This window comes from Oceanobacillus limi (assembly GCF_900111445.1).
Lineage (GTDB): Bacteria > Bacillota > Bacilli > Bacillales > Amphibacillaceae > Ornithinibacillus > Ornithinibacillus limi.
Window position 1 is genome coordinate 59,400 of sequence record NZ_FOHE01000003.1, and the last position, 57,671, is coordinate 117,070.

Consider the following 57,671-nt stretch of genomic DNA (forward strand, 5'->3'; position numbering starts at 1 on the left):
AACCTTATCAGGTGTCGTTACGGTTGGAGAAGGAACGCATGTTGGAGCGGGGGCAACAATTATCCAGGTGAAATCTATCGGTAAGTGGTGTACTGTAGGCGCTGGTGCTGTAGTTGTACGGGATTTTGGAGACAATCAAACAGTTGTAGGTGTACCTGCAAAAGAAATGAAAAAGTAGAATGAAATGAGATGATAGCATGCAAAAACAAGATAGAATTTTCCTATCTTCTCCACATATGAGTGGGAATGAGCAAAAATACATACAAGAGGCATTTGATTTAAATTGGATCGCTCCATTAGGTAATAATGTGGAGGGGTTTGAAAAAGAGTTAGCAGCGTATAACAATGTACAAGGCGCAGCAGTAGTTAATTCTGGTACAGCAGCAATTCATTTGGCATTAAGGCTATTGGATATTGGTCCTGGAGATACCGTGTTTTGTTCATCGTTGACTTTTATCGCTAGTGTCAATCCAGTCCTTTACCAAGGAGCAACACCAGTATTAATTGACTCTGAACCGGAGACATGGAATATGTCAGTGCAGGCGTTAGAAAGGGCATTTTCAGAAGCGAACAAAGAAGGAAAATTACCGAAAGCAGTTATTATTGTTAACTTGTATGGCCAAAGTGCACGCATGGATGAATTAATGTCTATCTGTGATTCCTATGGCGTTCCAGTTATAGAAGATGCTGCAGAGTCATTAGGAAGTGAGTACAAAGGTAGAAAAAGTGGTACTTTTGGTACATTTGGAATCTATTCATTTAATGGAAATAAAATTATTACCACATCTGGTGGAGGTGCACTTGTATCAAATGATATAGAAGCTTTGGATAAAAGTAGATTCCTATCTACCCAAGCACGGAATCCGGCTATCCATTATGAGCATAGTGAAGTCGGTTATAATTACCGGATGAGTAACATCGTAGCAGGAATTGGAAGAGGTCAGCTTGAAGTGCTGGATGAACGGGTACGAGCACGTAGAGAAATTTTTGATAGATATTATGAAGCGCTTAGCGATATTCCAGGGTTTGATTTTCAACCGGAATTAGAGGAAACAATATCTAATCGATGGTTAACAGCTTTGACAATCGATCCGACACAAGCTGGGATTGATCGAACGGAGATTATTCAATTGTTAGGGGATGAAAACATCGAAGCTCGACCAGTATGGAAGCCAATGCATCTCCAACCGTTGTTTGCTTCAACCAAATATTATCCGCATGAAGAAGGGGATAGTATGTCAGATCGTTTGTTTGATCATGGGGTCTGTTTACCGAGTGGATCAAATCTGAGTGAAGAAGATCAAAACCGGATTATTCGCCTCATAAAAGCTAGGGTAGAGAAGAAGGGCTGATTCTATTATTAGAGAGTTAGTGCTTGAAAGGATGAGGAGAACGATATAGATCGAAATGATGGCTCCAGAAATGGACGCAACAGCGTAGAAGGATTAAGTCTAAATTCGTGTTTCCATTAAATAACTATAGGAATTCGAGGTTCTACCTGGTTAAGCATTCTGGAATAGTTCCAGGGTGCTTTTTATATCATTCCTGCAAGCGATTTTCATTTAGAAACTAGCTGATTCGTATTAATTTTAAATAGGGTTTCTATAATTTTCTATCTATAAAAAAAATCTCTTTCCCTAATCAACCAAAAAATCTAGTATAATAGAAAAATACCAAAATGAATAACACAACGGGGGAATACTAGATGCGAAGAGTAATCGTTCTTTTTCTTTTTTTATTTATTTCAATTAGTCCTTCGATCTCAGCAGAGGATTCGGAAGGTAAATTGGAGAATCGACAAGTAGTTGTTCAATATAATGAACCTTTGGCAGCGGATATGATGCCATATGATTTAGAAGTGGTTGAAACGAGTCAATTATTGAAAAGAAATAATATTTATGTATATGAAGTTCCAGATCAACTGAATTATTCGGAAGTAATCAATAATTTGGAACAGAATAAAAATATTCGAAGTGTTGAACCAAATGAAGTGCGATCTGTTGATAATAGTAATCTTTCTGGAGAACCATATTATAGCCAGCAATGGTATTTGGATACAATTAATCAACAGAAGGCTATTGGATTAACAAATGATGATACCAGTATCACAGTAGCGGTCATCGATACTGGTATACAGGCTGACCACCCTGATTTAAATGGAAAAATACTTCCAGGTTATGACTTTTACAATAATGATTCCGATCCTGAAGATGATAACGGACATGGGACGTTTATTTCTGGAATAATTGCCGCTAATATTAATGAAACCGGTATGGCTGGCATGACTAAGCAAGCTAAGGTTTTACCTATTAAGGTAGGGAATTATAGTGGGGAAATGCTATCTAGTAACATTATTGAAGGGATCTACTATGCCATCGATCAAGGGGTAGATGTTATCAATATGAGCTATGGTGGGCTATCTAGAAACTTTCTAGAGGAGGCAGCATTAGAAGAAGCTTATAATCAAGGGATCGTACTTGTAGCTGCTTCTGGAAATGATGGAAATACGCAATTGATGTATCCTGCATCGTATCCAAACGTTATCAGTGTAGGAGCAATGCAGCAAATCTCAACTAATTATAATCCGAATTTAGCAAGAGCTGATTTCTCAAACTATGGTACAACGCTTGATGTAGGTGCACCAGGAACAGAGATTTTGAGTACGCTTATGGGTGGTTACGCGAAGGGACAGGGAACTTCTTTTGCGGCACCAATGGTAAGTGGGTTAGCTGTAATGCTGAAGGCGAAACATCCCCAATGGACACCTGCGATGATTGAGTGGGCGATCGAAAAGGGTGCAATTAATGGTCGTTATTCAACAGGAGCTTGGGAGCCTCAATTAGGTTATGGAGTAATTGATGTGTTTGAATCGATTACGTTAGATTCACCAGACATGAAAAATGATGTTTCGAATAGTAAACAAGATAGTTATTCTATTAATCTAAACTCGGAAGAAAGTGAATACTTACAAATTCCTCGTGACCAGGATTGGTTTGAATTTGAGGTACCAAATGACATGGAGATTAATGTATCGGTACGTTCCGATGATAACGTACTGAATATTGTTGGAGAGCTTTACAGAAAAGGTGAAGGATCTCCATTCGAAATTTTGCAGGGATTAAATCAAACTGGTGAAATTCCATTAGAATTAAGTAAAGGAACCTACCAAATCAACGTTTATGATAGGAACACCCGTTGGTCTGAGTCACCATATCAATTAATTCTTACTGGAGATACAAGTCTTGTGCACTTTATAGATGTTAGTAATAAATCTTCCCATTATGATGGTATTCAAGCATTGGTGAAGCGTGGGGCAATCAATGGGTATCCAATGACAGATGGTTCAAGACAGTTTCGACCGGAAAATGACTTATCTCGCGAGCATGCAGCTAAGATTTTTGCTAAAGTACTAGAGTTACCGAATCCAGCTAATTTAACAGAGGTAATGAAAAACTTTAATGATGTAAGTGAAACGTATACGTATGCGAATGAAATTGGAGCAACATATGAAGCTGGTATTTTTCTTGGGGATCAAGGTAACTTCAAATTTGGACCAATGACCAGAGAACAAATGGCTACGATAATTGTTCGAGCTTTTGAGCTAACAGATACTGGGGAAGAAACCGATGTAAACCTGAATGCTGTCTCTCCTTCCCATCGCAGTAATGTTAAGATTTTAAAACAATATGGAATCACAACGGAAACTAATTTCCGTGCATATGAGCGTGTTACAAGAGCACAATTTGCTTCTTTTGTTTATCGTGCAATGAATGTCACTCCAGCATCCTACTAATCTTGTAAATATTTACAAACATATATATACTAGATTACAAGTTTCTATTAGATACGGAATATACAAAATTATAGAATAAGGAGGTTTTATTCGATGAAAAAAATGTTCACGGTTATGCTCTTACTTATAATACTACTAAGTGGAATGCAAGGTGTAGCCGCAGATGCAACCCAACCACCTATTGATGAGGTAAAACAAATTATTACAGAGAAAGCAATAGCATATGATATCCCACCTGAAATTTTAAAGGCGATTGCCTATGAAGAAAGTGGATACCGGCAATTTCAAAATGGAGAACCTTATATTTCCGAAGACGGCGGTATTGGGATCATGCAGGTAACTCCAGAAAAAATTGATATTGTCGTAGATGAAGAGCGCCTAAAATATGATATCGAATACAATATCGAAATAGGTGCAAGCGTACTAGATAGTAAATGGGACCTAACATACCTTCCTAGTGTGAATAATCAGGATAGAGAGGTATTAGAAGAATGGTATTTTCCGATAACAGCTTATAATGGCCTTTCTAAAAGGAACGATCCAAACTTGCATCCTGGTGATACCTATCAGGAGGATGTGTATAGTAGAATCGAAGGATCTTCACTAATTTATTGGAGCGGGTCACATTTTGAATTTCCAGAATTTGATATTAGATATGATACAGGTGACGACACGATGAAGTTCCCACCTGGGGTATCCTATACAACGATGACTATAACTCCATCGCAACAAATGTATCAACCTGGAGATTTAATTTATATTGATGGAAGAGATGGTGCAATTAACTTTCGATCATCACTAGCTCCAAATGCAGACATTACGAAGTTAATTCCTTATACACCACTAGAAGTAGTTGATGGACCTTTTGAATCATCCAATATAAATAATGATTTTAGTTACTATAAGCTTGAGGGTATATCTGCAGATGGATATGCTAGCTCTGCTTATTTGAATCAAGCGAATCAAGATTTTACATTTTCTGACCCAATTACAGATGAAAGGGCTGCGGCACTATATTTCTTAGCGATGAATGAATATGTCACAGGATTCCAAGATGGAAGCTTTGGTTCAGAGGAACCTCTTAGAAGAGAGCATGTAGCGGTGATACTTGATCGGATCTTAGATATGGAAATGCCAAGTGATTATGAAATGCAAGCAGATGATGTTTCAGAAAATAACCCTTATTATGATGCACTCGCAAAAGCGGAATATAATGGCTATCTTGGAGTAGGTGGAAAATTACGGCCACAGGAATATTTAACTCGTTCTCAAATGGCATCTGTTTTAGTGCGAGCGTTCGATGCATATTATCAAGAACCAACAGAAGATCATGTTTTCGAGGATCAGTCTTCCATATGGAACTATGAGCCGATTAATACGTTATATTTTAATGAAATAACGATTGCTGACCCATATCGTCCAAACGAAGATGTTACTCGTTCTCAGTTTGCTTTGTTTATATATCGTACGTTGGTTGAATAAAAGTATAGATAAAAGGACAGCCCCTAATTAATAATGATAGGAGCTGTCCTTTTTTATTTTATTGGATAGGGTAGGCACGCCATTTTGTTAGGTCTACTTCATCTACAAGAATCATGGATGCTGGAAAGACAAATGACCAAGGCTTACTTGTATTCGCTTTAACAGTGAAATTCTCCATTTTAAAACTACCGCGAGCGACTTCCTGATCAGACGCATCTTTAATACCAAGCGGGATCTGTTCCAAATGAATGTTCTTATTCGAGCCATTCCGAATAAGTAATGTTACGACCAATTCGCCGGAATCTTTTTTCTTTGCTTCGATCCCCATAAAATTAACTTCTCCAGACTTTAAGGAAGGAGCATTTTTTACAAGCTTTTCTAAGGATTCTTTAGTTTCCTGTGCAATGGACTTCTCCCAAGATTCTTCTAAATCAAGTTGATGCTCTCTTTTTAATTCAAAAGCGAGTGACCAGTCATCTACTAGCTCATCAATATTCATGCTCAGTTCACTTCTGCCAAAGACAAAACTCCAAGGTCTCGCGCTGTTAGGGGGAATGGTTCCAAGCTTGGAAAGATCAAATTCCTTTCGAGCAATCGGTTCTTTATCGGCATTTAACAAGAGAATGGCTGTTTTACCAAATTGAATGGATTTAGAAACCGTGCTTCGAATCAATCCTGTAACAGTTATGCTATCTTTCCTTTTGGAAAGTTCCATTCCATAAATGGATATCTGATTCTCTCTAAGCTTAGGGCTTTCACTATTGTGAAAGGCATAGACATAACGTTCTTCATCTGTTAGTTTCCATTCGTCAGGGATAGATAATGTTGTTTCCTTGTTCTCAGTACTAGATCCATTTACTTCAGAGGCTAAATATTCTGCAGCATCTGTAACATTATCTTCCGTTTTCTTTTTTTTGCTTCTTGAAAAGTTGAACATATAACCTTCCTTTCATTGTGATTTCGTTATTTATTTCGTTGTTTTGTCAGTTGTTTGATTGTTTGAGTGATCCGTAAAGCCATTTCGTATTTAATCTCTGCAAAGAATGATTCAAAGAGGGTATACCCTTCTTTTTCAAAAATTTGAATCGGATCCTCTTGTTGGTATTGCCGCATTCCAATTCCTTCTTTAAGCTGGTGCATCGTATCTAAATGTGCTTTCCACAATCTGTCAACAACGCTTAATGTAAGGCTTTTGGAGAGGGATAAGATTTCTTTATCATCCTTAAATGAGCGCAATGCATCGATGTGTTCCTTAACATAGGGGTCTACATAATCTTGTATTTCCTCAACAGTTTCAAACGTTTCTTCTCCAAATGAAAAGCTTGAAAGGAGTACTTTGTTTAATTCTTCTTGTAGAACCTGAACATCCATTAACTCTGGGCTTTCTTCATTTCCAAAAAAGGATAGGATGATTTCTGCTGGAATGGATTTCGTTTGCTTGACGACAAAATCAATAATATTAGTATCAAATACGGAATCCCGGAATTGGTAAACCACTTCACGCTGTTTATTTAATACATTTTCAAGCTTTAGGTTGTATTCACGGATTTGGTAATGGATTCCCTCCGAGATTTTTTGAGCAGTGTCAACAAATTTATGAACATTATTGGAGGTGATGAATCCTGTCTTATCGAACTTGAGTTTTGGATGAATTCGCTCCAATTCTTCCTCTGCGTACCTTACAAACAAGTAATCCTCCAGTGAAATAATGAATTGAGTTGAACCAGGGTCACCTTGACGACCGGAGCGTCCTTTTAGTTGGTTATCAATTCGTTGGCTTTCGTTCCGTTCCGTGCCAATTACATGCAAACCGCCAAGCTCGGCCACGCCTTCACCAAGCATAATATCTGTTCCACGGCCAGCCATGTTGGTAGCAATCGTGATTTTTCCTTTTTGTCCAGCTAATGCCACTAACTGAGCTTCCTTTTCCGCGCTTTTCGCATTTAGTAACTGATATTCAATACCCTCTTTATCGAGGATTTCGGCAATTTCCTCTGATTTTATGATAGAGCTTGTCCCAATAAGAATTGGTTGGCCAGTAGCATGACGTTTCTTAATATCTTCTATTAGGTAGTTATATTTTTGCTCTTTTTTCATAAACACGATATCCGAATGGTCTATCCGTTGGTTTGGCTTATTTGGTGGAATTTGAATGACATCCATTCCATAGACGGTTCGAAGCTCTGTTTCCTCTGTCTTTGCTGTACCTGTCATCCCTGATAACGTTTGGTACATTTGATAGTAGTTTTGAATGGTAACGGAAGCATGTGTTTTATTTTCGTCGGTATTGCGCAATCCTTCTTTTGCTTCAATTGCTTGGTGAAGGCCATCACTCAAACTTCGGCCTTCCATGATTCGCCCTGTGTTCATGTCGATTAACTTGACTTCTCCATCATCAACAATATAATCTACATCGCGATGGTAGATGGTACGAGCACGCAATGCTTGTAATAATGCGTGGAATAAAGAACTATGTTCTAAATCAAATAAATTCGATATACCAAAGACTTTTTCACATTTCGTTATTCCACTTTCTGTGAAATTAACCGTTTTGAGTTCTTGATCTAATGTATAATCTTCATCTTGCTTTAAGTTTTTGACAGCCATGGAACAGACTTTATAAAGCCTGCTACTTGGTTGGTCCTTACCAGCAATAATAAGTGGAGTTCTTGCTTCATCAATAAGAACACTATCCACTTCATCAATAATTGCAAAGTGATACGGACGCTGTACTTTCTCTTCTGGTGAACTAACCATATTATCTCTCAAATAGTCAAAGCCGAATTCTGTCCCAACTCCATAGGTTATGTCACAATTATAGGCCTCTTTTTTTTGCGAGTTGCTTAATTGAGCGATGTTTAGACCAACGGTAAGTCCTAAAAATTCATGGATTTGCCCAATTAATTCTTTGTCGCGTTTTGCTAAGTATTCATTTACTGTAATAATATGGGCGCCTTTTCCTTCCAGTGCATACAGGTATCCTGGCAGAGATGCGACAAGGGTTTTTCCTTCTCCTGTCTTCATTTCTGCGATATTACCTTTCACAAGAACAAGGCCACCAAGTAACTGTATGTCATAATGGCGTAAACCTAGAACCCGTTTGGATGCTTCTCTAACTGTAGCAAAAGCTTCAACCGTTAGATCGTGAATTGTTTCTCCTTGCTCTAACCGCTGTTTAAACTCCTCGGTTTTTTGCTTTAGTTCTTCATCCGAATATTGCTCAAACTGTTTCTCAAGCGTATTAATCTTGTTAATTAACTTCATATATGGTTTTAATGCACGAATTCTTTTTGGATGTTGACTTGCCTTCTGTTTGTTCATTTATACAATACTCCTTAAATGTAGTATTCATTGTACTAGTATAGCATGAATGGGAATGATAAGATAAGATATATTCAAATACAAATTTTGGCTAGTAAAAGTTCTTTTTTTCTGAAAGTATTATGAATCATGACATATACAATGAATTCGATTAAAATTGGATGTAGAATTTTGAAAGGATTGAATAGAAAATGGCGATTGGAATTGTGGGGAATTATGGTAACGACAATGAAGGAGATGAAGCGATACTAGAAGGTGTCATCGTTCAGTTGGAAGAAGCCTATGAGATTGAACGAAAGGAAATTGTCGTTTTTTCTAATAACCCAGAACAGATTAGTAATAAGCACGGTGTTCAATCCGTAGAACTTTTTCAAAAGAAAAAGAGTGACCCTATGAAGTTCTTAGCAACGGTCATCCATAATAAACCAATTATTCGTGACCTGGATCTGTTAATCATTGGTGGCGGCGGAATTTTAATGGATCTTTATCGAAATGGGGCTATCATATACGGGATGTATGGTTGGTTGGCAAAGCTCACGAACACCCCTTACGTCATATACGGTGCCGGTGCAGGACCGATTTCTACATTGCTCGGTAGGACAATTTTAAAATCACTCGGAAATTCTGCGAACCTAATTACGGTACGTGACCCAAAATCAAAAGCATTACTAGAATCTATCGGGGTAAAAAAGCCAATACATGTTATTTCTGATCCGGCATTTTTTGTGAAAGCACCTAAACCCATAGCAAATAAATTGGATAAACTTCAAATAGGTGTAACAGCGGTACCTTATTATAATATCAATTATTGGCCTGTAGAAGATAAAAGTAAATACAATCATTACATAAACGGGATGGCTACGAATCTGGATAATCTTTTGCGTGAATACCCAAATGCAAAAGTCAACTTTTTTTCTACAAAACACCCATATGATACGGAGGTTACTAAGGATATAAGAGAGCTAATGAGGTATAAAGGACGCTCGGTTGTATACGAGGAGGAAATGAAACTTGAGAAAAAGGGGATGAACCACAAAGAAATATTACAATTTATTGGTGAACAAGATATTGTCATTGGTACGAGACTTCATTCTTTAATATTGTCTCTTGTTACGAACATACCGATCATTGCTATTTCGTATCATCAGAAAGTTAAGGATTTCATGGATTCTATCGATTGTAGCGATCTCGTCATTCCAATTGATGAATTATCCGAACGTGAGGATTTCTTTTTAAAAACATACATGGAAATGGAAAAAGATTGGAGCGAAACGGTTAAGAAGTTTGAGACGATTACGAATAATGTCAAAAACAAATCTCCAAAAGGAATGGATTTAGTAAAGACGGTATATAAAAGATGAGGTAGTTTATTTTATACAACATCCACTTATAGTGAATTGTCCTATTAATTGGTATAATAGGTTTGTTTATTCCCACATAAAACTACAACTTTTCTATTTTAGGCTTTATTGAATCAAAGAAAGTGGGTTCTTATGTTTAAGTCTCGTTTTATAAAAATATTAGGTGCTATAACAATAATCAATATCATTGCACGTTTGTTTGGGTTTGCTAGGGAAATAGGGATTGGTTACCAGTATGGAACTAGCTTTCAAGCGGATAGTATTATCACAGCATTTACGATACCGAATTTTCTTTATACGGTTATTGGAGGAGCGATTACAACTGCGTTTATTTCGATATACAGCAAATTAAGCAATCCATTAAGAAATGATTTTGTACAAACCATATACACAAGCCTAAGCTTAATTGTAGGTTCCTTAACTATTATGTTCCTAATTTTTCCTGAGTTTTGGATGAGGCTTTTCTTCTCTGGCATGTCTGAAGAAGCATTGAGCCTTACAACCAATTTATTTCTCTGGACAGCACCTGCAACATTTTTTTTAGTCCTTTCGATGCTGTTTAGCGGTCTACATAATGTTCATGAAAATTATCGACTAACCAGCATATCGTCTGTTGTTTTTAATGGAATTTATTTATTGATCGGTTTTGGGCTAACCCCGTTGTTAATGGAATATTCATATGCGCTAGGAGCTACACTAGGAGCTGTGTTCATGTTTATCTTGCTCGTCTACCAAAGTAGAAAGCAACGCCTTGCTCCGCTTCAGTTTAAAATTGTTCGATTAGCGGAAACAAAAAGGTTTTTAAAATTAGCGATGCCCTTAATTTTTGGGGGAGCAACCATTCAATTTTACTTGATTATCCAACGGATTTATGCTGCTAACTTATCAGACGGTGCCATAGCAGCCATTAATTATGCATCAAAAATGACGCAGCTTCCACAGGCTGTATTAATGACAAGTGTAACAACGATCGTTTATCCTTTATTAGCTAAAGCTGCTGGGGAAGGCGATTTTTTCAAGTTAGATCAAGCATTTAAAAAAGGATTCAGGCTGTTAACTTTGATATTACTTCCGGCAAGTGTATTTATTTTTATTTATGCAAAGGAAATTATTTCGATCATTTTTCAATATGGGAACTTTACCGAGGACTCAACGAATGCGACATATCCGTTGCTGCAGCTATTTTCGATATCAATCTTTAGCTTGGCACTTAATACCTATATTACACGTTTTTTCTATGCGTTAGAAAGTACGTTACTGCCAAATATTATCAATATTGTCTCTGTTTTTGGTGTGAATATTTTTGTTATTAACCTATTCATCGATCGGTTTGGCGTATCTGCTATTGCGTTAGGTACCGTGTTAAGTACAATAATTAATATGTTATTCCTTATTCTATTTGCGAGAATAAAACTCAATTTAGTATTAAGTAATTGGAAGTATGTGGCAATCATCTCGGTATTTGTCTTGTTCTCGGTAAGTATAATTTGGTTATCTTCCATAGTTATGGTTGGTTCTCTGTTTCTATCTTTACTATTTGGCGGTGTGATTACACTGTTCCTTGTTGCTGGAGGATTGAAGTTTTTGAAGGAATAACTGAAATTCAGTTATGATTATTTTAAGGAGTTTCGTTATGAATAAATTTTCACAAAACCAATTATCATTCCTATTATCTGGTGCATTCTTTTTAATTCTACTTTTTAATGTATTTACGGTTACTAAGCTTCCGATTAGTGACTTGGCATTTACTACGATGGAATGGATGCATTATGTAGCGTTTTTTGTCGTTGGTTATACCATGGCAAAACAGGTGCAAGGTGGAAATAAAATAACCCCGTTTTATAGTGGTATTACATTATTTGGTTTAGGGTATGTACTCGTTCATCTTATAAACGGTAACTATTATAATAATAGCGAGCTAACCGTCATTCTATTATATTTAGTATTTATTTTGGCTGTATCCCATGTGAAATGGAAGCCAAAGCATTTTATTTTATTTGGATATATGAGTCTAGGAGTAATTCTTTTATTAATGATTCAGTGGGTTCAACTTGGAGCTCAGATGAGTAGTTTTCAAAGTTATATTCGAAATCCAAATATTTTAGGTGTCTTTGTTTCATGTTTACTTTTCTTTCCGTTAGTGGCAATAAAATATGTACCGACGTGGAATAGGGTATTATTTATTTTTGGCATAGGGGCTGCATGTATTTTAATTTATGTATCTTCTGCAAGAGCGGTTCTGTTGCTGCTAGTAACGGTTTTTCTAAGTAGGCTTATTTTGTTTTATTCAAAAAAAGTTTTCTATTATTTACTTGGACTTTTATTACTTTTTAACACATTCTTTTTGTTAGTGTATACTATGCTTGCCAATAGTGCCTATTTCAAAAAACTTAATGAATTGTCTGTCGATATATTCGGTAAGAATTTATTCTCTGGAAGGCAGGATGTTTGGGAGTCTGTATTGCAATTTGGATTGAAACAGCCATTTTTTGGACATGAAGTTGGAATTGTCCCAAAAGATTATATTGAAGGTACACATTATGTACATACACATAATCAATACCTACAAATCTTCATTGAAAGTGGAATTGTTGGTATGGTTTTATTTGTACTTTTTTTATATGGTATTTGGAAGGTATACCAGAAGGGGTTAGACTTTTCTATCGTAAGGTGGTCAGCTTGCTTTTTCTTGGGTATATTAGTATATCAGAATGTGGAAGTATCTTTATTTTTTAATATGCAATCAATCGGTTTATTACAATGGTTTATCATATCAGTTGGTATAAGTGGTGTACTTTATTCGAAAACTATGGAAAATGATACGAGGTATAATAGCTAAAGGGTAGCTTTATTATGTATTAGAAATATTTAGTGGACATCATTTGTTAGAAATCATCACACAAATAATGCTTGATAAAGGTAATGGGAATCGATATAGAAAGGAACTAGCCTTATGAATTATCGGACAAGGTTGTTATTACTAATATTAATGGATTCGTTAATTGTTAGTACGGCCATTTTTATCGCATCTTGGATCGCGTATCCGTATGAACCTGTTATTCATACATCTTCATTAATAATCAGTGCTATTGCATTACTTGTTTTCCATCATTTGTTTGCAGTTTTATACAATTTATATAAAAAAGTATGGTCCTATGCTAGTGTTGGTGAATTAACGGCAATTGTAAAGGCTATTACATTATCTATTATTGGGACAGGTATCGTTCAATTTCTTGTAAATGACTTTGAGATCTATAAACGTGCGCTTTTAGTAACGTGGATGCTGCATGTGATTCTAATCGGGGGATCTCGGTTTATTTGGCGTGTGTTGCGAGATCGGTATATTTTCAAGTCTGAAGATAAGAAACGCACATTAATAATAGGTGCAGGTTCGACAGGCGCAATGATTGTTAGACAGATTAAAGATCAACAAAACGCAGAATTGTTAGCAATTGGATTCATAGATGACAATCGTTCGAAACAAAAAATGCAATTATATAACTTACCAGTACTGGGGAGCACAAAAGATATAGAATCAGTTATTAAAAATCATAAAATTGAGCATGTAATTATTGCAATCCCAACATTACGGAAAGCTGTATTACATGAAATTGTCACAACTTGTAATAAATTGAAGGTTGAAGCACAGATTATACCGAAAATGGAAGATTTGATGACTGGGAAGGTATCTGTAAATCAACTTAAAAATGTTGAAGTGGAGGATCTTTTAGGTCGGGAACCAGTTGAGCTAGATATCCAAACCATTTCTGAATATGTAACTGGAAACACCGTGCTAATTACTGGGGCAGGAGGTTCAATCGGGTCTGAGTTATGTCGACAATTAATGCGCTTTACGCCAAAGAAAATTGTGTTAGTGGGACAAGGGGAGTATAGTATCTATTCCATAGATATGGAGCTTAGAGAGAAATATAGAGATGTGGATATTGATATCATCCCTCTTATTGGGAATGTCCAAGATCGTGCACGGATGTTTGATATTGTCGAAAAAACAAAACCGACAATTATCTATCATGCAGCAGCTCATAAGCATGTACCATTAATGGAATATAACCCGCATGAGGCCGTCAAAAATAATATCATCGGTACGAAAAATGTAGCAGAAGCGGCTGATACTTTTGGAGTTAATACATTCGTGCTTGTCTCATCTGACAAGGCGGTTAACCCTACCAATGTTATGGGAGCTACAAAACGCGTTGCTGAAATGGTTATCCAAGACTTAAATACACGAAGTAAAACAAATTTTGTTGCGGTACGGTTTGGAAATGTTTTAGGTAGTCGGGGGAGTGTTATCCCATTATTTAAAAAACAAATTAGACAGGGCGGTCCTATTACAATTACGGATCCTGAAATGACCAGGTACTTTATGACCATCCCAGAAGCCTCGAGACTAGTTATCCAAGCGGGGGCATTAGCAAAAGGTGGGGAGATCTTTGTTCTTGATATGGGAGAGCCAGTGAAGATTGTAGATTTAGCTCGCAATTTAATTCATTTATCTGGTTATACAGAAGAGGATATTCCTATCGAATTTACGGGTATTAGACCTGGTGAAAAAATGTTTGAAGAGCTTTTAAGTGAAAGTGAAGTCCATCCTGGAGAAGTGTATGAGAAGATATATGTTGGTCGTACAACGGAAGTTAATCCAATGGAATTACTACATTTTATTAGTCAATTTGAGAGCCTTTCAAACGAGGGGATAAAAAAGGAATTAATGCAGATCGTTTCAACAAAATCGATAAAATCTGCAATTGAAAAATAGCTCGAAAGATAGTTGAAATGGGGAATGCAGATATGAAGATCTGTTTTTTAGCAGCTGCTTCGTCAATCCATACAGTTCGTTGGGTGAATGCAATAGCAGCACGTAAACATGAGGTTCATTTAATTACAATGCACCGGATTGCGTTAGATCAAATCAATTCCAATGTAACGGTTCACAAGCTAACTTTTCCTGCTCCTGTAGGCTACTATGCGAACGCATTAGAAGTAAAGCTACTTCTTCGCTCGATTAAACCGGATCTATTGCACGCACATTATGCAAGTGGCTATGGAACGCTTTCTAGACTTGTTCATTACAGGCCGACTCTTCTTTCTGTATGGGGAAGCGATGTTTACTTATTTCCTTATCAGAGCAAGAGAAATGGAAAAATAATTCAAAAAAACTTAAAAGCTGCAAACCACATCACATCTACTAGTCATGCGATGAAGGAGCAAACGGAACGAATTATCTCTGTAACACGTGAAATCGATGTTATTCCATTTGGGATAGATTTAGAATTATTTAATTCGAAACAAAAGGGTGGTAATGACGAACAAATTGTTATTGGAACCATTAAAGGATTAAAACCCGTATATGGTATTGACATACTTATTGAATCAACGGCAAAATTAATACAGGAGCTAACTTCATCCAACCAAGCCAATATTGCTGAAAAAATTAGGTTAAAGATTGTAGGAGATGGTCCAGAATTAGTGAAACTACAACAATTAACAGAGAAGCTCAACATAGCCGATATTACTGAGTTTGTTGGGGCAGTTCCAAATGAACAAGTTCCAAATTATTTAAATCAATTGGACATTTATTGTGCATTTAGTAGGAGTGAAAGCTTTGGGGTAGCAGTGTTAGAGGCCTCTGCTTGCAAAGTTCCAGTTGTCGTTAGTAATGTTGGTGGATTGCCTGAAGTGGTAAAGGATGGAGAAACAGGCTATGTTGTTAATACAGAAGACAGTAGCAATATTGTAGAAAAACTACGAATACTCGTTTCTGATAAAGATAAAAGACATACATTTGGTCGTAACGGGAGGAGTTTCGTTCAGCATAACTTTGAATGGGAGAAAAATGTTATGGAAATGGAGAAGGTTTATTCTGACATAATAATTGATTATCCCATGTAGACCAGACTTCTTTCGAGTTGAAATGTATAATTAGTGATTTAGATTGACAATTATACAGCTTTTTCTTTTGAAATTGATGTATAATAGAAAATAATTTTTAAAAAAATAGAAGAAATATAAAAGGAATTGATTATATTGCTTTCTTTTTTCAAAAGGAAAAAAAAGAGACCAAAACCTAAGTTAAAACATCAGCTGAAAATAGAACAAAGTAAGCAAGCTCTATCAATACAAGGTATGTTATCGAAGGAAGAGTATCTTGTCAGTGAATTATGGCTTTTTCCTAGAAAAAGTCTAGATGGATTTTTGATTGACAGTACACAACCTTCAAACAGCTTTGTTTTCCATGCACCTCTCGATAAATTAATGGAGAAATTTCGAAGCAATGAGGAACTTATCTATGATTGGTATTTTAAAGTTACGGTACCATACGATATGTTAAGTGAAGTAAAGAAGAAAGATAAGAATGTAAAGCTCATTGATCAAGGTGATGAATTAGTTGCTGAGTATTTTATGCGCTTAGGTAAGTTTCAGTATTCTGAAATAAATATACCTACTTTTTATCATGAGCAAGAAGATACATTGATCAACTACGTTACGAAAAAAGGTAATTTGTCATTAGTATACAACGACGAACCGAATACACCTACAAAGCTCCAAATAGATGGGTTTAAGAGACGGAAAGGCTTGTTGCAGCTTGAGGGGAAAATTTTTACACGAAATTCCAAGATATTATCCTCGGAATTAGTACTAAAGGGTAGAGACACGTTGGTTGAATTTACATCAACAAAAACCGAATTTACGCATCAAGGAGATATTGTTGAGAAGAAATATGGACTTAATAGATATCTCTATAAAGCGGAAATAGACCTTGCTACTGCGAGTAATGGACGGGTTTTAGAAGAAGATGTATATGATCTTTATTTTAAGCTAGTTATGCATGATATGCGAGAGCCTAAATATGTAAGAATCGGAAGACCTACATTTAAGGCGAAGTTCTTTTTAAACGATCTATATGCGAAAGATAATAAGGAAGCTGCTGTAATTAGACCCTATTATACGTTTAAGAAACGTAATCTTTCCTTAGAGGTTTATACATTCCCTGTGGAAACATATAATTACCTTCGCAGGATTATGAGATGGGCATGGCTTATTCGATTACTTAACAAAAATAAAAACGTATGGTTAGTTGGGGAAAGAGTATATAAAGCGCAAGATACGGGACTTGCCTTTTTCAAGTACCTTCGCACCCAACATCCAGATAAAAATGTCTACTACGTAATTGACAAAAACTCACCAGAGAAGAAAAATGTTGAGAAATATGGAAATGTGCTTGACTTTAAATCGAAACAACATATTTTGAACACAATTATTGCAAAAAAGATTATTTCTTCCCATCATCCAGATTATATTTATCCAATAAGAACTAATATCTTCAAATCAAAAATCAAAGCGGATAAGATCTTTCTTCAACACGGTGTAATGGGAACGAAAAATATGGTTGCGAACTATGGTAAGAACGCTCCTGATTTTGACGTAGATTTTTTTCTAGTAAGTTCTGAATTTGAAAAGGATATTATAATAAATGACTTTGACTATCATCCTGACAACGTTTTTGTAACGGGGCTATCTCGCTTTGATACACTTTTTGCAAACGATGTTCCTTTGAAGAAACAGGTTTTAATAATACCAACATGGCGGGATTGGATCGTTACGGATGAAGCATTTATAGAAAGTGAGTATTATGACAGGTATAAAGAATTAATAAACAGCGAACGTTTCCATAAGTTGGCTACGGAGCACGGATTTGAAATATTATTTTGTTTACACCCTAATATGCAGAAGTTCTCCAGATACTTTGAGAATGATTTCGTAAAAGTTATTTCTCAGGGGGAAGTAGATGTACAGCATCTGTTAAAAGAAAGTGCTTTGATGATTACCGACTATTCTAGTGTTGGGTTCGATTTTAGTTTTCTGTATAAACCAGTAATTTACTATCAATTTGATAGAGAACGATTTATTGGAAAAAGGCCATCACATCTAGATTTAGATCAAGACCTGCCTGGAGAAATTGGCTTTGAACAGGAAGAAATTTTGGATCTTGTACAAAAATATGCAACGAATGAATTTGCTATGAAAGAAGAGTATAGAAAACGTGCGGACAAATTTATAGCGCATCGAGATCGAAATTCTTCCGAAAGAATCTTTCAAGTTGTCGTTAATAATGAGGAGAAACATCCTATTATCGCAAACCCAAAGTATCCAATGCTCAAAGCAGGCTTTTATAGAAAGTTTCGAAAAAGCAAATTGTATTATCCAACTATCAAAGCTTTCTATAATATCGGTAGAAGAGTCATTCCGGTTGATCCAAAGTTAATTCTGTTTGAAAGTGGTTTAGGAAAACAATATAGTGACAGTCCTAGGATGATCTATGAAGAAATCCTTCATCGTAACATGGATTATAAGAAAGTATGGGTTTATAATAAAAAGCATCGTTTTTCTGATCCAAATACAAAACGGATAAAGCGACTGACACCAGCATACTTCTATTACTTATTACGATCTAAGTATTGGGTAAATAATCAAAACTTCCCGACTTATATTAAGAAGCGGCCACAAACAACCTATTTACAGACCTGGCATGGTACACCCTTGAAAAAGATGTTATTTGATCTTACCGAGGTTCATGGTAGAAGTGATGATTATGTCAACAGAGTTAGTAATGCGGTGAAAAATTGGGATTATCTCATCTCACCTAGTCGTTACGCAACAAATGCGTTTAAGAGTGCATTCCAATATAATGGGAAGGTATTGGAAATAGGATATCCAAGAAATGACATTTTTTATAACGAGGAACGATTTGAGGTTATTGACTCTGTAAAAACACAACTAGGGATTCCAAAGGAAAAAAAGGTTATTCTTTATGCTCCAACCTTTAGGGATTATCAAACATCCAAGAAAAATAAATTTAAATTGGATCTTCAATTAGATTTGGAAAAGCTACAGGCCGAACTTGGCGAGGAATACGTATTAGTATTGCGTATGCATTCGTTAATTAGTAACAAAATCAGCATAGACGAAGAGCTTGAGTGTTTTGTTATTAATGCTTCAAACTATGGAGATATTCAAGAGCTATACTTGGTAACGGATATATTAATCACTGATTACTCATCGGTGATGTTCGACTTTGCTAATACTAAGAATCCAATGTTATTTTACACGTATGATTTTGAACTATACCGGGACAATATTAGAGGCTTCTACATGGACTTTGAAGAGGAGGCACCTGGCCCGCTAGTTTTCGATACCGATGAAATCATTGAAAAAGTGAAAACAATCAACCAAGTAGAAGTTGATTATGAACAGAAGTATCGTGCCTTCAGGGAAAAGTATTGTTCATTAGAAGATGGCTTTGCTAGCAAACGTGTTGTAGATGCGGTATTTACAGAGTCTAAAAAGTAGTCTTTCTAAAAACCCCTATCTATTTATAGATGGGGTTTTTCAAAGTAGAGAAAGAAATACATTGGCTATTTTTCTTTACAGCAGGTATAATGGAGTCAATTGAATTTTTAACATATCAATCTATTAAATTATTTTTATAGAAAAGTACCCTATTATACGTACGTATTTCTTTAAGAGGGAGGGAACATGTTGATTAGGATAATTATTCTAGCCTTCTTAACATTAATTTTATCACTGATTATAACTCCAATAATTATTAAATATGTAAAAAAGTTTAACTTAACGGATAAACCCGATTATCGTAAGGTACACAGTGATCCAATCCCAACACTTGGGGGATTAGCAATATTTTTAAGCTTTTTGTTTGGTTTACTGATTCTTCAACCTACTGATGAAAGTCATTTAGCCATTATCTGTGGCGCATTTATCATAATTGCTCTCGGAGTAGTAGATGATTTAATTAATCTCTCAGCAAAGTGGAAATTTGCTGTGCAAATTCTTATAGCCTCCTTGGTTGTTTTTTGGGGGGGATTACATGTAGAGTTTATTAACCTTCCATTTGGAGGGCAGGTGCAATTCGGATTTTTTAGTTCCATTATTACTATTTTGTGGATCGTTGGTATCACGAATGCAATTAATTTAATTGATGGTTTAGACGGATTAGCAGCTGGAGTATCCTCCATTGCATTACTTACGATTGCTGGAATGGCTTTAATCATGGGAGATGTATATGTTGTATCCATTGCTTTGATTTTATTTTTTAGCACAATGGGATTTTTACGATACAATTTTTATCCTGCAAAAATATTTATGGGTGATACAGGAGCAATGTTTTTAGGATACATGATATCCGTACTAGCATTACTTGGATTCAAAAATATTACAGTTATATCGTTTGTTATTCCAATTTTTATCTTAGGTGTACCAATTTCTGATACATTAATCGCTATGGTACGCAGATTTATTAATAAACAGCCAATTTCAAGTCCAGATTCTTCTCATTTGCATCATCGATTAATGAAATACGGGTTTACACATAAACAGACTGTTCTTTTTATCTATGGGTTAAGCACGATGTTTAGTGTATCAGCAATTCTATTTTCGATGACAACCATATGGGGGTCAATATTGATCGTTGGATTTGTTTTATTAGCTATTCAAGTTCTAATAGAGGATTTGGAACTAATTAATAGTAATTATAAACCGTTAACTAACTTAGTGAAATCATTACGGCAAAAGTAATGATCAAGTGAATTTTGATACTTTAATATGGTTTACATTAGAATAAACTAACAAAAACACCCTATCCATTGTCTATTTGGATAGGGTGTTTTTTGCTTAGTATGAATCTGTCGTATCAAATGTATTACTAGGTGAGACAGGTTTATTCGTTAAAGAACTAGAATCTAACTCAAGATGCTGTTTGAAAATTTCCTTTGTTTCATTTAAGGCAGTCTCATCAAGCTTCCAGTAGTACTTTTTCTTAGGTTCATAAACCCAATTATCCTCACCGTCAAGCGAGTGTGTATCAAAGTCTAAGTCTTTCCCACTAGTACCATAAGAAATTAAACTTTTCATCTCATCAAATTCCATATTTGTAGTCATGTTACTACCAACTGCTTCGATAATATCATCATATTTTAAAACAGAGTTTAATGATATGGATTTCTTAATAATTGCTTTAATAATATCTTGCTGTCTTTTACCACGTTCAATATCGTTATCTAGTTTTCTAGTACGAGCTAATGCTAATGCTTCTTCTCCATTTAGGTCTTGTTCACCTGGAAGTAAATGGATTGCCCTCGGACGGTCCATCGAATCCTGTTCATAAAATTCATAAGGAACATCCACAGTAATTCCATCTATTGCATCTACTACATCGATAAATGCTTCGAAGTTAACTTTAAACCAATAATCTATTGGAATATCTAATAGATTTTCTACCGTATCAATGGTAGCATCCGTGCCGCCAAATGCATGGGCATGGTTTATTCTATCTTCATAGCCTACCTCAGGAATATAAACTTTTGAATCACGAGGGATGCTTAACAGTTTGACACTTTTATCCTCTTTATTTAAGGTTGCTACCAAAAGTGTATCTGTACGTGAACTATCTGAATTCGCACGGATATCACTTGCATCAACACCCATGATTAGGATGGAGATGTTGTTCTCTTTTGGATTAACGGGTGCTTCGCGTAATTTGGATTTTTCTTTTCCATCATCTTGATGTGACTCAGAAAAAACGGATTCAGCTTTTGTATATAGATGAACCGCATATCCAAAAACTGATAATAGTAAAATCAGTGGAATTAAAATAAAATATATTCTTTTTCTTAATTTACGTTTTCTTTTTCGTTTCATCGACCTAGTATCTGGTGATGTTTTTTTAGACATATCAATTCTCCCTTTAAAAGTGAATTGTAGTATTCACAATTAATATATGAAAATATTATTGAGATGGATAAATATATATGATGATACAATATTTCAAGCTAATATTCGCCCTTTTTCGAGCAAACTAATCTTTATTTTACTATGAATAGCTCCATTAGTAAATATAAAGTTTAACAATAACTGAACATGGTGAGAATATTGTTGTGGCAATGGTAATTCTTGTTGTATGGTACACTATAAATATGACGAAATAATCATATGTAATGTTTCATTTTTTTATAACTTGCATGTAACGGCCATTGCGGATATTAGTACGATATTGTCGAATAGCAAAGAAAGGTAGAATCTTATGAATCTAAATAATTATGTTTCCATAATGGATATTGAATTTATAAATACTACAAAAAATAATTTCTTGGATCAGGAAATTTATCCCCGATTAAATCAACAAGAAAAATGTTTTATCGTAACAGCTAATCCAGAAATCTTAATGAAAGCTAGAGAGGATGCAGTATACAAGCAAACGATACAGTCTGCTGATTTTGTGATTCCAGATGGTATAGGCGTCATAATGGCTTCAAAGTATATGAACACTCCCTTGCAGGAAAGAATACCAGGAACAGAGGTCATGATGGATTTGTTAGCGTATGCAAATGAACACCGATTAAGTTGCTATTTTCTTGGTGCGAAGGATTTTGTTAATGAGAAAGTTGTTTTGGAAGTTGAGAAGCAATTTCCTAATATTGAAATTGCTGGGAATCAACATGGATATACGGATGTAGATGACCCAACCTTTGTTGAAAAAGTAGTAAAATCTAATCCAGATCTTATATTTGTTGCTTTAGGCCTTCCTCGTCAGGAACAGTGGGTCGAAAAGCATATCGATCAGTTTAATAAAGGTATATTTATGGGAGTCGGGGGCAGCTTTGATGTATTAGCTGGTGAAGTAAAGCGTGCACCTAAAGCATGGATTAAGTTAAACCTAGAATGGCTTTATCGACTAGTAAAACAACCCTTACGTTTGAAGAGAGTTTTTAAAATATTCGAGTTTATGGCTAGAGTGATTCTTAAAAGAATCTAATCATCATTTAATGGATAAGAGTAGAGTTTATAAAGTGATTAAAATAATAGGAGTGCCCTAGGATGGTAGATGTAATATACATCTACATCCATATGGGAATCAATTAGTAAATTATCTCCTCATCATGGTCATTTGCTAAATCGGAGCTTTCTCTAATATATATTGGTAAATCCAAATGATTTCTTAACTCTCTTTCTATTTTTGCTTGACTTTCTTCATTTACTTGAAAATACCATAGACCATCATTCATACGCCCACCTTTTCCATCAAGGTTAATTGTCTCAATAGAGAAATTTTTGTTCGTTCCATAAGTTAAAAAGCTTTTCAGGTCGTCAAATTTTAAGTTTGTTTTAAGGTTTCCTCCAACTGATTCAAGAACATCTCCTAATTTAAATGCAGATGATGGGGAGGCAGCTTTTTCGGCAATCCTTTTAACTATTTCCTGTTGCCTCTTTCCACGTTCAATATCATTGTCATATTTTCTAGATCTAGCTAATGCGAGTGTTTCTTCACCTGTAAGTAACTGGTATCCAGGAGATAAATGTATAGCATCTTTATTATCATTTGAATCCATTTCATTGAATTCGAATGGGACGTCATAATAAATGCCATTTAACGAATCAACTACCTCAATGAATGCGTCAAAGTTCACACTTACATAGTAGTCAATAGGTACATTAAGAAATTCCTCAACGGTTTCTATTGTAGCTTTTGCTCCACCTAAAAAATGTGCATGATTGATCTTTGTTGAATAACCAGCTTCTGGTACATATACGTAAGTATCTCTAGGAATGCTGAGCAATTTAGCAGTATTTTGCTTCTTGTTAAACGTAGCTAATAATAACGCATCGGAGCGACTAGCTTCTCCGTAAGATCTTGCTTGACCGGTATCAAGACCAATAAATAAAACGGAAACATTATGGTCAATTGGATCAACTGGTTTATCACGTAGCTCTGATTTCTCTTCTTCTCGTCCAACCTCCTCATGCGATTCTGTAATAATCTCCTCTGTTTTATTATAAAGATGAGTAAGGTAGCCAATTGTAATTGAAAGTAATAATACAATGAAGGTTCCTATTGATAGGAGTAATTTCTTTTTTCTAGATATGATATTATGTTTCTTTAGTTCGTTATTACGCACGGATTTCTTGAACATTGAGACAAGCTCCTTAATCTTTTCTTCCTTATCTATTTTATCGAAAATTTATTCAATTTTGTAGAATAATGTTTCTCTCGTGGAGACGATAGATTTTGTGCTTTCTGTGCGTAGTACGTATTTTATGGAAATATTTCCTTAGCTATTTCCTTTTTGAACAAGATTTTTTCTGATTTGACCTAGAAATAATTAATTAGGAGGGGGAAGGATCCCTCCTGAATTAGTCTTCTATGTTACATACCTTATCATAAAACATATTTAAAGCTTCATTATGGTATGCCTCGTAATCAAACCGATTATTAGGGACGTAATTACCATTTAAACATTGTGACATCCCGTTTGCTAAACCAGAAACAGAGTTCTCAACGATGAGGCCATACCCATCTTCAATAACACTTCTTGGACCTGGAATATCTGTTGAGATAGTTGGCTTTCCTAATACTAATGCTTCTAAAAGCACAATTGCCTGCCCTTCGTAATTAGAGGACAATACAAAACAATCGCATTGATCGAGTAAATTATAAGGATTGTCTAAATGGCCAGTAAAAAAGACCTTATCATGAAGGTTTTTCGTTTTCACATGTTGAATTAAGTGGTCTTTTAGTGCTCCATCACCAACAATGTATAGTTTTACATTGCTGTTGTTCGCGGATACTAGTGAAAAAGATTCAATTAATTTATGATGGTCTTTTTCTGGGCTAAGTCTTCCAATTGTAATAAAGTTATAGTCTGTTGCTTTCGGCATAGGATAGTCACTCGTGCTTTCTCGGTGTAATGCAGATTCTGGGCCTATTTCCTCACCGAATTCATATTGGAATTCGCTTCTATCTCCTTTTAAATTTAATATCTTTTTATAGTCTATTGCATTAATCACATAGTCCATTTTTTTCTCATAATCGGTTATGAAAGTTTTTAAGTTCTTCCAATTTTGCTCATGAGTAAGCTTTGACACGGATAAGACCTTATCGAATAAGGTATACAGTGAGAAAATGACTTTTAAGTTTCTGCGATGAGGGTATTTATTATTAACAACCTTATGTAATTCTTTTTCCATATCAGAGTGTAAATAAATACTCCTACGTTTGAAGTGACCAAAGGCAAAGATAGAAGCCCAAAAGGGACTGTACCCCCCAAAATCAATCCCGATGTCAAAATTCGTGTTTCCAACCATACGCTCATATTCTCTCTTATACATTTTGATAGGAGCTAGTTTCTGCATTCCTGTATAAAAAAATAAGGTATGTCGATACATATCAATTAGGGAAGCATTCCAGGTTCCTAATCTAAATATATGGTGTACATTGTTGTTAACTTTCTCCATGTTGTTCCATTTCATTTTCTTTGTATTTGTACCGTGATCAATTAAGGTAACGTCATACTTTTCATAATCAATTGAGTTTAGCAAGCTGATTAGCGATGAGGTTATTCCATTATTTAAAAAGCCTCCGCCATATATAAGGATTTTCGTTTTATTTGTTTCAACGCTAAATAAATCTTCGCTGACTTTACCATGAAAGATCGTGTCAACAAGTCTTGCTGTGGATTGTCCATTATCATGATAACAGAACGTATTTAAAAACGAATGATAAACATCGTTATACTTGTTCGTGACCCTATCTAGATCTTGGATACAGTCGATAACTTGATTCACACTCATACATAAAGGGCCAGGAAGCTCATCCATTTCCATATATGTACCGCGTTCACGTTGATAGTCTTCTGCATCATAAGCGTAAAAGAGAATAGGTTTTTTTGTTGGTAAGAACTCAAAAAATATACTAGAGTAGTCTGTTATTAGTACATCGACAACTGATAATAGTTCATTGGTGTCTATGCGATCAGGTACACATAAATGCTCCAAACCTTGCTCTTTGAAAAATTTAGTAGCATAGTAATGCGATTTTACAAGTACCAAATAATCGCTACCGATATTTTCTTGTATCTTTTTAACATCCTTTTGTATTCTTTTGCTTTGGTCTTCCTCCTTACCTAGTTTGCCACGCCATGTTGGTGCGTATAATATGATTTTTTTATTCTCTGGTACCGCTAAAATACGTTTAAGCTCTTTTTTATTTGCTTTGTACATTAAATCCACCCGGGGATAACCAGTGTCTAAAATCTTTCCACCGTAAATGCTATTAACATCATGTGATTTTAAAAGCTTTTCTGCGGTGTATTTGTTTGGGCTTACAATGAAATCAGCAAATAAAAAGTTACGCTGGATATTTTTATGGTCTGTTACCCCTCTGTTTTTAATATCCATCCCTAATGTCTTTAACGGAGTACCATGCCATGTGTTTGTGTAAATTTGATCTTTTCTCTTTTGAAAGTATGCAGGAAAGGAGGTGTCATTGATAAGGTATTTTGCTGTTGCAAGATACCTAGCATACTCCTGGCTGTGATAACTTACAAATGTTACATTTTTTAAATTCCTATATTGATTGGGGATTTTTGATAAATCAGAAATTGCCCATATATGTTGGTAATCCCGAAAAGATGGATCCTCTAGTAAATATGTAAAAATAGCAAAAGGATTGCCCGTCATACTGCGACCGTGGTACGCCTCGTAGAAAATCATATTATCAATCACTGGGGTTGTTTCCCACGCTTTTGTATAAGCTGCTCTTATACGAAAACTTTTATGTAGTAAATGCTTTCTTAAAGGATTTAATAAAAATCGTATATCATAAGGGACTGTCTTTCGAATTATTTTCCTAATACCCATTCATTCTTCCCTCCGACCAAAGATGTATAGCACATTTAATGTTTTACTAGTATGGGGAAGAATTAGAGTAAATATAACCATCCATCGTTGAATTTTGTCGATCTATTGAAGAGATTTTTTTCTTCTAATGTAAAAATTTGTAGTTTATTGCCCGGGAAATAAGGATGAAGGCGAAATATGTTTTAACTATTAAGAGCTTTTATGATAATTCTATTGTAGAGGTAACGCCTTCGTACCTGTTAAATGGTATTTTTTGAAAGTGTATTCCAGCAATTTGCCATGGTAGATTGAAGAGGTAGTACGAGTGTCAAATAACTGTACTGTTTATTGAAATTAATGAATAGACATCTTTTAATTCGTAAAATGTTAACGAATGTCGGAGGTTACAAATGAAAAAGACGAAAAAAGCATTAATATTAATTTTGATATTTTCATTTCTAGTTATAGCTGGTTGCACTTCATCTGACTACATGGGGTTGGTACAGGATTGATCGAGCTAATTACTATGTTTATGATGCTTTTGCGTATTAGTATAAGAAAAGGAACTCAACTGCTGAGTTCCTTTTTTATAAGATAGGAGAAAACATAGAGTTTAGGTATTTTTTAATGTATATGTGGAGCTGCTCGGAAAAGCATTCGAGCAATCTGTGCTCTAGTTATTGGGTTTCCAGGTGCAAAACGATTGGGCGCAACCCCTTTGATTATACCTAAGTTATACATTGTCATAATTGAATCAAAGGACCAACTTGTTTCGGAAACATCCTCAAATGGATTTGATTGCTGGGATATCTCTATTTCCATTGCGCGATCAAGCATAGCAACCATTTGTTCACGTGTTAAATTATTTTGTGGGAGGAAACGTCCTGCTGAACCCGTCATTATTCCATGTTGAGAGATAATCTTTATTTCACGAGCGTATTCATGGTTCGTAGGGATGTCCGCGAATTTTACTGCGGGATCATCTGTCTCTTCAAGACCGAATACACGAACAAAAATGAGAGCTGCATGTACTCTTGTTAAATTTTGTTCGGGAAGAAAATATCCATTTGATCCAATCATCCACCCTTTATTTTGAATAAATAATATTTCTTCTGTTGCCGGATGACGATTAATGTCTTTAAAAATTAATGGTGCTTGTGCTAAACCATATCCATACCATGGATCTCTTCCGGGAGAACCTAGGTCAAGGCTTGCATTCTGCAATTGGGTTCTTAATTGACTTATAGTAAGGTTAGGATCTCTTTGTTTTAATAAAGCTGCTATACCTGCTACAAAGGGCGAGGCAGAACTGGTACCACTCATTTTAGCATACGAATTGTTAAGGTAGGTACTTAATATATTTACTCCTGGAGCTGCTAATTCAACTTGTTCTCCAGTAGAGGAGAAACTTGCTCGTTGGTTATTTTTATCTGTTGCTCCAACCCCAATTACAGTCGGAAGTCTAGCGGGATAACTAACATTATTTTCAGTACCAGCAATGGTACCATTATTACCTGTAGCAGCAATTAGTAATATATTTTGATCGGTAGCTTTGGTAACAATGGACTCCATCAGTCTAGAACTTATTTCACTTCCTAAACTAAGGTTAATAATATCGACATTGTTTTGAATGGACCAGTCTATTCCTGCTATCACATCAGAAGTGTATCCAAGTCCATCTTGGTCGAGGACTTTCACTGCGTAGATTACTGATTCGGGTGCAATACCAACTATTCCTACATCATTATTTCTTGCTCCTATTATTCCTGCAACATGTGTTCCATGGCCATTGTCATCATAATAACTTGTTGTGTAGTCTACCATAGATACGCCTTTTGCAATAGGTAAATCCTCATGTTCAGCAATGCCAGAATCAATGACGGAGATTTTTATATTTCTTCCAGTTAGATTACTTTGCAATGCTCGAGGAGCTTGCACGGATACATTTGACCACTCTACTGTTTGTTGAGGTTTTACCTCCACTATTTTATCGTATTCTAAATAATCGACCCGTTCATCTAATCTTATTTCGGAGAGCTTATCTCTAGGGACGTAAGCAGCTACCATGTTCATTTCTTCATATAAGTGTTCAACCTGTCCACCATATACTTCCACCAAACTATCTGGATGATATCCTTTTTTGATAAGGATAATTACCCTTAGCATATTTTCCATGTCAATTAAATTATTGGTACTGTCTTGCTGTGTGTTATCTGTTGTATTTATGTTTTGATAATTTGTGTCATCATTATTACTTTCGGGGGTGTGCTGGTACACACACCCCCCTAATAGAAGGATGATTAGGATAATATAGGTGTGTCTAATCGTTATCACCACTCTTTACGTGAACCTATTGTACTTGTTGCTCTTCAAAATCATTTGACATAAGATGCATTATTTTTGCCATATGCGTCCTTGTTGAATAGGAATCGGGTCTAAATCTGCCGTCTTCAAAACCTTTGAGTACACCCTGTTGGGTAAGGGCGAGTACGGCTTCATAAGACCAATTATCCGAAGAAATATCTTTATATTGGCTTCCAGCTGATGTATTTACTGGATAGTCAAAAATATTATATAAAATGGATGCTAGTTGCTCCCTTGTTAAAGGTGCTTCTGGGTCAAAGCGTTCGGGTGCTTTCCCTTTCAAATACCCTCTTTCTCTAGCAACTTCTATATGATCTCTTGCCCAATGACCATTTAAATCGTTAAATTTGTATTCACTCGGTTTTAAGTTATCCTGACCTAATGCGCGCATCAGCACACCAGTTGCTTGTGCTCTAGTTAAATAATTCTCCGGTGCGAAGATTGTGCTGGACCTCCCGTTCATCCACATTTTTTGAGAGACGAAATCAATGTGTTCAAACGCCCAGTAATTAGTAGGCACATCCTTAAAATAAGTGCTATTTAGCCAGGATGAATAATAATCCCAAGTATCTGGAGTTTCATGAGTTAACGCCCAAGAACCAGTTCCTTTTATTCCGTACTTTTTTGGTTGTCGCAGTTTAGCTTTAATTGAATTTTCGTTTTCAAACCAAATTACATATTCGCCTGCTGTAAGGTTAGTACTCCCAACAAATGAATTTTGTCCACTAGGGATAGTAAATGTTGCATAGGAGGATTGTGTTTTCTCATCAAATCTTATTTTCCCGTTATATTTGTCTACCAATGGTTTTACATGTGTACTTGATAATCCTTTTCCGGTAATTTGCTTTCCTTCTAAAGTGGGTCCGTCTAACTTCCACATTCTTCCGTAAAAAGGCAGCCCTGCGACAATTCGGTCTTTTGGCACACCTTGATTAATGGCATATTGAATAGAGCGTTCGAAAAATGAAAGGCTTGAAACAGGTCCGATTGGGCTATCCGGTGACTCCCAGCTTTCATCGTAAGCCATGATCATGAGATAGTCAGCATAACTTCCTAATGCATTATAATCGTAGAAACCATGCCACCCTGTTTTCCAACCGTTCGGGTTAGCTGCAACTGCAACCGAGACTTCTTTATTGTTAGGTACATATTGTCGAAGTAACCGAATAAAATCGGTGTGTGCGTCGCGATAGGCGTGACCCACCCCTTCGATGTCAACGTTTACTCCATCTAACTTGTACTTTTCAATTGCATTCGCAACATCGCGAGCTAATTTATCTCTGTTAGATAAACCATTAATTCCTGCTGTCGCATCCCAGTGATTAGCTAAAAAAGGGACAACTTTAATGCCTTTATTATGCATTTGATCAATAAAAGAAGATTGGAGACGCCAAGTCACCTCCAATTGTCCATCTGTTGTTATATCAAAGTAGTTGGGTGAAACAACATGTAAGCTTCCTTTTGTTCTTTCAACTTGTGTGAGATAACTACTTGTTGTACCAAAAAATAAATAGGACATATTGAACATTCCAGATTGAGAACTAGATGTGGTACTCATGCGTAATGTTAAAGGAATTATGAACAATAATACGATAATTATCTTTATGAGTTGTTTCAAAATGCTACCTCCTTAATAGCAGTTGCCCTTTATGACTAGTTGTATCTTGCTCTAAAGGTATAGCCGTTTTCAGTAGGTGAAATATGGTAGTGAATATGATGGTAATCGAAGGAGGTTTCAGAAACATTACTTAAATCTCCATTTGGTCCGACTCCGATATCATGAAATAAGGAATCTACGTCATTAATTTCTAAATTGGGGTGAATGATATTAATTATTTGACTCCAACCAGTTAACATTTGATAAACATTTGAACCTAGAGTTCCTTCTTGGACCATTTCTAGCTGTTCAACATATCCTTGATTGTTTGCATGGATACGTAACGCCAGTTGATTTGTTAACTTACTTTCATACGTTACTCCATTTTCTGTCTCAATTTCCTGGAGACTTTCTATATACAATTCGCTAAATTGTTCATCAGAGACCGCATTCCATCTCTCTTTAAAGTTGTCAATAGGTAAGGGTGTTTCCTTACTGGTATCGTGTTCATCTGGAATATGTTCTTCCAATTCTCGTTCCGTTGAAGAGTCAGGTAGAGTCTCCTGCAAAGAGCGTTGTTCCCTCTGGGGTTGGTTTTCATCTGCATCTTCGTATGGGTCGAAATTCTCTACTTCTTCTTCACTTGTTTCACCTGGAATTTCCTTATCGTTGTCGAAGTTATTTTCATCTTCTAAATCGGTGTCCTCTAAATCCCTAGCTTGGATATCTATTTCATTTGGATCAAATGGCTCGTTTGAGAGGTTTTTGTAAGGATTTGAATTGGAATCATTTGTACGCTTTTCAGGTTGTGCACTATCCATACAAGCCACTAAGGAAAATGCAGCTAAGAAGATCACACCGAATTGATAAACTTTAGACATATTCATCACCAACTTTTGATTTTAATCCTGCTGTTACTATCATTCGATAATAGCCACCGTGTATTCAACGAAATTTTTACCAGTTGCTCCCTTTTTACTACAATCGAAAAAATACCGTTTAAAGTGTCGGAAAGTATTTATAAATTTTTTTAGAGATTTTGCCACCTTTTGCATTCTTTCATCGATTGTATAAGTGAAAGGAGGTGGTTGTGATGGCAGTAGCAGATAAAAAGAATTCTCAGTTGCGATTAGTGTTTTACGACGGTGATGATGTCCTAACAGGAGATCCAATTTATAAAAATAAAAGCTTTAATAATGTCAAAACGGATGCAACAGCAGATCAGTTGTACGCAGTTGCAACAGTTTTATCGGATTTACAGGAGCGCGCTTTATTTAATATTGAACGAAAAGACAGCTCTGATATCCGTGAAGGTTAATTTTAGGATAGGAAATTAAGAAGAAGGGAGGTAATAGTATGAAGAAGCTTGAACTAAAGTTCGAAAATGAAGATGGTAAAATTGTAACGTATTCATTGGATAAGCCAATTGAGCCAGTGGATTCAGATCAAGTGAACGCAGCTATGGACGAAATTATTTTACAAAACCCATTTACTTCAAGTGGTGGTGATCTTGTTACGAAAAAAAGCGCTCGAGTTGTAGAACGTATTGTCCAAGAGATAGAGCTTGGTGAATAAATGGTTTACAAAAAGAAAGGCCAGCAGCAATGCTGGTCTATTTAAATTAAAGGCTATTAAGATTATGATGATCAAACAGTAGCATATGCTACCATTTTATTGACGATGAGGGGAGGGTCTAGATTATGGAAACTTGGGTGGCTTTCGTTACTGAAGTTGGATTTCCTATCGCGGTTACATTTTATTTATTGCACCGTATTGAAGGAAAGCTTAACGACCTAATCGAATCGATCCATGGATTGCCAGATAGGATGAAATAAAGGAGGAGTAATCAGAAATGGGGAATGAGCGCTCGGAATGATGAAGGGAGCGATCGAAAGTGAGGTGAGAGCGCTCCTAGATCTGAGGAAGGGATCCAAATTAAAGGGAGGAAGCTCCAACCTCGAAGCGAAACGCTCCAACCCCCCGCTCCGCTATTCCCTTTCCTCCAATACCTCCTCCAATCGATCGGGATAATCTGTAAACATACCAGTTACTCCCCAGTCCAAAAGTCGCACCATATCTTCCGTATCATTAACGGTAAAAGGATGAAGCAATAACCCTGCATTGCGTACTTTTTTTACATAGTCCTTCGTTAATGTTGTATGGTTCACCCCTAGTCCAACAGCATAGCGCTTTAATTCTTTTAGCTCTTTATTCGAAATTTGTGCTTTACCGGAATAATGGATTAACTGTACAAGCGGAATAGAAGGATCCAACTGATGTACTTCCAGTAAACTTTCCGCGCTAAACGATTGAATAATCACTTTTCCCTCTTCAACGCCTTCGCCAGTTAAATGATATTCTTGCAAAGTGGCTACTAATTCTTCGACCATATTCGGATACTGTTCTGGTGTTTTGGTTTCGATGTAATAATTTGCTTCCGTACCAAACTCCTGAAAAATTTCTTCTAATGTAGGAATTTCTATGCTTCTGAAAGCTGGTTCTGCTAGGTCTGGATATTGTTCATTAAACCATGACCCAGCATCTAGAACTTTAACTTCTTCTAACAACATATTCTTTACAGTTCCCTCGTGATCCGTTGTACGAGATACATCCCCGTCGTGCATAGCGACTAATATATTATCTTTGGTCATTTGTAAGTCAATTTCAATATAATCGGCAGCTAATTCCTCGCCAATTTGATAGGAAAGAAGTGTGTGTTCGGGTGCATAAGCAGACGCACCGCGATGGGCAATATTAAGTATGCGATTCGGAGAAAGTAGGGATGTTGTTTTGCTTGAATTGTTACTCTCTCGTTGTTCATCATGCTCCGTCGTTTGATGGAAAACCTCAGCCTCTTTCGGCTGGCATCCAAGTAACATCATCAATACCCCAACAATACAAACGAACTTTTTCATCTAAATCAACCCCAAAACAGTCCGAGAAATATTCATGGAATGGTGATATACCTGTAAAAGCTGGTTGGTCATATCTAAATATACTGCGCTGATATTAGGGTTATATTCATTATTGTCAATTAGACTATTAAAGTGCTCGAACTTAATGTCGTTTTCAAACTGATAGATCACCGATTGTGACTGGATGTTTTTTCGTGCGATTTGATGGTCCTCATGCTGAAATGCTTTCAGGGAGTTGGTATAGGTTTGTTCGATATGTGCTAACAAACGCTGTAAAACCTGCCTATCTTTTTCACTCAGCATAATATTCTTAGCCTCGACTTTTTCAGAAATACTTATAAATCGCATCACGGTATCCCCAATATTTTCAATTTCATTTAAGATGTTTAATAGCTTTACTTCTTGGTTAGATTGGGCACCGGATAAGTCTCGTTGTCCGAGCTTTAATAAATATTGCTGGATTTTGATATAGGAGTCGTCAATGATCGCTTCAACTTGCTTTAGTGCATTTCCCTCATGCCTTCCTTCCATGAAAGGGGAGAGACGGCGAATCATATCCTCGTATACAATCTTAGCGAGTTCCGCGATTTGTTGTTTACTACTAATAAGTGCTTCTTCAGGGACTTCAAGCATTTTTTCGTCTAACTTCACCTTAAAAGTTGGTTCCTCCACCTTTCGTGGGAAAATCAAATCGAAACCACGTGCAACAATTCCTAATATCGGTAGAAAAAGCAAGGCAATGGTGAAATTAAATAACGTGTGGAAGTTGGCAATTTTACGCTCTGCATCACCTGGAAGGATATCCATTGGATTCCAGATGAAAAAGATAAACAGAAAAGCCAAAATGACCCCAGTACATTTGAAGAAAAAGGTAAAAAAGGCGAGTTTCCTACCTTCTAAGCTGGAAGTTAGACTTGAGATAATGACTGGTAATGTTGAACCAACGTTTGCGCCGAGTATTAGCGGAATAACGGCATGGACTGAAAGGGCGCCGGTACCGACCAAGGCAATTCCGATAATGATTACGGCAGCACTTGAGTGAAATAGTGCGGTTAAGAGCATGGTCGCAATGGCGAAAAGGATTGGCATGTCAGATAGGTAGATCAAGGTGTGTAAAACTGCTTCGTATTCACTCAATGGATGGATCGATGTCGTAATTAAATGGATCCCGTAAAAAATAAAACCAATGCTTAATGCTAGAAGGCCAATGATACGTATGCGATTCTTCTTTACGAATACCGTACATATCGCTCCGATAAAAATAAATAAAGAAGAGAAGACCGAAACATTGAAGGTTAGGATTTGTACGGTTAAGGTTGTACCTATTGCTGAACCCAATATGACCCCAAATGCTTGTGACATGGTGATGGCGGAGCTACTGACGAGACCAACTGTAAGAATGGAAGTAACCGTACTGCTTTGCAACAAGAAGGTAGTAGCAACTCCGCTCATTACGCCTTTTATTCTAGTATTGGTAAGTTCAACGAGATAGCTTCGTAGCTTAGAGGCAGCAATTCTTTGGAGACCATTGCTGAGTAAATGGGTACCATATAAGAATATTCCTAATCCACCAAAAAAACCTAGTAAACTTTGTGCTAGTAAGTCCATTGGTATGTTCCTTTCTCACAAGGTAAAAATATACGACTTCGTTGTGAATCGAATAGAACGAGTCGTTGTCCTGTTGTACATCACTAAACAAGGGAGTTCGTTTCTTTAGCCCAGCTTCCATACGATCTTTTGATACGTTCGTGCAATATTGACGAGATGATCGCCGATTCGCTCTAAAAATCTACTAATGATGATCATTTTTAATTTGCTTTCGGAAATTTTTTTGTGATTTTTGATGAGATCTGCGACATTTTGATACGTATCCTTGTTCAACTTGTTAACATGTTCATCATGCTGCACGACTTTATCTAGGGACACAATATCATCATTGTTCATACCATGAATTAACCACGTAATCATTTTCTGTTCGTATTGGAAAAATTTACGAATCATCGGCTTTAATTCCTTGGCATCCGTGTCATCACTAATTGTGATGATGTTGGTCAATTGATCGCCAATCCGCTCGAGATCTCTGATAATACGATTCATTGCGAGTAACCATTTGATGTCATGTACATCCAATTGCTGCAAGGAGATAATTTCAGAAATGTATTTTTCAATTTTTCGTTCATTATGATCCACATAATTCTCTGCCTCGAGGATATGATTACGGTTTTCATCAGAAGGGTTATTCAAATAAGCAATATAGTAATCTGTCATTTCGTCCAGATTATCTAAAATACTTAATGTGAGGTTTTTAATTTCATAACGTTTTTCTTGAAAATAATTTTGACGTGTTAGCATTTAAACACCTCCAATCTATTTAGCTATTAGGAAAAGCCTTGCACGGGCAAGGCTTCGCTTTAAAGTACTATTGTATTGTTCTTCATCTGAAAATATGACTAATTGGATACTTCTTCGGCATGTTCCATCTCTGTGTAAATATCAATCTTCTTTCCATCCGAAACAAGTAGGACATTGCCATGAAATTGAGATACATATACTTCGCTAAACTCCAAATAGTCGTCATAGGTTGGTTTGCTGTAGAGTAGGTTAATTGGGATAACGGAAATTTCTGGATTGACCGCATCAATGAATTTCTCTGATGACGAAGTGTGTTGACCATGATGTGGGGCAACTAGGACGTCTGCAGCTAAATCGTCCCCAAAGGTATCGACAAGCTGACTTTCTACGCCTTTATATATATCGCCGGGAAAAAGGAATGATCGATCTTTGTAGGTGAGCTTTAGGACAAGGGACAAATCATTTACTACCCCAGCGGAAAAATCATCGAAAATATCAAGGTAATTTTCAATTGTATTCTGGTCAGGACTTAACACTTCTAACGTAAGATCCTTTTCAATTTCGATGACATCGCCTTTTTCAGGATAGGTAACATCAATGTTGTTATTAGAAATTAACTCCTGATATTGCAAATATACATCGGAATCATAAGGGAAATCTGTTTCAAGGACCTGCCCGATTTCTTTTGTTTCCAATAGAGTTAGGTAGCCTCCTATATGATCTTGGTGTGGGTGGGATGCAATCGCGTAATCTATTGTTTCTACGTCAAGGTCATTTAAGTACTCATCGACCAATGGACCAACCGCTGGAATGCCAGCATCAATGAGAAGCGTTTTTCCTTTTGGTGTTATAATTAGGGAGGATATACCAGTCTTCTCCGTGCCATCTGGTGGATCTAAATGGAAAAAGCGAACTTCTAAATCTCCTGATTCTTCATCACTGGCAAAAACGGCTTCCGCATCCACTTCTCGCGTTCCGCTGTCTGATTGTTCCGTGCAGCCTAGTAGCAATATAAGCAGCACCCCGATAAGGATACTTTTTCGTACATACATTACATCACTCCTCCATCGTTAAGTTCGTCATGGAGTAAAGATCTTCGGGTTATTGGAAAAAACACCATCGACACCAAGTTCAACAAGTTGATGGTATTGCGCCATTTTGTTTACGGTAAATGGATAAACCTGATAGCCTAGCTTTTGACATTCATCGATCAACTGCTTGTCTGTCCACCCGGCATGCGGATGAATGCTCGTAATTTCTAAACCAGTTTGGCGTGCGTAGTCCCAAGGTTTTAGAATACGGTAATAAAATAGTAGCCCTAGTGGAATACCAGGCTCAAGCCGTTGCATCTTCTCGAGTGCTACATGGTCGAAGGAAGAAATAATGAGATTATCGAGTCGCTGGTGATTTTTTAAACAGCTCCATAAAGTTTCTTCAATCCCCTCATAAATGACGGGAATGTTTTTAATTTCTATATTTAATACGATTTCCTTTGGTATAACTTCCAAGATTTCATCCAATGTAGCTAACGTGGTTCCAGCGAATTCATCGGAAAAGGAAGAGCCAACATCGATCTCCTTGATTTCAGCTAATGTATAGTCTTTTACAAGTCCTTTCGCATTCTTGTTGAAACGGGTTAATTTATGATCATGGATCACGACTAATTGCTGATCCTTCGTTAGCTGGACATCTAATTCAATAGCTTTCGCTCCATGTTCAAGTGCTTTTTTCATTGCAGGTAGTGTGTTTTCAGGGCCCTCCGTTAACGAACCCCGGTGTGCAAAATTTAGTACCAAATTAATTACCTCACTTTGTTTTATATGTAAGTGGCGAGGAGGGATATCCCCCTCGCACGAAACTTAATCTAATGAATCTGTTATTTTCTGTGCAGCATCATCAAGTGCTTCTTGTGGATCACGGCCTTCGTACATTTCACCAAGTGCCGTTTCAATGATTTTTCGAGCTTCTGGTAGAACTTCCGTTAGGGCGCCTTGTGTTGCAGGACTAACGGTCGTGTTTTCCAATTGTTCGACAGCTGTTTTATATACAGGGTACTCTTCATACACGTCTTTTAATACATCTTCCTCGTATGCAGCTGGTGTAATCGGGAAGTAACCCGTTGCTGCAGCCCATTCCGCCTGTACATCAGCATTGGTCATGAACTTAACAAATTCCCATGCTGCCTCTTGATCTTCCTCAGGCACTTGGTTGGTAATCCATAGGGAAGCACCACCAACCACAACGCCTTGTGGTTCCATTCCATCAGCTGAAGGTAAAAATGCTGTTCCAACCTCGAATGCAGAGTTTTCCAGAACTTGTGCTGTGTTTGCGGTGGAGTCTAAATACATTCCAACCTGCCCAGCAAAGAACGGTCCACGTGGGTCATCCCAGTTGCTACCGTAGTTGCGGAATGTTTCCGCTTGATTCATTTCATTTAACCAATTGAAGATATTTAATCCTTCTTCGGAATTAACCAAGGCTTCGGTTGCATCGCCACTACGACCATTATCATTATCAAGGTATAGTGCGCCTTGGTTCGCCATTAATTGCTCAAAGAACCAACCGATTGTTGCCATTGTGAATCCATACGTGTCATCGTCGGATAGCGCCTCGGCAGCCTCAATCATTTCGCTAAAAGTGCTTGGCGGATTGTCAGGATCTAAGCCAGCATCACGGAACATGTCTTTATTATAAAACATAACCGCATTGGATGTGTTAAACGGCATGGAGTACAGGTCTCCATCTAGCTGATAGTAAGATAGGATATTCTCCTCTAAGTTTGACACATCAAAGTTGTCACTGTCGATGAATTCCTGCATTGGTGTAATAAATCCACTTTCACTCATGTACTTGGTACCGATTTCAAAAACTTGAACGATTGCCGGAGCTTCATCGGATCCACCAACTGCCCGTAGTTTGTTAAGGGAGTCATCGTAGCTCCCTTGGTAGATCGCTTCAACGGAAACGGAATCGGATTGCTCATTAAATTTGTTTACGATGTCTTCTAATGCCTCACCATTAATTCCACTCATGGCATGCCAAAAGGTAATCTCGGTTTTCCCATCGGCATTTTCTCCATTACCTGAATCTGTGTCTTCCTCATCATTGTTGCTACATGCTACCAGAGCAAGCATGAGCACCACCATCATGAGAAAACTGCCAACAAACTTTTTCATCCTTTCATTTCCCCTTTCGAATTTTAGCCTTTTAATGCTCCTGATGTTAATCCTTCTCTAATATACTTTAACCCTATGAATAGTAGGATTAGAGTCGGTAATAGAATCGTCACCACGCCCGCCATAACTGCGTTCCAGGAAGAGGAACTTTCATTGGCTATAAGCATTTTTAACCCAATTTGCACGGTACGAACGGTATCGTCATTTGTTACAAGAAGCGGCCATAGGTATTGGTTCCACGTCGTTAAAAATCCATAGATTCCTAGCGCACTTAGCGAAGACTTGGATAAAGGCAAAGCGAATTTTAAATAGAATCGAAATCTGGAACAACCATCCATTTGTGCGGATTCCCACAGTTCTTTTGGAATGGTTAGAAAGTGTTGTCGTAATAGGAATATTCCAAATGGTAATGCGAAAAATGGGAAGGTTAACCCGGCGTATGTATTGATCCACCCCAAATTAAGGACTGTTAGGAAGTTCGGAATCATTGCTGCCTCCCACGGGATTAGCATGGTTGCTAAAAATAGGAAAAAGATGAGCTCCCGACCTTTAAATGGGATAAAGACAAATGCATAAGCGGATAAGCTACATACGATTAGCTGTCCAATCATAACAATGAACGACACCCAAAAACTCACGGTTAAATAATGAACGAGTGGAACCCGTTCAAAGACATCTTTGTATGCGTCAAAATTAATCGATGACGGCAATAGCTTTCCTGCATAAATTTCCTGCGGGGACATGAAGCTTGCCGAAATTGCATACAAAATCGGAAAGAAAAGAACCAGTGATGATACGAGTAATAGAGCATAAATGATAATTTTTTTGATCATTGGTAATGCACCTTCTTTTCTCCGACACGGAATTGAATGATGGTCACAATTAAAATGATGATAAATAACAGAATCGCCTGTGCACTAGCAAACCCAAAGTTTCCATAAGAGAATGCTTCTAAGTAAATGGAGTATACGATAATATTCGTTGCTCCAGCAGGACCTCCACCTGTTAAAATGTCAATCTGGCCAAAAGTCTGGAATGCACCAATCACTCCAATGATGATGACAAAAAATAGAACAGGAGATAGCATCGGAAGTGTTATTTTAAACAGCTTCTGAAAGTACCCGGCACCATCAATTTCTGCACTCTCGTACAACTCACGTGAAATGTTTTGCAACCCACCGAGAAGAATTATGAAATTAATCCCAATATGCATCCAAACAGTGGTTATCGCTACAGAGACGAGTGCCCACTTTGAATCGGTCAGCCATTCCACACCATCAATACCAACTGTCCCAAGAATACTATTGAGTACGCCTAGTGATGGGTGGAATAAAAATAGAAAGATTGTCGCACCAGCAGCAACCGATACACCTAAGGTTGATGAAAAGATTGTCCGGAAAAAGCCAATCCCTTTTAATTTTTCACTGGCAATCACTGCGAGAAAGAGCGAGATCAGAATCTCCGCCGGTACCGTATAGAGAACAAATAGGAAGGTTCCCACCATACTTTTACGAAACTCACTTGACTGGAACAACTCCGCATAATGTCCCCAACCAACCCAATCTCCAACCTGACCACCACCACTCACTTCAAAAAAGCTAAAGTAAAGCGTCTTAAACATTGGATAGAAAAGGAAAACACCAAGTAACAGCAAAGCAGGTGAAAGGTACAACATCCCAATACCAAATAACTTTTTCCCATTATGATAACCTAGCTTCGCACTTGTATTTGCCACAACGTAATCACCCCTTTGGTAAAAGTTTATCGATGTTGTCCAGTAGATAGAACTAGCAATTTGAAAATTTACAGAAGGTTAATGTTTTGTGGGAAGCGAGGGGACGGTTCTGGTGCTTCCTTTTTGGGATGAAACAATGCATCCTAAGTAATGGGAAGAAAGAACAGGGTATCAACTATCCTATCACCCAAGCTGAAAATCAAAAATTCCTTTTGCAGAACTGGTTCTACAATCATAATATTAACGATATTCCCACCTATTATTTCATCGCCTTTAGTGATCCAAGTACTATAATTGAGGTCAAAGGTGATCAACAATCCATTGCTGACGTTGTAGCGCATGGCGAACAAATCCCCCAAATGATTATAAATAAAGATAGTGAGCTCCCTAATAGATTTCAAGATTATAAACTAGGTAAAGTAATTTTGAAAGAGTGTGGTGAGTTTGATTTTGATATACTTGGTAATTTTCAAGTTACAGCTAAAGACGTTATGCCGGGGGGCAATGTCAAAAATGTGGGAGGTTTGGAATGAAGCGAATTAGATGTAGTTGGCAATGTCCGAAGTGTAATCATAGGTCGAACGCCGCACATAGGCCAGCAATTGGAGATTGTTTTTTAATATTTAGCAGTTCAATTACTAGTAAGTTGGGGAAGTGGTTTTTATGTGTGCAATCACGTTATGTCGTGAAACGGATCTTTCAAAAAGAAAATCTAGTTTATGATTCCAAGAAGATGGGAAGCGAGGGGACGGTTCTGATGTTTCCCTTTAAGAGAAATCTCCCAAATGAGTACATGAATGATTAGTTTGATCAGAGTATTGGTTGTTTGTAGATTAGAGCATCAATTGATTGAAGGGTAAAAGGTATAGGTTGGATAACTAGAGAAATGGCTATTTTGACAAGTAAGAGGGGTTGTTCCCCCACTCCAATTATATAAGATTAATTAATTACAAACTACTGTGGTCAGATCCCCACTACATTTAGTGCGAAAGTGAATGATAATCACTTAGAAAAGTGGGATAAGTATAATTGAAAGCTCCCAGTAGTTATTGATTTTATAAGGAATATGAATAAGTCGTTCTCCATCGCTGGTATCTGATAGACAAGACATGGTAATCGAAAATCTGGTTGAGCTTGCAAGAGTGCAGAGTAAGGTAAAATTCTTTGTCAGTACATATTCTCCTTAGTAACTTTTTCAGCAACCAATAATTCTATTCTTTCTAGTCTTTCTGATAGGTATTCTTTCCAATTCTCTTTTCATTCCTAATTTCGCCATGATAATAGGTAACAATATTTCTAGGACATATCAACATACTCTTAGCTGTCATAATCCTCATCTCAGTAAAACTTTTCAGGGATGGTATAGAAGGTGTAAGTAAAGTCGGTCTTCCTTACGCTTCGGTAAAAGAATCTTAAGATAAACAGCTGAAATTTTCTGAAATAATCAATCTTTTTAATTGAGAATCGTTATCATTTATTGTATATTTAAATTGTAACGTTACATATAACGGAGTGAGGAGAATATACAATGCAAATATATTGGACGAAAATAAATAAGATCATTGAGGAAACGCCAGAGGTTTACACGTTCATGCTCGACTGTCCAGAAGACTTTACATGGGAAGAAGGTTCCCATACCCACATGGCACTAGAGGGATTCAACTTCGGAGAAAAACCAAACCGCAGCCTGATTCGCCATATGTCCATCTCTACTTTACCGCACGAGAATGCAATTGGTATCACAACACGTATAAGAGAGCAGTGCTCTGAGTTCAAAACAATTTTAAGAAGTCTTGAAGTAGGCAATGAAGTTGCCATATTTAAAACCCATTCGAATGTACCGCTTAAAAGAGAAGACAAAAATGTTTATCTACTGTCATCCGGTGTCGGTCTGGCAACTTTCAGACCCCTTGCACTTGATTATTTCGACCGTGCTGACAAAGTTAATCTAATGCATTCCCTAAACATTGACTCATCGAAGGATTTCTTATTCACTGACATTTTTGAAACTGCACCTGACAAAAAGTTCACCGCACAGTTCGTAGATAACCGGAATGACTATTATGAAGAAGTGAAAAATCTTGCTTCAGATAAGGGTGGTCTATTCTATGTTGTTGGCAGTGACGAGTTCCTTGTGCAAAACATTGATGTACTGCTGAAGCAGGGCATCAAGCCAGGACAGATTATGCTCGATAAGCGTGAACAACAACTGTCTACGTTTCTATCAGTTGACTTGTCAAATTAGAAAATAAATCGCTCCCATTTATACTTATTATCCTAATTATAAAGGCTAACTACAAAAAAACTACAATCCATTATTCAATGATAAGCTCAAAGAGAGGTCATGGTCTAATCTATGTAATGGCACTTTTTAATTTGTACAGATAGTTATAATTGTGTCGAAATTTGTCGGTGCCAGGCACCATTTATTAAGTACAAGGGAAGCGTGGGGACGGTTCTTTTGCTTCCTTGGGAAGTAATGAGAGCATGCTATTTGAAGCCAGTAAACATAGTTTTTCATTAGTGAACGGGATTGGGTTAATTTCCGAAGTTAAGTTGATTTAAGTCAGTAATAAAAAGCATACTACTCCAATATAGTACAAGTATACTTTTTTGTCTTATTGGAGGAGGAACCATGAACATGTTTTTTAAAATGTTCCCGGGATTAAAACAATTATTACCTTATCAGATTTCGAACTTATCTGGTGATATTACTGCAGGAGTTATCGTTACGTTTTTATTGCTTCCGCAAAGTATGGCGTATGCTATGATAGCAGGAGTTCCAATTTCAATGGGGTTAATTGCAGGGACTTTTCCACTTATAATCTATGCACTATTTGGTAGTTCAAGATATTTATCAGTAGGTCCTGTATCCATTGTATCGCTTTTGGCATTTACGGGAGTTTCTCAAATTGCTCTAGTTAATTCCGAAAGATTTCTTGAGGTAATGATTTTACTATCATTAATGGTTGGGATTGTTCAGATCATTATGGCATTGCTCCATTTTGGTTCATTAATAAAATATGTTTCATCGGCAATAATTGGTGGCTTTACTTCTGCTCTAGCGATTATTATCATATTAAATCAGATGAATTTGTTCATGGGGGTTACATTGCCTCCTTACGATAATTTTCTGTCATTTTCATTAGTAATTATTCGTCATATTCCTCAAATGAATTTATTAACATTTGTGTTCGGGATTTTCGCCCTATTATTTTTGCTCATTTTAAAAAATAAATTTCTCGTATCTCCTGGACCTTTTATCATCATCATTATTTCTATCTTGGTCGCAGATTATTTTAATCTAGAAAATAGGGGAGTAGAAGTTGTTGGAGAAATACCAAATCACTTTTCTAACGTATCTCTAGCCACTCCTTCCTATGAATTGTTCGTTCATCTTTTGCCTGTTGCTTTCTTAGTTGGTTTTATTTCATTTGTTGAATCTTTTTCTGTGGCAAAAACGTTAGCTGATAAAGAGAAGGAACAGTTAGATCCAAATCAAGAATTGGTCAGCTTAGGGTTGGCGAATATGGGGAACTCATTTGTTAGCACGATCCCAGTTGCTGGAGCTATATCTAGAACAGCAGTAAACTACGAGTCTGGGGCAAAATCAAAACTCTCATTGTTAATTACAGCTTTGCTTATGATAATAGCAATCTTTTATTTAACACCATTATTTTATTATCTTCCTAAGACTACACTTGCGGCAATTATTATCTATGCAGTCATCAATCTGATTCAAATTAAGCAACTACAACAATATTTGAAAAATCAACCGATAGAGGCAATAGGATTCTTAGTAACACTTTTATCGACTTTAATATGGGATGTTTTTATTGGATTGGCAATAGGAGTGTTATTCTCTGTAGGAAAAAGAATTTTTATCCCTTTAGAAGATGAGCGGAACGAATAAGTGGGATAATTAGTAATATGTCTAGTTGCAGATTGCTCGCTTCGAAGGTGGGAGCGGAAGCGTGGGGACGGTTCTTGTGCTTCCTTTTGGGTTACTTAAAGATATTCGAGGTTCTAGTTACTATGAAAAATAGAGAGGCTTACTCCTATTACTCCTATTATGTTTGGTTACTTTTAACCCCACCGATTATATATCCTTTAGCGAGATTTATTAAAACTATACTTTGATAAGGAACGATACAGAGTCCATTTTAAATAACCTTTTTCGTATTTTGCTTTAGGTACGACTTTCGATGTGCTATTTTCTATCGTTGAACATACTTAGACAGTACTTCATTATGGTTTCGTACTTGCCGAAATCTTAAAATTACTAACTAATCAACACCGTAGAGTACTGTGCCTCGGATTAACTAAAGAAAAGGTTGCGGAGTTGGGGTGGTCAAGGGAACTGGTTCTGCATTCAACTAGATTGTAGTAGGAATATAATAGGGAAGCATGAGAACCGTCCCCATGCTTCTTCCATGCTTCTTTCCCGAATGCAACTAATTGTAGAATCAGGTCTAAGTTGTTTGTTATATTAAAATTACTATTACATAGGAAGTGATTAATTTTGATAGATATTCATAGTCATATTTTGCCTGGGATTGATGATGGGGCACAAACAATTACCGATAGTTTGGCGATGGCACAGGCAGCTGTGGAGCATGGGATTCGTACGATCGTTGCAACTCCTCATCACCAAAATGGGAGATTTAATAACGAAAAAGCGGAGATTATTTCCTATGTGAAAGTTTTAAATACGGAGTTACAGGACCATCATATTCCGTTAACAGTATTAGTCGGACAAGAATCACGAATGAACGAGTATATGATGGAAGAATTGCAGTCTGGAAAAATTGCAACTATCAATGGAACGAAGTATGTATATGTTGAATTTGCGTCTAGCCATGTACCGTTGTATGCCAAGCAAATACTGTTTGACATTCAAGTTGCAGGGTATACTCCGGTAATTGTTCATCCCGAAAGAAATCAACAGATTTTTGAGCAGCCTTCGATTTTGTATGATTTTGTTCAAATAGGTGCACTGACACAGATGACTGCTGCGAGTATCGCTGGGAAATTTGGAAAGGCAATTAAGAGGTTTTCGCATCAGCTAATAGATGCGAACTTAACTCATTTTCTAGCATCGGACGCACATAACATAACTTCAAGAGGGTTTGTTATGCAGGAAGCGTTTCAGGAGCTACGAAAAATACATGGTGATGAAGTTTATTATATGTTCATGGAAAATCCCCAACTGATGATTGATAACAAAAATGTGATAAGAGAACAACCCGAAATGTTACGTAAGAAAAAGTTCCTCGGACTATTTTAAAGCAACACATATAAGCGTCTTGCTTTCGTAATTACCATCCCATCGGGGTAGGTAAAATACTGCACAAAAAATATTTGAATATTTTATAAAATTACGACATTTATAGGCCGTATGATTCATATTAATTAAAAAAACAAAAGAACTGTCCCTCCGCTTCCACTTGCATTAGTGGTACTATTGGTATATAATACGATAAAATCATTCGTTAAAAAGAACGTATTTAATACTAGAATTAGGACAATTTTACTAAAATCAATAATTTTTTACTGTATAGTTCTCAATTAAGAACGAAACTTATGCTGGGGAAGGGGAAATACGTACGATCAGAGGTTAATTTTTCCGTGATTTACCTGCTTAAACATAATTTATTAACAAGGGGGGATATGTTTATGCAAGCTAAATCTAGTCCGCCAAACTTTTATGAGGAATACACTCCTAAGATGGAGATGGGGATTGTAGAACTTCATTATGAAAAAAAAGAGTTTTACTCCATTATAAGTAGATGCATGGATATTTGTTTCTCCGTCATAAGTTTACCCTTTGTGCTCTTATTAATAGCAGTATTTTCGATTCTAATAAAACTAGAAACACCCGGTCCGCTAATTTATAAGCAGGAAAGGGTTGGCCAATATGGGAGATATTTTAAGGTGTGTAAACTAAGGTCCATGTATATCGATGCGGAAAAGGATGGTGCAAAGTGGGCGATCAAAAATGATCCTCGAGTTACGAAAGTAGGTAAATTTATGAGAAGGACTCGAATAGATGAGATCCCGCAAATCATCAATATACTACGAGGTGATATGACATTAGTTGGACCGCGACCAGAACGACCTATATTTACCGCAGAATTTGAGGAGAAGTATCCAGGGTTTAGTAATAGGTTACTAGTGAAGCCGGGTTTAACAGGCTTAGCACAAGTTACTGGTGGTTATTGTAACTCTCCAAAAGAAAAGATGGAATTAGATTTGTATTATATCGAAAATAGAGCGATAAAAATGGATTTGCTAATCTTACTAAAGACAATAAAAATTGTACTATCTGGTCATGGGGCTAGGTAGCATGTAGAAGTAGGTTTTAGTGTTCTTTATTGAGAATATTTTAGGTCAATCTGTTATTTTTTACTAACGGCATGCGTAATGTATAGAGGGGGGATATATTGAAGTGTTTAATCGTTACAACGCTAGATAGACAGGTATTATTGTTCTTAATACCTCATATCAAATTACTTCATGGATTGGGAAATGATGTTTCCGTCGCAACATCAATAGAAGATAAGCAACAATTAGAGAAAAAACTACCAACTGTATCCCTTCATCATGTCTCTTTTTCACGATCTATCTATGATTTGGCTAATTTAAAAGCCTTCTTCAAAATTAGAAGACTACTTCGAACAGAAAACTATAACTTCGTTCATGTACACACACCTATTGCAGCTTTTATTACAAGGATAGCAGCTCCGAAAAAACAACAAATTATTTATACAGCACATGGCTTTCATTTTAATGAAAATGGATCGGCATTCAGTAATCGGATCTTTTATTTAGCTGAAAAAATTGCCGCCAATAAAACGGATAAATTAATCGTCATGAATCAGGAAGATTTTCAAAAAGCGAAGGGATTTATGAGCGAGGATAAAATACAGCGGATACATGGTATAGGAGTAGATGCTGCTTATTTCTACCAAGCAGCATACACACAAGATGATCGAGATCAACTGAAAGAAAAATTAAGTATTCCAAAAAATAAAAAGGTCATTACCCATTTAGCTGAATTTAATGAGAACAAACGGCAAATAGATGTTGTTGACGCAGCGGAACAATTAAAGACGATGTATAAGGATTTTGTCATCTTATTGGTTGGAGATGGCGTACTACTAGATGATATAGAACGTGAGATAGAAAGACGCGATTTAACAGAATATGTTCGCTGTCTTCATTTTCGAAAAGACATTAGAGATATCTTAAGCATAACGGATATTGGCTTACTAGTCTCTTTAAGAGAAGGGCTGCCGAAATCTTTAATGGAGATGATGTCCATGAAAATCCCAATTGTTGGTACAGACATCCGTGGAAATAGAGAGCTTGTAGAAGATGGGAAAAATGGGTTCCTAATCCCGATAAAAAGCCCAACCGAGCTGATGAAGGCACTGCTCACCTTGCTTGAGAAAAAAGAATTATGCCAAGCAATGGGGAATAACGGAAGAAGGGAAGTTTTAGAGAAATATGATCTGAAACGGATCCTTGAGGAAATGAAAAAAGTTTATCCCGCATGTAACGGCAGTAATACCACCACTTCAATACTGTGAGGCGAAGGCAAAGAGGATAAGTGGGAGAGGGCCTTTAGTAATATCCTTGTGGTATAACTGCCCGTAAATGTCCGACGATTCTGTTCAACTAACATTCAGTGGGGAAGAAAGAAAACCCCCACTGAATGAAGATTCACTTTATAAAAGTTTTGATTTACCTGCATCAGACAAGAGTGAATTCGTAACGGAAGGAAATTAAAGAATGTCAAGAGAGGCTAATATGCTTTGAACGGTGGTGGATAAAGATGAACACTGGTAAATTTGTGATTTCACTGGATTTGGAACTAAATTGGGGGGTATTTGACGTATTCCCTCTGAATAGGTATAGGGCCAATTTACTTGGTGCAAGAGAAGTTGTCCCACTGCTGTTAAACAAATTTCAACAGCATGGTATTCATGCAACCTGGGCTGTTGTTGGATTTTTATTTTTTTCCAATAAAAAGGAATTAGTTGAGATGATTCCGAAAGTCCAACCCCAATATACGAATTCGGCATTATCATCTTACCATCATTTGCAACATATTGGCGAAAACGAAGAGGTGGATCCTTTTCATTATGGTTCTTTGTTAATTGATCAAATAAGGGAATTTCCGAATCAAGAAGTTGCTACACATACATTTAGTCATTATTACTGTCTGGCGGACGGTCAAGATCAGGATGCATTTCGGGCCGATTTAACACACGCGATAACCATCGCAAAGCAGCAAAACCTTTCGACGACATCGATTGTTTTTCCACGGAATCAAGTCGAACCATCCTATTTATCGGTATGTGAAAACAAGGATCTTACGGCATATAGAGGATGCGAAAATAATTGGTTGTATCATGTAAACCCTAATGGAGATGGGAAACTCAAACGGGCGATGAGGTTACTAGATAGTTACATCAATATCACAGGTCACCATGTGTATTGCTTGGAGGATCTGCAGGAGCATAGGAAGCTTGTTAACGTTCCTTCTAGTAGATTTCTAAGACCATATTCTCGGCGACTCCGTTTATTCGAGTCCCTTAGGCTAAAACGGATTAAATCTAGCATGACCAAAGCCGCGAAGGAAGGGAAGGTTTACCATCTTTGGTGGCATCCGCATAATTTTGGTGTTCATATGGAGGAAAATAGTCAAATGCTAGATTTGATTTTGGATCATTTTCACCAGCTTCGGAGTCAATATGGGATGGAAAGCTTGTCGATGCGTGACATGAGCGAAAAAGTCCTGGATAAGTAAAATGATCACGTTCGTAAAAAAGAAAATATGAATAAATGTGGTGACTCGAATGCGCTTGTCAACAAAACAGATTGATTTCTTTCTAATGGGACTCTTCATTTTTTGTTTGCCGTTTATGTTTCATCTCAATCTAATCATTCAACTGAATGCCTCCTATAGTGACATTCTATTAATTATTATTTTGTATTGGTTCATCGCAAAAAAAGAAAATAAGGAAACACTATCTATTGTTTTAAAAAAATATCAACTTATTATTCTTTATTTCTTACTTCTCATTTACTTTTGTATCGTAAGCATGGCGAATTATGTAACAAATATTTCCATCGATTTTCCATATGGTGTATCTGCCATTATAAAGTTAACGATTAATTTTCTATATGTAATGGTCATGTTGATTTTCTTAGAAAAATATCGGGAAGAACTCATTCTTTTCCTATTACGGTGGTGGAAGCGCGCTGCGGTTGTGATTGCGATTCTTTGTATAGCTAGTGTCATTTTCTATCAATTGGGAATGGATAGTGGGCTGACATTAGGAGGTCGTGCACAGGCAACATTAAATGATCCTAATTTAGCCGCTCTATACCTGATTGTTTCTCTTTCGGTCATTGCACTCGCTTCCATCTATATGCGCAAAGCCATCACGATTAATCTCTCGATGGTTGCCGTTCTAATTGCCCTTTTTTTAACTGCTTCACGAGGTGGTATTTTAAGTGTTGCGATCAGTGTATGCGTTGTTTTATTGCTTAGCTTTTTGTCAGGAAGGATAAAGGAACTAATTATCTTTTTAAGTGTCGTCATTTTCTTTTTTCTCATTATATTATGGATCAACCATGTATCTGACGCTTTCCTTTTTGCCATGGAACGAGTAGGCGGTGTTGGTACGGAGGGAGATGGTACCTCCTATCGTATCTTCTTATGGAAATCGGCTTTTGAAATGTGGGTCCACAATCCTTTTATCGGGGTTGGCATTGGCCAATTTATTGCTTATTCACCAGAAATGTTTGGCTTTACTTTTTCCAATATCCCCCATAATACGTATCTTTCTTTTTTAGCTGAAACAGGTATTTTGGGATTCATTTCATTTATCTGGCTACCGATTTATCTCGTTACAAAATTGGTAGTAGGAATAGGAAGTAGTGGAGAAAAAAAACATTTCTACCTATTAATTGGCATACTGGCAGTAGCTATTCAAGCGTTATCGATTAATATCGAAAACATCCGGTTTGTTTGGGTTTTTTTAAGCCTTGCTTATGTGATCATCGAACACAAACTGGAAGAACAACAATAATTGGAGGTGACCAATATGAAGGATACAGTAGCTATACAAGATATCGTGCAAACATTAAAAAAGCGCATGGTTTTTATTCTATTTTTTACAATTGGATTAATTGGGGTAGCTGCTATGCTTAGTTATTATTTTTTGAATCCAGTGTACGAATCGTCCTCCCAGTTTGTTGTTATTCAACAGAAGGATGACCCAGTGGTTCAGTATGACAGAAGCGAGCTTGAAACCAATCTAGGCTTAATCAATACATATAGTGAGATTATCAAAAGTCCTGTCATTCTTGATCAGGTTATCGAAGAGATGGGGCTAACAATTCCTCTCGATGAGTTCAGTAAACAAATCGAAGTAAATAGTGAAGAAAATTCCCAGGTTGTTACCGTTTCTGCGATTGCAGATACACCTGAGACGGCCGCGCAAATTGCTAACCTTGTTGTAGAAGAGTTTAGAGATACGATTCTGACAGTGATGCAGGTAGAAAATGTCTTTGTATTATCAAATGCAAATCCCGAATTGTCGCAGGAGCCTATTCAACCTAGGCCGATCATGAACATGGCTATCGCTGGTCTTATTGGATTGGCAACCAGTATTGGGGTTACTTTACTGCTCGAATTTTTGAATACAAAAGTGAAAACGGAAAATGATGTGGAAGAGCTTGGAATAACTGTGCTAGGTGTAATTTCAACCATCGATAAAAAACGGCCTAGTAAAAATAGAAACTCCAAATCTACGATAGAAAAGGAGGAGGCAAATGTTGAAACGTAAAAGGAAAATAGGAGATCGAGGTAATCTTGTTACGATTGAAAGAAACAACAATCAAAGTTCTGAGCAATTTCGAAGTTTGCGGTCCAATATTAACTTTGCATCGATTAACAAGGACGTAAAAAGCCTTGTTATTACTTCTCCAAGCCCTGGCGATGGCAAAACATTAACAGCTTCGAACCTTGCTGTTGTATTTAGTCAGGAAGGAAAAAGGGTTTTGTTGGTTGATGCAGATTTACGAAAGCCAAGCATACATCATATCTTTCGCATCACGAACAATTTCGGCTTAAGCAACTACTTGATTGGCCAAAAGGATATGGAATCACTTATTTCAACTATAGACTTCAATTTAGACATTATTCCAAGCGGGATTATTCCTCCAAATCCACCGGAATTACTTGGTTCGATGCAAATGAAAGAATTTATTTCGACGGTAAGTGATCAATATGACCTCGTCGTTTTTGATACTCCACCTGTATTAGCTGTAACAGACAGTGCGTTAGTTGCAAGTCAATGTGATGGTGCTTTGCTTGTCGTTCGAACGAAGAAAAATGATGTGAAGGATGTAGAAAAGGCGAAGGAACAGCTTGGTTTTTCTGGTGCGAACCTACTTGGGGCAGTTCTTAATGGGAAGAAGGAGCCTAAGAATAATTACTATTATAAATAAACATAAAGGAGCTGAAGATGTGGTAAACGTTCGATATATGCGTGGATTAGTTAAGATGATGGATAGCTATGGTCCCATGGGCGATATCAATGTTAGTAAAGTTGATGTCATTATTTCGACAGAGGTGTTATTCCCTCCAACTAAGCAAGAGCTTCCAACACCTGAAAAAGGTGTATTACAAAGCATCGGTAAAACGTTAATCATTGATTTACAGAGATCTGAGGAAGAAATCTATGCAGACATTGGGAAAAATGCAAGGTATAAAATTAACCGTGCAAGCAAAAGAGATCCGATTACCTATCACGAATTAACAGCCCCAACCGATGAGGAAATTGAAAAATTTGTCGCCTTTTTTGATGGTTTCTCTAAACATAAAAAAATACAAAAAGCGAATGTAGGCAGGCTGAAGGGTTTAAGAGATCAGGATTCATTACTTATTTCGTACGTGATGGACGAAGATTCACATGTTCTGTGTTACCATGCCTATTTAAAAACAGATACCTACTGCTCGTTGCTGCACTCTGCTTCTGCTCGATTTGAAAACTCTACCATGCGAAATATGATCGGCAGAGCGAATCGGTTTCTCCACTGGCAGGATATGAAAAGTTTAAAAAAAATGGGGCATAAGTGGTTTGATTTTGGTGGTTTATTTATCGATGCTTCTGCTGCAGATGAGAAAAATATAAATCAGTTTAAAGAGGAATTTGGCGGTCGAACAGTGGATGTGGATAAGAGATTTTCCTCCTATTCGATCATTGGTCATTTGGTTGTTTTCCTATTTTGGTTCAAAATGCGTAAAAAACCTGAGTTTTTACGAGCGAAAGTGATTTAACGTTAATGTTGTTGAGGTTGATAATGCTAGAGGGGGCGAGGCGACATGGAGGGAGCAATAATTAGAGTCGAGCACGTATTTGTTGATAGGTGCAATTAGCCAGTTTTCATAGCGTGGTGTAAATATAAATTTTTTTTACAACTAATGGAACGAAAAGAATGAGGGGAAAGTTGTGATCGTAAAGAAGTTATCACTTAAAAAAAACATGGTTTGGAATTTAGCGGGTAGTATAATCTATTCTTCTACACAATGGCTCCTATTAATTGTTATTGCAAAGCTTGGAAATCCAGAAATGGTTGGTCAGTATGTCCTCGGTTTAGCAATCACAGCACCTATTGTATTGTTTACGGATATGAATTTACGGTTAGCCCTTATTACAGATATGAAATCAAGTTTTACCTTTGGTAATTATTTAGGAACAAGGATTGTAATGGTGGGATTTTCTTTTCTCTTATTTATTACAGTGGTTTTAATTATTGGATATGACTACTATACAGCGATTGTTATTATTTTAATTGGAATAGCAAAACTTCATGAGTCCGTTAGTGATATTTTTCATGGTCAACTACAAAAATGTGAACGGATGGATTTACCAACAATTTCAGACATTATGAAAGGAATAGGAACGGTGATCAGCTTTTCCGTGGTGTTATACATTACTGGAAGTTTGGTTTTGGCTATTATTGGTCAAATTATTGTATGGGCATTGATTCTCCTATTTTTTGACTGGCCAGTAACAAGAAAATTCACATCCATTGACGTAAGCTTTCATGTACGCATAATAAAACGGTTAGTTACATTAAGTATTCCACTAGGCGTTATGGCACTGTTAACATCTGTTAATGTAAATGTCCCAAACTATTTGGTTGAGTATTTTTTAGGAGAGGAAGAATTGGGGTATTTTGCTGCTCTGTTGTATATACTCTATGCTGGCGATCGAATGGTCAACTCCATAAGACAACCAGTTGCTCCACGGTTAGCAATGCTGTTTGAGAAAAAAGATATAAGAGGTTACTCATCATTATTAGTTATATTCATAGCAATAGGTCTGTTCATTGGGAGCTTAGGTGTTTTAGTTGCTTATCTGTTAGGGGATTTCTTATTAGCTATTATTTATACCCCGGCTTATGCAGCTTATTCTGGGTTGTTTGTAGTGATGATGATTTCAGGAGTCATTTTGTATTCCGCTGCGTTCTTAGAAATAGGTGTTATTGCGACTAGGCATTTCAAAATTCAACCATACTTAGCAGCTCTATGGGTAATGGTTAGTGTGATTGGTGGTTTCTTATTAATTCCTACCTATGGGGTTTATGGAGCAGTGTATGGAGTACTACTATCATCACTTGCTAAATTTTTAAGCCTCCTAGTCGTTTGGCTTGTTCTCGTGAAAAAATCTAAGGCAACGACAAAATCGAGCATGTATAAAAGGGGATCTGAAATTCGTTTTAGTAAAGTAGTACAGTATATAAAGAGAGAGGGATCTCCGACGTATTATATGGGGGTTAAAGAAAATGAAGTATAGTGTTTTATGGTCGGCTGTCATTTAGCGGGAAATTATGATCTTCATACACATCAATTTTGCAATGTAACTACAAACTATCATGGGGCCTTCTGAAAAAGTATGCATATAAACATTACTTTCGAATGATTTCTATTATCTTATGATTCTACTTGATATGCTCCTGATCAGATTTATAGATTCTATGTAAAGTCCAATATTGAGCGGTGGGAAAATAAATTAGGTGAAGTACTGGGAAAGTGGATAAATGGTAGGAAGGGAGGTGGAGTTCCCGTGGCAATTCTAATTACTGGCGGCGCGGGATATATAGGTGCGCATATTTGTGTAGAACTACTTCATGAGGGATATGACATTGTTGTCGTTGATAATTTCTCAACGAGTAATCTAGAAGGTTTAAATCGGGTTAAATATATAACCGGGAAATCGTTTAAAGTATACAACTTGGACATAACTGATAGTGACAAGATAAGACAATTATTTTCTAAGGAAAGTATTGATTCGGTTATTCATTTGGCAGGATATAAATCGGTTAGTGAATCAACCGCAACCCCATTGAAGTATTATGCAAATAATATAGCTGGAACGATTACTTTGTGTGAGGTCATGCAGGAGTTTGGGGTTAAACGTCTAGTGTTTAGCTCTTCGGCTACCGTCTACGCTCCATCGAATCATGATGGGCCGATATCGGAAGACCATCCATTAGGTGCCATTAATCCTTATGGCCAAACGAAGGAAATAATAGAAGGTATACTTCGTAATTTATATCTATCAGATCAAACGTGGAGTATTCGTATATTAAGGTACTTTAATCCAGTTGGTGCTCATGAAAGCGGGCAAATAGGTGAGAATCCCAAGGGTATCCCAAATAATCTAATGCCATATATAGCCAAGGTTGCTGGTGGTGAACTTCCTGTTCTTTCGGTTTATGGGAGTGATTATCCAACAAAGGATGGAACTGGGATAAGAGATTATATTCATGTTGTGGACCTTGCAAGAGGACATCTTCATGCACTTAAAGCGGCCGAAGCGTCAGAAGAAATCGATATGTTTAACTTAGGAACTGGTAGAGGTTATAGTGTCCTGGAGATGGTCGAAGCTTTTGAACGGGCATCTGGTAGAAGCGTACCTTATATCCTGGCACCACGACGAAAAGGAGATACAGCAATTTGCTATGCAGACGTTTCCAAAGCGAAGAAGAAACTAGGCTGGGAAGCCAAAAAAGGAATCAATCAAATGTGTCACGATGCATGGCAATGGGACAGAAGGAAGCACGGATCAGGAAGCGCGGGGACGGTTCTTTTGCTTCCTTGAAGGGGGAAGCGGAGGGACGGTTCTCGTGCTTCCTTTCTTCTTCTGTCAGGTCCCACTACGTTCACAACTAATGCATAAATCTATTATCTAACCTATCATTAGACGGCAGAAGACTTGAAAGGATTACGCGATATTGTTTAGCATCCGATCGAGTTTCTTAATGGCAGTGAAGAAAGCATTAGAACTCGTATTTTGATTTCTCTATATCTCAATATCTAAGTCTTTGAGTTAATTACATCAATCTCAAAAACGTATAGATTTATTTACGGGTATCTTGAGTTAACGCGACTGTTTTGAGCGTATATGATTAACTTGCTAAATAAGATGATGAAACTTTTCTTTTGTTTCGTACTGATCAAAGAAGCACAAGAACCGTCCCTTCGCTTCCACAAAAATTGTACTACAATACTGTAGTACAACATAAGTATATGTAAACGCTTTCTTTTTAAGGGGGAATAGGAGATGGATGGTGCTACTACTTTAGGATTTATTTCGGTTTTACCTCCACTAATTGCTATTGTTTTAGCCTTTTGGACTCGGGATACGATTTTATCGTTAGGTATTGCCTGTGTCGTCGGTGTGCTATTAGCTGGAGAGGGGTTACTTGGTTTTCCGAACCTAATGAAGGAATCACTAGGTAACACAAGTTTTTCCTGGATCTTCTTATTGGAGATCTTTATTGGTGTTTTAATTGCATTTTTTCAGCGGACAGGGGCAATTCAAAGCTTTGCAGATGCAATTGGGAAAAGGCAAGCATCTCGAAAACGAATCGGAGTGACCACGTGGTTTATGGGTTTGTTTGTATTTTTTAGTGATTACTTTAGTCCGGTATTTGTTGGTTCCACAATGAGAAAAGTTACAGACAAGGTGAAAATTTCACGAGAAAAACTAGCATATATTTGTGATTCCACATCTGCACCGGTCAGTGTAATTGTTCCCATCACGGGGTGGGCGGTATTCATTTCGGGGCTGCTGATTGGTTTGGGGCCGATCCAAACTGAAACGGACGCATTGGCTGTATTTACCAAAGCCATTCCATTTAACTTTTATGCTGTATTATCCGTGCTATTGGTTGGACTCATAGCATCTGGCATGATCAAGGACTTTGGACCAATGAGAAAAGCAGAGGAGCGAGCACAACGGGAAGGAAAGTTAATTCGTGATGGATCCACACCCTTAATTTCTAAGGAATTAACGAATATTGAACCATATTTTAAAGATAAGTTACTTAGCATTGTATGGAACTTCTTTTTACCAGTTTTATTGATAATTACGATTGCTGTTGGTACGTATATTGGGCTAGGATCTGCCAAGACGATGGAGGCATTTCTAGCAGCGGCCATTTTCTTAGGAATTGTGATGCGAGTACAGGGGATTCCAGTGAAGGATATCATGGAAACTGCTTTGAATGGAATTAAAGGTATTATGCCAGCGATTATGATCCTTGTATTTGCTTATACCATCAATGCATTGAGCGAGCAAATGGGAACAGCAACGTATTTAATTGAAACAACTGAATCCTGGTTAAACCCAGGTTTGCTACCAGCTATTACATTTTTATTAGCTGCAGTTATAGCTTTTTCCACAGGTACTTCTTGGGGAACATTTGGTATTATGATCCCAATAGCAGTTCCAATTGCGATCGGTTTTGCAGGCGGGGATATCAATACGGTGGTACTT

General features: G+C 36.9%; 45 protein-coding genes (2 of these 45 cut by a window edge). 29 read left to right on the forward strand and 16 right to left on the reverse strand.

Annotated elements, in window-relative coordinates; translation table 11 throughout:
- The 4 genes from BMX40_RS04530 to BMX40_RS04545 form a co-directional block, all read left to right on the forward strand.
- Window positions 1-178: the final stretch of an acetyltransferase gene (locus tag BMX40_RS04530; RefSeq protein WP_244513357.1), read on the forward strand. It extends 446 nt beyond the left edge of the window; the window shows 178 of its 624 coding nt (coding positions 447-624); its start codon lies beyond the left edge, outside the window; its stop codon occupies window positions 176-178.
- A gap of 19 nt (window positions 179-197) precedes the next feature.
- On the forward strand, window positions 198-1,352 hold the full coding sequence (locus BMX40_RS04535) for a DegT/DnrJ/EryC1/StrS family aminotransferase (protein WP_090867296.1): 1,155 nt from the start codon (window positions 198-200) through the stop codon (window positions 1,350-1,352).
- A 353-nt stretch (window positions 1,353-1,705) separates the two neighbouring features.
- Entirely contained in the window at window positions 1,706-3,793 is a 2,088-nt protein-coding gene (locus tag BMX40_RS04540) for a S8 family peptidase (protein ID WP_090867298.1), read from the forward strand.
- Between the two features lie 93 nt (window positions 3,794-3,886).
- Window positions 3,887-5,275 carry an S-layer homology domain-containing protein gene (locus BMX40_RS04545; protein WP_090867300.1) on the forward strand — a complete coding sequence of 463 codons (1,389 nt, stop codon included), beginning with the start codon at window positions 3,887-3,889 and terminating at the stop codon, window positions 5,273-5,275.
- A 58-nt stretch (window positions 5,276-5,333) separates the two neighbouring features.
- Here the strand turns inward: BMX40_RS04545 and BMX40_RS04550 are convergent, their stop codons facing one another.
- Complete coding sequence (locus BMX40_RS04550) at window positions 5,334-6,212, reverse strand: accessory Sec system S-layer assembly protein (RefSeq protein ID WP_090867302.1); 879 nt, start codon at window positions 6,210-6,212, stop codon at window positions 5,334-5,336.
- 26 nt (window positions 6,213-6,238) lie between these two features.
- A complete protein-coding gene (secA2, locus tag BMX40_RS04555) occupies window positions 6,239-8,596 on the reverse strand; it encodes an accessory Sec system translocase SecA2 (protein WP_090867304.1) in 2,358 nt (785 codons plus the stop codon).
- 191 nt (window positions 8,597-8,787) lie between these two features.
- On the opposite strand from secA2, the gene BMX40_RS04560 reads away from it, so the two are divergent.
- The 7 genes from BMX40_RS04560 (at window position 8,788) to BMX40_RS04590 (ending at window position 20,568) form a co-directional block, all read left to right on the forward strand.
- A complete protein-coding gene (locus tag BMX40_RS04560) occupies window positions 8,788-9,957 on the forward strand; it encodes a polysaccharide pyruvyl transferase family protein (RefSeq protein WP_090867305.1) in 1,170 nt (389 codons plus the stop codon).
- 132 nt (window positions 9,958-10,089) lie between these two features.
- On the forward strand, window positions 10,090-11,553 hold the full coding sequence (gene murJ, locus BMX40_RS04565; protein WP_090867306.1) for a murein biosynthesis integral membrane protein MurJ: 1,464 nt from the start codon (window positions 10,090-10,092) through the stop codon (window positions 11,551-11,553).
- Window positions 11,554-11,590: 37 nt separating this feature from the next.
- Window positions 11,591-12,796, forward strand: coding sequence for an O-antigen ligase family protein (locus BMX40_RS04570; RefSeq protein WP_170840662.1), 1,206 nt, complete (start codon window positions 11,591-11,593; stop codon window positions 12,794-12,796).
- A 114-nt stretch (window positions 12,797-12,910) separates the two neighbouring features.
- The gene (locus tag BMX40_RS04575; RefSeq protein WP_090867309.1) at window positions 12,911-14,734 is read left to right on the forward strand and encodes a polysaccharide biosynthesis protein; all 1,824 of its coding nucleotides are present in this window, start codon (window positions 12,911-12,913) and stop codon (window positions 14,732-14,734) included.
- Between the two features lie 32 nt (window positions 14,735-14,766).
- The gene (locus tag BMX40_RS04580) at window positions 14,767-15,867 is read left to right on the forward strand and encodes a glycosyltransferase (protein ID WP_090867311.1); all 1,101 of its coding nucleotides are present in this window, start codon (window positions 14,767-14,769) and stop codon (window positions 15,865-15,867) included.
- Between the two features lie 135 nt (window positions 15,868-16,002).
- On the forward strand, window positions 16,003-19,326 hold the full coding sequence (locus tag BMX40_RS04585; protein WP_090867313.1) for a CDP-glycerol glycerophosphotransferase family protein: 3,324 nt from the start codon (window positions 16,003-16,005) through the stop codon (window positions 19,324-19,326).
- Between the two features lie 186 nt (window positions 19,327-19,512).
- Window positions 19,513-20,568, forward strand: a complete 1,056-nt coding sequence (locus tag BMX40_RS04590; RefSeq protein WP_090867316.1) for a glycosyltransferase family 4 protein — start codon at window positions 19,513-19,515, stop codon at window positions 20,566-20,568.
- A 96-nt stretch (window positions 20,569-20,664) separates the two neighbouring features.
- Here BMX40_RS04590 and BMX40_RS04595 read toward each other — a convergent pair whose 3' ends face one another.
- Entirely contained in the window at window positions 20,665-21,723 is a 1,059-nt protein-coding gene (locus BMX40_RS04595) for an LCP family protein (RefSeq protein WP_090867318.1), read from the reverse strand.
- 349 nt (window positions 21,724-22,072) lie between these two features.
- Here BMX40_RS04595 and BMX40_RS04600 point away from each other — a divergent pair, with 349 nt between their 5' ends.
- Window positions 22,073-22,804 carry a WecB/TagA/CpsF family glycosyltransferase gene (locus tag BMX40_RS04600; RefSeq protein ID WP_090867319.1) on the forward strand — a complete coding sequence of 244 codons (732 nt, stop codon included), beginning with the start codon at window positions 22,073-22,075 and terminating at the stop codon, window positions 22,802-22,804.
- 103 nt (window positions 22,805-22,907) lie between these two features.
- Here the strand turns inward: BMX40_RS04600 and BMX40_RS04605 are convergent, their stop codons facing one another.
- The 5 genes from BMX40_RS04605 to BMX40_RS04625 form a co-directional block, all read right to left on the reverse strand.
- Window positions 22,908-23,960: an LCP family protein gene (locus BMX40_RS04605; RefSeq protein ID WP_090867321.1), complete on the reverse strand. Its 1,053-nt coding sequence runs from the start codon at window positions 23,958-23,960 to the stop codon at window positions 22,908-22,910.
- Between the two features lie 220 nt (window positions 23,961-24,180).
- Window positions 24,181-26,685, reverse strand: a complete 2,505-nt coding sequence (locus BMX40_RS04610) for a glycosyltransferase (protein WP_090867322.1) — start codon at window positions 26,683-26,685, stop codon at window positions 24,181-24,183.
- Window positions 26,686-27,288: 603 nt separating this feature from the next.
- A complete protein-coding gene (locus BMX40_RS04615) occupies window positions 27,289-28,941 on the reverse strand; it encodes a S8 family peptidase (RefSeq protein ID WP_090867324.1) in 1,653 nt (550 codons plus the stop codon).
- 73 nt (window positions 28,942-29,014) lie between these two features.
- The gene (locus tag BMX40_RS04620; protein WP_090867326.1) at window positions 29,015-30,646 is read right to left on the reverse strand and encodes a glycosyl hydrolase family 18 protein; all 1,632 of its coding nucleotides are present in this window, start codon (window positions 30,644-30,646) and stop codon (window positions 29,015-29,017) included.
- A gap of 35 nt (window positions 30,647-30,681) precedes the next feature.
- Window positions 30,682-31,506: a hypothetical protein gene (locus BMX40_RS04625; RefSeq protein ID WP_090867328.1), complete on the reverse strand. Its 825-nt coding sequence runs from the start codon at window positions 31,504-31,506 to the stop codon at window positions 30,682-30,684.
- Window positions 31,507-31,718: 212 nt separating this feature from the next.
- Between BMX40_RS04625 and BMX40_RS04630 the strand changes: the two genes are divergently transcribed.
- The 3 genes from BMX40_RS04630 to BMX40_RS04640 all read left to right on the forward strand — a co-directional run bounded on the left by BMX40_RS04630 (window position 31,719) and on the right by BMX40_RS04640 (window position 32,460).
- Window positions 31,719-31,943, forward strand: a complete 225-nt coding sequence (locus tag BMX40_RS04630) for a DUF1659 domain-containing protein (RefSeq protein WP_090867330.1) — start codon at window positions 31,719-31,721, stop codon at window positions 31,941-31,943.
- A gap of 38 nt (window positions 31,944-31,981) precedes the next feature.
- Window positions 31,982-32,200 (forward strand): DUF2922 domain-containing protein, encoded by a 219-nt coding sequence (locus BMX40_RS04635; protein ID WP_090867332.1) that lies wholly within the window; start codon window positions 31,982-31,984, stop codon window positions 32,198-32,200.
- A 125-nt stretch (window positions 32,201-32,325) separates the two neighbouring features.
- Window positions 32,326-32,460, forward strand: coding sequence for a YvrJ family protein (locus BMX40_RS04640; protein ID WP_090867334.1), 135 nt, complete (start codon window positions 32,326-32,328; stop codon window positions 32,458-32,460).
- Window positions 32,461-32,613: 153 nt separating this feature from the next.
- Here BMX40_RS04640 and BMX40_RS04645 read toward each other — a convergent pair whose 3' ends face one another.
- The 8 genes from BMX40_RS04645 to BMX40_RS04680 all read right to left on the reverse strand — a co-directional run bounded on the left by BMX40_RS04645 (window position 32,614) and on the right by BMX40_RS04680 (window position 40,743).
- Window positions 32,614-33,507 (reverse strand): glycerophosphodiester phosphodiesterase, encoded by an 894-nt coding sequence (locus tag BMX40_RS04645; protein ID WP_425287842.1) that lies wholly within the window; start codon window positions 33,505-33,507, stop codon window positions 32,614-32,616.
- A 33-nt stretch (window positions 33,508-33,540) separates the two neighbouring features.
- Complete coding sequence (locus BMX40_RS04650; RefSeq protein ID WP_090867336.1) at window positions 33,541-35,148, reverse strand: Na/Pi cotransporter family protein; 1,608 nt, start codon at window positions 35,146-35,148, stop codon at window positions 33,541-33,543.
- 105 nt (window positions 35,149-35,253) lie between these two features.
- The gene (locus BMX40_RS04655) at window positions 35,254-35,892 is read right to left on the reverse strand and encodes a phosphate signaling complex PhoU family protein (protein WP_090867338.1); all 639 of its coding nucleotides are present in this window, start codon (window positions 35,890-35,892) and stop codon (window positions 35,254-35,256) included.
- A gap of 98 nt (window positions 35,893-35,990) precedes the next feature.
- Complete coding sequence (locus BMX40_RS04660; RefSeq protein WP_090867341.1) at window positions 35,991-36,944, reverse strand: ComEC/Rec2 family competence protein; 954 nt, start codon at window positions 36,942-36,944, stop codon at window positions 35,991-35,993.
- A 27-nt stretch (window positions 36,945-36,971) separates the two neighbouring features.
- Window positions 36,972-37,688, reverse strand: coding sequence for a glycerophosphodiester phosphodiesterase (locus BMX40_RS04665; RefSeq protein WP_090867343.1), 717 nt, complete (start codon window positions 37,686-37,688; stop codon window positions 36,972-36,974).
- Window positions 37,689-37,751: 63 nt separating this feature from the next.
- Complete coding sequence (locus tag BMX40_RS04670; RefSeq protein ID WP_090867345.1) at window positions 37,752-39,068, reverse strand: ABC transporter substrate-binding protein; 1,317 nt, start codon at window positions 39,066-39,068, stop codon at window positions 37,752-37,754.
- A gap of 23 nt (window positions 39,069-39,091) precedes the next feature.
- Window positions 39,092-39,901, reverse strand: a complete 810-nt coding sequence (locus BMX40_RS04675; protein ID WP_090867347.1) for a carbohydrate ABC transporter permease — start codon at window positions 39,899-39,901, stop codon at window positions 39,092-39,094.
- Complete coding sequence (locus BMX40_RS04680) at window positions 39,898-40,743, reverse strand: carbohydrate ABC transporter permease (protein ID WP_090867704.1); 846 nt, start codon at window positions 40,741-40,743, stop codon at window positions 39,898-39,900. The genes BMX40_RS04675 and BMX40_RS04680 overlap by 4 nt, the downstream gene beginning before the upstream one ends.
- 188 nt (window positions 40,744-40,931) lie before the next feature.
- On the opposite strand from BMX40_RS04680, the gene BMX40_RS04685 reads away from it, so the two are divergent.
- From BMX40_RS04685 to BMX40_RS04755, 14 genes are all read left to right on the forward strand, one after another.
- A complete protein-coding gene (locus BMX40_RS04685) occupies window positions 40,932-41,336 on the forward strand; it encodes a hypothetical protein (protein ID WP_170840663.1) in 405 nt (134 codons plus the stop codon).
- A gap of 995 nt (window positions 41,337-42,331) precedes the next feature.
- Window positions 42,332-43,048, forward strand: a complete 717-nt coding sequence (locus BMX40_RS04695; RefSeq protein ID WP_090867353.1) for a dihydropteridine reductase — start codon at window positions 42,332-42,334, stop codon at window positions 43,046-43,048.
- A 396-nt stretch (window positions 43,049-43,444) separates the two neighbouring features.
- Window positions 43,445-44,716, forward strand: coding sequence for a SulP family inorganic anion transporter (locus tag BMX40_RS04700; RefSeq protein WP_170840664.1), 1,272 nt, complete (start codon window positions 43,445-43,447; stop codon window positions 44,714-44,716).
- 609 nt (window positions 44,717-45,325) lie between these two features.
- Complete coding sequence (locus BMX40_RS04705; protein WP_090867356.1) at window positions 45,326-46,090, forward strand: tyrosine-protein phosphatase; 765 nt, start codon at window positions 45,326-45,328, stop codon at window positions 46,088-46,090.
- A gap of 440 nt (window positions 46,091-46,530) precedes the next feature.
- A complete protein-coding gene (locus BMX40_RS04710) occupies window positions 46,531-47,148 on the forward strand; it encodes a sugar transferase (protein WP_425287843.1) in 618 nt (205 codons plus the stop codon).
- A gap of 98 nt (window positions 47,149-47,246) precedes the next feature.
- The gene (locus BMX40_RS04715) at window positions 47,247-48,395 is read left to right on the forward strand and encodes a glycosyltransferase family 4 protein (protein ID WP_090867360.1); all 1,149 of its coding nucleotides are present in this window, start codon (window positions 47,247-47,249) and stop codon (window positions 48,393-48,395) included.
- A 245-nt stretch (window positions 48,396-48,640) separates the two neighbouring features.
- The gene (locus BMX40_RS04720; protein ID WP_090867362.1) at window positions 48,641-49,618 is read left to right on the forward strand and encodes a polysaccharide deacetylase family protein; all 978 of its coding nucleotides are present in this window, start codon (window positions 48,641-48,643) and stop codon (window positions 49,616-49,618) included.
- 49 nt (window positions 49,619-49,667) lie between these two features.
- Entirely contained in the window at window positions 49,668-50,906 is a 1,239-nt protein-coding gene (locus tag BMX40_RS04725) for an O-antigen ligase family protein (RefSeq protein ID WP_090867364.1), read from the forward strand.
- A gap of 15 nt (window positions 50,907-50,921) precedes the next feature.
- Window positions 50,922-51,665 (forward strand): YveK family protein, encoded by a 744-nt coding sequence (locus BMX40_RS04730; RefSeq protein ID WP_090867366.1) that lies wholly within the window; start codon window positions 50,922-50,924, stop codon window positions 51,663-51,665.
- Window positions 51,652-52,329, forward strand: a complete 678-nt coding sequence (locus tag BMX40_RS04735; RefSeq protein WP_090867368.1) for a CpsD/CapB family tyrosine-protein kinase — start codon at window positions 51,652-51,654, stop codon at window positions 52,327-52,329. The genes BMX40_RS04730 and BMX40_RS04735 overlap by 14 nt, the downstream gene beginning before the upstream one ends.
- A gap of 19 nt (window positions 52,330-52,348) precedes the next feature.
- Window positions 52,349-53,161 (forward strand): hypothetical protein, encoded by an 813-nt coding sequence (locus BMX40_RS04740; protein ID WP_139177910.1) that lies wholly within the window; start codon window positions 52,349-52,351, stop codon window positions 53,159-53,161.
- A gap of 172 nt (window positions 53,162-53,333) precedes the next feature.
- A complete protein-coding gene (locus BMX40_RS04745) occupies window positions 53,334-54,683 on the forward strand; it encodes an oligosaccharide flippase family protein (RefSeq protein ID WP_090867372.1) in 1,350 nt (449 codons plus the stop codon).
- A 270-nt stretch (window positions 54,684-54,953) separates the two neighbouring features.
- Window positions 54,954-55,991 (forward strand): UDP-glucose 4-epimerase GalE, encoded by a 1,038-nt coding sequence (gene galE, locus BMX40_RS04750; RefSeq protein WP_090867374.1) that lies wholly within the window; start codon window positions 54,954-54,956, stop codon window positions 55,989-55,991.
- A gap of 462 nt (window positions 55,992-56,453) precedes the next feature.
- Window positions 56,454-57,671: the 5' portion of a Na+/H+ antiporter NhaC family protein gene (locus BMX40_RS04755; protein ID WP_090867376.1), read on the forward strand. It continues 195 nt past the right edge of the window; 1,218 of the gene's 1,413 nt are visible here — the first part of the coding sequence; it begins with the start codon at window positions 56,454-56,456; its stop codon lies beyond the right edge, outside the window.

Bases quoted from the DNA above. Each gene is read 5' to 3' on its own strand.
- BMX40_RS04730 (WP_090867366.1), top strand. From the start codon at position 50,922: ATGAAGGATACAGTAGCTATACAAGATATCGTGCAAACATTAAAAAAG.
- BMX40_RS04580 (WP_090867311.1), top strand. From the start codon at position 14,767: ATGAAGATCTGTTTTTTAGCAGCTGCTTCGTCAATCCATACAGTTCGT.
- BMX40_RS04675 (WP_090867347.1), bottom strand. From the start codon at position 39,901: ATGATCAAAAAAATTATCATTTATGCTCTATTACTCGTATCATCACTG.
- BMX40_RS04630 (WP_090867330.1), top strand. From the start codon at position 31,719: ATGGCAGTAGCAGATAAAAAGAATTCTCAGTTGCGATTAGTGTTTTAC.
- BMX40_RS04535 (WP_090867296.1), top strand. From the start codon at position 198: ATGCAAAAACAAGATAGAATTTTCCTATCTTCTCCACATATGAGTGGG.
- murJ (WP_090867306.1), top strand. From the start codon at position 10,090: ATGTTTAAGTCTCGTTTTATAAAAATATTAGGTGCTATAACAATAATC.
- BMX40_RS04625 (WP_090867328.1), bottom strand. From the start codon at position 31,506: ATGTCTAAAGTTTATCAATTCGGTGTGATCTTCTTAGCTGCATTTTCC.
- BMX40_RS04695 (WP_090867353.1), top strand. From the start codon at position 42,332: ATGCAAATATATTGGACGAAAATAAATAAGATCATTGAGGAAACGCCA.
- BMX40_RS04575 (WP_090867309.1), top strand. From the start codon at position 12,911: ATGAATTATCGGACAAGGTTGTTATTACTAATATTAATGGATTCGTTA.
- BMX40_RS04605 (WP_090867321.1), bottom strand. From the start codon at position 23,960: ATGTTCAAGAAATCCGTGCGTAATAACGAACTAAAGAAACATAATATC.
- BMX40_RS04590 (WP_090867316.1), top strand. From the start codon at position 19,513: ATGTTGATTAGGATAATTATTCTAGCCTTCTTAACATTAATTTTATCA.
- BMX40_RS04645 (WP_425287842.1), bottom strand. From the start codon at position 33,507: ATGATGTTACTTGGATGCCAGCCGAAAGAGGCTGAGGTTTTCCATCAA.
- BMX40_RS04595 (WP_090867318.1), bottom strand. From the start codon at position 21,723: ATGTCTAAAAAAACATCACCAGATACTAGGTCGATGAAACGAAAAAGA.
- BMX40_RS04640 (WP_090867334.1), top strand. From the start codon at position 32,326: ATGGAAACTTGGGTGGCTTTCGTTACTGAAGTTGGATTTCCTATCGCG.
- BMX40_RS04550 (WP_090867302.1), bottom strand. From the start codon at position 6,212: ATGTTCAACTTTTCAAGAAGCAAAAAAAAGAAAACGGAAGATAATGTT.
- BMX40_RS04655 (WP_090867338.1), bottom strand. From the start codon at position 35,892: ATGCTAACACGTCAAAATTATTTTCAAGAAAAACGTTATGAAATTAAA.
- BMX40_RS04570 (WP_170840662.1), top strand. From the start codon at position 11,591: ATGAATAAATTTTCACAAAACCAATTATCATTCCTATTATCTGGTGCA.
- BMX40_RS04560 (WP_090867305.1), top strand. From the start codon at position 8,788: ATGGCGATTGGAATTGTGGGGAATTATGGTAACGACAATGAAGGAGAT.
- BMX40_RS04680 (WP_090867704.1), bottom strand. From the start codon at position 40,743: ATGTTGTACCTTTCACCTGCTTTGCTGTTACTTGGTGTTTTCCTTTTC.
- BMX40_RS04540 (WP_090867298.1), top strand. From the start codon at position 1,706: ATGCGAAGAGTAATCGTTCTTTTTCTTTTTTTATTTATTTCAATTAGT.
- BMX40_RS04725 (WP_090867364.1), top strand. From the start codon at position 49,668: ATGCGCTTGTCAACAAAACAGATTGATTTCTTTCTAATGGGACTCTTC.
- BMX40_RS04610 (WP_090867322.1), bottom strand. From the start codon at position 26,685: ATGGGTATTAGGAAAATAATTCGAAAGACAGTCCCTTATGATATACGA.
- BMX40_RS04685 (WP_170840663.1), top strand. From the start codon at position 40,932: ATGAAACAATGCATCCTAAGTAATGGGAAGAAAGAACAGGGTATCAAC.
- BMX40_RS04600 (WP_090867319.1), top strand. From the start codon at position 22,073: ATGAATCTAAATAATTATGTTTCCATAATGGATATTGAATTTATAAAT.
- BMX40_RS04660 (WP_090867341.1), bottom strand. From the start codon at position 36,944: ATGTATGTACGAAAAAGTATCCTTATCGGGGTGCTGCTTATATTGCTA.
- BMX40_RS04720 (WP_090867362.1), top strand. From the start codon at position 48,641: ATGAACACTGGTAAATTTGTGATTTCACTGGATTTGGAACTAAATTGG.
- BMX40_RS04735 (WP_090867368.1), top strand. From the start codon at position 51,652: ATGTTGAAACGTAAAAGGAAAATAGGAGATCGAGGTAATCTTGTTACG.
- BMX40_RS04545 (WP_090867300.1), top strand. From the start codon at position 3,887: ATGAAAAAAATGTTCACGGTTATGCTCTTACTTATAATACTACTAAGT.
- secA2 (WP_090867304.1), bottom strand. From the start codon at position 8,596: ATGAACAAACAGAAGGCAAGTCAACATCCAAAAAGAATTCGTGCATTA.
- BMX40_RS04635 (WP_090867332.1), top strand. From the start codon at position 31,982: ATGAAGAAGCTTGAACTAAAGTTCGAAAATGAAGATGGTAAAATTGTA.
- BMX40_RS04650 (WP_090867336.1), bottom strand. From the start codon at position 35,148: ATGGACTTACTAGCACAAAGTTTACTAGGTTTTTTTGGTGGATTAGGA.
- BMX40_RS04710 (WP_425287843.1), top strand. From the start codon at position 46,531: ATGGAGATGGGGATTGTAGAACTTCATTATGAAAAAAAAGAGTTTTAC.
- BMX40_RS04700 (WP_170840664.1), top strand. From the start codon at position 43,445: ATGTTTTTTAAAATGTTCCCGGGATTAAAACAATTATTACCTTATCAG.
- BMX40_RS04670 (WP_090867345.1), bottom strand. From the start codon at position 39,068: ATGAAAAAGTTTGTTGGCAGTTTTCTCATGATGGTGGTGCTCATGCTT.